We start from the raw sequence: 57,671 nt of genomic DNA on the forward strand, positions 1-57,671 counted from the left end.
TTGCGAACCCCCGCAGGGGGTGTGGCAATCTCTTCTTTAATAAATTCAATAAGAACATACTTTTGCTTTTTGCTATATGTGAAAATTAGGCAACGGGGAGGGCATAGCGCTTTAGGGGAGAGTACGCTGAGGAGCTTGTGATGATGCCAACAAAGTTAGACGATTGAAGGCTACTTGGTATAAGGGAAAGGGCTTTGCCCTTTCCCTCAAAATCTTTTTATTTGTTAACCGGCATTTTCGACAAGCATGGCAAAGCCCATACCGCCGCCTATGCACATGCTGATGATACCGTGTTTGTAACCGTTGCGCTGCATGAGGTTCATACCGGTGACCATTTGTCTGGCGCCGGTGCAGCCGATTGGATGTCCTATGGAGATACCGCTGCCGTGTTCGTTTGGTTTATCGTTAGCGATACCCAGCTCTCTGAGGCAGCCGATAGCCTGGGCGGCAAAGGCCTCGTTGAGTTCCCACATATCTATGTCTTTTACAGTTAGGTTATTAGCTTTAAGGAGTTTTCTGATAGCGGGAACCGGGCCCAGTCCCATGTAAGCAGGATCAAGGCCGCCTGCGGCAAATCCCTTCACTTTTACATAAGGCTTAAGGCCAAGTTCTTTAGCCTTCTCAGCCGACATCATAATAACGGCGGCAGCCCCATCGTTTATTCCTGAGGCGTTACCGGCGGTTACGGAGCCGTCTTTTTTAAAGGCAGGTTTCATTTTGCCAAGTTTTTCCATACTGGTTTCCATAGGGCGCTCATCGGTGTCAATAATTGTATCACCTTTTCTGCCTTTTATCACAACTGGAACTATTTCTTTGGCAAATGTGCCGTCTTTGATGGCTTTCATCGCTCTGGTGTGGCTAAGGAGGCTCAGTTCATCCTGTTCCTCACGGCTTATACCGTATAGGTCAACAATGTTCTCTGCGGTTATGCCCATGTGGTAGCCGTAGAATATTTCATAGAGGCCGTCAAAGACCATAAGATCATGGAGTTCTCCCACACCGGTCAGAGCCATACGATAACCCCACCGTGCCTGAAGTGAGGCAAAGGGGATGTTACTCATGCTCTCCATACCGCCTGCCACGATAACGTCCGACTCTCCGGCCATTATTGATGTTGCTCCCAGTGCGATGGCTTTGAGCCCGGAGGAGCAAACCTTGTTGATAGTCATAGCGGGAGTCTCTTTCGGTATGCCGCCTTTAATCATTGCCTGCCTGCCGGGATTTTGCCCCTGCCCGGCTTGTACAACGTTTCCGATTATCACATCGTCAACAGCCACCGCCTTAAGTGAAGAATCCCAGTCCTGGGCTTTCTTCTCAAGCTCTATAGTGCCCTGGTCTTTTAACTTATCAGGGGCATTGTTCTTCATCTCTTCACTTACCACCGGTCTTAAGCCTGCTCTCTTAAATGCCTCTTTGATTACAAGTGCACCAAGGTCAATTGCTGAAACATCCTTCAATGTGCCGCCAAATGCTCCGACAGGTGTTCTCACTCCACCCACTATTACCACTTCTCTCATAAATCCTCCTTATTTTATATCGTATCGGTGCTACATGCTTAAAAACTGAATCTAACTAAATCTCAGCCCCCAACATAATAGCTATTGTGTTTTTCCTGTGTCAAGAGCATTTTTTTTTGCATTAGGCTGAATTTAAAGGAACTATCCTGCAAACAACGGTAAAAGTGAAAAATTTTCCTACCTGCGGGTAATTTGTACCTTTTCTTAAATAGCCAAAAGTGTAAGTGGAAACTATCCAAATAAAAAATATCCTTATAAATCAATCATATATCTTCCATGGCACGCATATTGCATATAGGTTGTCATGATTAAAATAGTTGTCATAAAAATAAGGCATTAAGGAAAAACTAAGGAGAATATAAGGGGTTTAAAAGGGGGTTAAATGAAAATGGTCAATAAGGACATTAAGAGAAAACAATCAGAAATAAGTGTGAGACAAATAAGCGGAGGTGACACATGGCAGGCCTAACGATCAATACAAACATGATGTCCATAAATGGACAGCGAAACCTGAGAAAAACTTTGCTGCCCCTTTCTGAGACAATGCAGAGATTGTCATCCGGTTTGCGGATAAACTCGTCAAAAGACGATGCAGCCGGCCTTGCAATTGTAACACGGCAGACCACTCAGATTCGCGGCCTTACCGTTGCTGTCAGAAATGCCTCCGACGGTCTCTCCATGGCTCAAACGGCTGAGGGTGCGATGGACGAGATAACTCAAAACCTGCAAAGAATCAGAGAACTTGCCGTGCAGGCCATGAGCGGGCAGTACGGCGTCACAGATATCTCCTATATGCAAAACGAGGTTGATGCTCTGACGGAGGAAATCGGACGTATTGCCGAGCAGACTAAATTCAACGACACCAAACTTATCTCGGGTACATTCAGGTCAAGAATACATGTCAGTTACTCAGCCTCTGACCCGACTATAAGTGTTGTGTTAAATTCATTAAACACTGATTCACTCAGCGGCCACACATTTAATCCGGTTACAGGAGCAAAAGACGGCCCTCTGATGTATCTTAAAGATATACACTCTGCTACCAGTTTAGTTTATACTCCCGGCAGGGCAGGCGGGGATTTTACCGGTAACACAGTAGCACCTCCGCATAACTGGAGTGATACGTCATCATCTCCCATAACATATACGGGAACTGCTGCACTGAGGGTTGCCGACCCATTGTCTTTTAGCGGTTACAGATCAACGTCTTCCAACACGATTGCCATTGTTGACGGCGCACTGAATGTTGTTATTGCTGAGAAGGCCAAAATGGGCGCTAAATCAAACCAGTTTGAAGCTACTATAAGAAATATAGATACCGTCATAGAGACAACAATGGCCTCGAGATCAAGAATTTATGATGCTGACTTTGCTAATGAAACGGCTAATCTTACTAAGTACCTGATCTTGCAGCAGTCCGGTATCTCTGTGTTGGCACAGGCTAACTCAATTCCACAGAATGTACTTCAGTTGATTAAATAGGGGTGGCTTCAGGAAGCCGCCCCCATTACAAGGGGCGTTTCCTGGGGCTGTTGCACCCGGCTGATACAAAGAAGTGAATTTTTTCGTTTTCCGGTATTTCCGCCTGTGGCTGGAAACCGGTTTTTTATTGTGAAATTAACAACACAGGCATAATAATTTTTTTTTATTTATGTTAATTTTTCTCTTGACAATTGCCGATAAGGTGGTATAAAGTGGAAGACGATGGAAGGAAATGGTAAATGATAGGTTTTTTTGGAAGACATTACCAGAGACTGGATGAAAAAGGCAGGATGATAGTTCCTGCCTCGTTTCGTGATGTTTTAAAGGGTAATTACGGTAATAAAATATATATGACAGCCACGTTAAATGACGAGTGCCTGCAGATATTTCCAGAGGAGGAGTGGAAGGTATTGATGGAGAAGGTAAAGAGCCTTCCGAAAACGAACGAGGCTGTGAAGTTTTTTAAAAGAAAAGTTATAGGGTCTGCGATAGAGTGTGAGGTTGACAGGCAGGGAAGGGTGTTGATACCGCATGCGCTGAGAGAAGACGTTAATATGGAGCTCAATGCCGAGATAGTGGTGGCCGGGCTGGAAAATATTATAGAGGTTTGGGATAAAGACAGATGGTCGCAGCAGATAAAAAGAGGCGGCGATGAGATTAAACAGATAGAGGCCGAGCTTTCGGACCTTGGTGTGTAAGGATGAAAAAAGAATGGTTATTCACAGGCCGGTTATGCCGGCAGAGGTCATGGGAATGCTAAACGTACAAAAAAATGGGGTGTACGTTGACGGCACTGTGGGAACCGCCGGACACGCCTTGGAGATAGTAAAGGCATTGGCAGGGGGCAGGTTGATAGCCGTGGACAGGGATGAAGAGGCTCAAAAGCTGGCCGCAGAGAGGCTCATGGGGAAACCCGTGGACTTTGTTAAGGAAAATTTTTCCCGTATTGCAAACATAGTAGAAAGTTTTGGTTTAAAGGGTGTTGACGGAATACTCTTTGATTTAGGAATGTCAATGTTTCAGGTGAAGGACTACGAGCGTGGGTTTAGTTTCGACTCGGATTATCCACTTGATATGAGAATGGACAGGACTTCCGGCAGGAGTGCAAAAGAGGTTGTAAACACCTTAAACAGGGCGGAGCTTGAGAAGATTTTCAGGGACTTGGGTGAGGAGCCTAATTACATGAAAATAGCTGATGCGATAGTTAAAACAAGGCGCATCACAAAGATTCAGAGCTGCCGGCAGCTTTCACAAATAGTTTTGGACATCTATGGCGGAAGGGGAAAAGTGCATCCTGCTACAAGGACATTTCAGGCTTTGCGCATTTATGTAAACAATGAGCTGGACTCTCTGAGCAAGGGGCTGTGTGGAGCCAGGGATGTATTGAACCCCGGCGGGCGGCTCTGTGTGATTTCTTACCATTCACTGGAGGACCGTATAGTTAAAGGGTTCTTAGCTGAGAGTAAATTACAGGGAAGCATGGCTGTTTTGACAAAAAAACCGGTAACGGCACAAGTGCAGGAAGTGAAGGAAAATCCTGCAGCAAGGAGCGCTAAACTCAGGGGAGGTATCAAACTATGATATCGGCGACAAGGAGTACGGTTTTCAGACATCTGCTGTCCGGAGTAGCGGTCGGGTTGATAGTCATCAGTGTTTTTTACATGGTGTGGCTGCGCTCAAGTATCAAATCACTTGAGTACAAACTGGGAGTGCTTCAGCAGAGGAAGGCACAACTGGTAAAAGAACAGAGAAACCTTATGGCTGCCAGGGATAATCTTCTTTCCATCGCTTCTATAGACAATGTTGCCATAAAAAAGATGGGTTTTAATTTTCCGGACAGAAACAAGGTTTTTTACGTAAAAGAAAGGATTTAGTCCTTTAAGAGGCACTCTCTATGGGTAAGAGAGTATATTTCGTATTTGCGATAATTGTATTTGGTTTTTTAGCCGTCGTGGGGCGGCTATTTGACCTTATGGTGTTAAATCACGATAAGTTTGTCAAAAAATCGGCAAACCAGCGGATTGCCGAGGTTGAGATACAGGTAAGAAGGGGTATGATATTTGACAGAAAAGGAAGACGGCTTGTTGCAAACCTGGAACAGGGCTCTGTGTATCTGGATAAGGCCAATTTCGGGGGCAACCCGGAGAGACTACATCAGTTGGCTAAGATGATTGATGTTAATTACAATGAACTGTCGGAGCAGCTCAAGGGTGGCAAAAACTTTTTGTGGATTAAAAGAAAAATTTCTCTTGAGGAAACGGCAAAAGTGGAGAGTCTGAGAATCAGCGGCATTGGGATAACTCCGGAGGCAAAGAGGTATTATACCCTTGGCACATTTGCCTCTCATATAGTAGGTTTTGTGAATCTTGATAACAAGGGCCTTGAGGGTGTGGAGGCTGGGTATGACAGGGAACTTACCGGCGAGGGTGGTAAGTACTCAGTACAGAAAGATGCACGAGGCAACAGGTTTTACAATGAAAATGACAGCGAGAACATAGGCAACAGCATAGTGCTGTCGATGGATGAGGGGCTTCAGTATATAGTGGAAAAGGAACTGGATGAGGCTATTAAAAAGTGGAGGGCTGCTGCTGCTACGGCAATTATGATGAACCCCTTTACCGGAGAGATTCTTGCAATGTCCAACAGGCCGACCTATGATCCAAACAATCCCGCCAAAGGAGGTCCGGCAGGCAGAAGGAACCGTGCCGTAACCGATTTGTATGAGCCCGGGTCAACATTTAAAATTGTGACGGCCTCAGGAGTGCTTGAGGAAAGGCTTGCTCATGAGGATGATAAAATAGATTGCAGCGGAGGGGGTATCGAGGTGGGTGGTAAGAGGATAAAAGACGCCCATCCGCACGGTGTTTTAACTCTCATGGAGGTTATCCAGAAGTCTTCCAATGTGGGTACTATAAAGCTTGCTCAGAGGCTTGGTAAGCAGAGGCTTTACAAGTATATCAAAATGTTCGGTTTTGGTGACAAGACCGGTATAGATTTACCGGGTGAGGTATCAGGCATGGTTAAGAATCCTGAAAAGTGGTCAGGGGTTTCAATAGGCGCCATGCCGATAGGGCAGGAAGTCGCTGTAACTCCGCTTCAGATAGTAACTGCATATTCCATTATCGCTAACGGGGGGTATAAGGTACACCCGCACGTGGTAAAAGGCGTCATAAGAGATGACGGCGGTTTTTCAGAGATTAATAAACCGGAGCCGGGACCCCAGCTTTTCTCACAACACGTGGTGGATACGGTAACACGAGCGCTTATGATGGTTACCGAGGTCGGTGGCACTGCCAAATATGCAGAGGTGGTCGGCAATAAAGTCGCCGGTAAAACAGGCACGGCTCAGATATTTGACAGAAGCATCGGACGCTACTCATCCACAGATTTCATAAGCTCCTTTGTAGGCTTTGTGCCGGCTGAAAAACCGGCTTTTGCCATGGTTGTAGTTGTGTGGAAGCCAAGGGGTGAAATCTACGGAGGCCTTGTGGCGGCCCCGGTGTTTAAAAATATTGCAGAGAAGGCTCTTACGTACTTAAATGTACCACGCGAGGACATGATCAGAAACAACGTTCTGGTTGTGGACAATAAAAACACACGAGACGGGACTTTAGATTAAATGGAGAAAACGGGACTTTCTTTATGAACATTGGGCAGGTACTTGACAGGATTAAGGTATGTGAAATAAACGGCAATATCACGCGTATAGCAGAGGGTGTTACCTATGATTCAAGAAAAGTAAAATCAGGTAATATGTTTTTTGCCATAAGGGGTGAAAACTTTGACGGCCATAATTTTATAGCGGAGGCTGTGAAAAACGGTGCCAGATCAGTTATTTATGAAGACGAAATAGACCTTGAGCCCTACGACGGACAGGATGTTTTATTTGTCAGGGTTTTTGATGCAAGACTCGCTTTAGCCTATATTTCCGCCGATTACTACGGCAATCCGGCGATGAACATGAATCTTACAGGAGTTACCGGCACAAATGGAAAAACCTCAGTGGTTTACATCATGAAATCCATTCTTGAGGCTAATGCTAAAGATGTAGGCCTTATAGGTACTGTTGCGTACATGATTAAAGACAAGTCATTTGCGGCGGAGCATACAACCCCTGAGTCCCCTGAATTCCAAATGTACCTGAGTGAAATGTACAAGGCAGGGTGTACACACGTGGTTACGGAGGTCTCCTCACATGCTCTTTCACAAAAAAGAGTTGACGGGGTTGAGTTTGATACCGTTATTTTTACAAACCTTACCAGAGACCATCTCGATTACCACAGCAGTATGGAGGACTACTATACAGCAAAGAGAAGACTCTTTACAGAGTTGCTTAAACCTTCCGGTATGGCCATTGTAAACATGGACGATCCCTATGGCGGCAGGTTAATCGCTGAGCAAAATAGAGGCCTTATCACCTATGGTCTAACCTCACAGGCGGATGTCAGTGCCCTTGATATAAACCGCTCCATATCCGGACTTGAGTTTACTGTATCTTATGGTGATAAGCGTTACAAGGTGGCTTCAAATCTCAGGGGGTACGTCAATGTTTACAATATCCTTGCTGCATTTTCCGCCGCCGTTTGTCTGGGAATTCCTCACAATGACATCCTTGCAGGCATATACAATCTTAAACTTGTCACCGGCAGGTTTGAACCCATTGATGAGGGACAGGACTTCACTGTCATTGTTGACTATGCACATACGGATGATGCTTTAAAGAACTTACTTGAAAATGTAAAAAAAATAGCTTCAGGGAAGGTAATAACAGTTTTTGGCTGCGGCGGAAATCGCGACAAGGGTAAAAGGCCCGTTATGGGCGGCATAGCCACAACTCTGAGTGATTTTACCGTTATCACATCTGACAATCCACGAAATGAGGATCCCCTTGAGATAATAAGGCAAATAGAGAGCGGATGTACAAACAGTTACCGTGTGGAGCCTGACAGGGCAAAGGCTATAAGAGAGGCTCTCTATATGGCGGAGGCCAAAGATGTGGTTGTTATCGCCGGCAAGGGACACGAAACTTATCAGGAAATCAGGGGTGTTAAACACCCCTTTAGTGATAAAGAGACTGCTATAAAAATTCTGAAAAAACTATTAAAGGAAAGGGATTAATAAAGACAAGGTGTTTAGCTTAGATGACATAGTGAAGGCAACAGGGGGCGGAGTGTCAGCCTGTGAACCTCTAAAAAATACTAATTTCAGCGGAGCTTCCATCGATACCAGAACACTGAAATCTGATGAACTCTTTGTGCCGTTAAAGGGCGATAACGTTGACGGCCATGATTTCCTTGAGGCGGCTCTCAGTATTTCCGGTTGTTGTCTAAGCAGCCGGAGAGAAACGGTTAAACCATCTCAGGGCACTGTCATTGTCTATGTAGAGGATACTCTTAGAGCTTTGCAGTCAATAGGTGCTTATATAAGGAATAAGAAAAGCATTCCGGTTATTGCCATAACAGGCACTAACGGTAAGACGACGACGAAGGAGATTGTCTCTAATGTGCTCTCTTTTGGTTACAAAGTGTTTAAGAGTACCGGGAATTTTAATAACCACATAGGGCTCCCACTGTCTCTTACAAAACTTAACAAAGAAAACGCTGTTGTGTTGGAGATGGGAGCAAGTGTGCCCGGTGATATAGAGCTACTGTGTAATATTGCTGTGCCGGATACAGGGATTGTGACAAATCTGGGACCGGGTCACCTTGAGGGTTTTGGGGATATGGAAACACTTAGAAAGACCAAGCTGGAGCTTATGGATTTTGCCTCTGTAGTAATAGTAAACGGAGATGACAAGTATCTGATGGAAGAGGTCAACAGAAAAAACGAGTCGCTCAATAGAGTAATTGTAACGTATGGTTTTGGTAAAGACTCTCTGGTGAGGGCTCAGAATGTGGAGCCCGTCAGGGATGGTTTTGGTTTTTCTGCACAGGTGACTTTTCCCGATGGGGACTCTAAGAAACTAACGACAAAAATCCCGGGGATATTTAACATTCATAATGCCCTTGCCGCTATCAGCGCCGGTTTTGTACACGGGATAAATAAAAATGATATGGTATCGGCGGTTAGTGGTTTTTCCGGAGTGTCCATGCGGCTTGAAATCGAAAAAAGAAAAGGGATGACTTTAATCAAGGATATTTATAACTCAAATCCTGCATCAACTGTATCGGCGGTAAAGGAGCTCTGCAGGTTGAAGGACAGACGTACGGTAGCGGTGCTGGGGGATATGCTTGAACTTGGTAAAGACAGTGAGAAGTACCACATGGAGCTGGGAAGGCTTCTGTGTGCTGAGGGTGTGGATGTGTTCATAGCTGTAGGCCCGCTTATGGGGTTTGCCGCTGAGGAGTACATCAAGTGTGTAAACTCCGGTGGTGTTTACAAGGCGGAGACTGCTGTTGAGGCGGCGGCAATACTGAACAGGGTTGCCGCTTATGGAGATACGGTGCTGGTAAAGGGTTCAAGAAAACTTAAAATGGAGGGAGTACTCGGCTAATGCTCTATTACCTGTTATACACCCTTCGTGATTACATATCACCATTGAATGTGTTTCGTTACATAACATTCAGAACCGCGGTGGCAATTATTACGGCAATGGCTATAACCTTTTTACTTGCCCCGGAGACGATAAGATTCTTAAAGCGAATCAGTCTTACTCAGCAGATACGCAACGACGGCCCTCAGAGCCATCTCAGTAAAGCCGGCACACCCACGATGGGAGGTGTTTTAATAGTAATATCCACAGTGGTGTCAATCCTGCTATGGGGTAATCTGACAAACCGCTATGTCTGGATATTGTTAATCGCCACAGTATGTTTCAGCGCAATTGGTTTTTGGGATGATTTCCTGAAGGTATCAAAGCGTAACACTAAGGGGCTTAAGGCAAAGTATAAGTTTGGCCTTCAGATAGTGGTTGCGCTTGTTGTTGCCGTTATACAGTACTTAAATGTGTCTGACCCGTACAGTACTGACTTAATAGTCCCGTTTTTTAAGAAATGGCTTTTTGATTTTGGGATATTCTATATACCTTTCAGTGTCTTTGTAATAGTGGGGTCCTCTAATGCGGTAAATCTCACAGACGGCTTAGACGGCCTTGCCTCGGGGCTTGTAGCGATAGCGGTTTTTGCCACCGGAGTGCTTGTTTACATATCCGGCCATGCAGGTCTTGCCCAGTACTTGCAGGTAATTTACATAAATGGGATAGGAGAGCTTACGGTGTTTTGCGGCGCTATATTTGGCGCCTCACTGGGGTTTTTGTGGTACAACACCCACCCTGCTGAGGTTTTCATGGGAGATGTGGGCTCTCTTGGCCTGGGAGGAGCACTGGGCACTTTAGCCACATTAACCAAACACGAGATTGTCCTTGTGGTTGTAGGCGGAATTTTTGTAATAGAAACCTTGTCTGTTATTTTACAGGTGGCGTCATTTAAGCTAACAGGCAAGAGAATCTTTAAGATGGCCCCGATACACCATCACTTTGAACTAAAGGGATGGCTGGAGCCTAAAACAGTTGTCAGGTTTTGGATTATCGGTTTTATGCTTGCCTTGTTAAGTTTAACGACTATTAAATTGAGGTGACGGAATGGGAAAGAGAGTAACATTTATACTTTGGTTTCTTAGAATTTTATTTATAGTAACATTGGTATGTTCTATGAGCTCATTTGCCTGTGCAAAGGATATAACGGCGCGCAGTGCTGTTATTATGGATACCGATACCGACCGGGTTTTATATGCAAAAAATCCGCTTCTTAAGCAACCCCCCGCAAGTACGGCAAAACTCGTTACCGCCATGGTGGTTCTTGATAATTTAGATATAAGGGACGTGACAACCATCTCCGCTAATGCCTCTGAACTTAGCGGCAGCACTGTGGAGCTGCGTGAGGGCGACAGGTACTACATTGGGGATTTGTTGCACATAATGCTGATGAAATCTGTAAATGGCGCCTCTGTAGCTTTAGCAGAAGCGGTAAGCGGCTCTGAAGGGGCGTTTGTTAATTTAATGAATAAAAAAGTTAAAAAAATAGGCGCAGGTAATACCAGATACATAAATTCCCACGGCCTTCCAGGAGAAGGACAGTACATAACGGCCTATGATCTTGCCATTGTTATGAGAGAATCTCTTCAATACCATGTGATTAGAGATATAATCAATAAAAAGACAAAAACAGTTGTCTCCATTGACGGCACAACCGCATCACTGATAAATACAAACAAACTTTTATGGAAAGATGAGGATTTACTCGGCGGCAAAACCGGCTACACCAAGGCGGCAAGACACTGCCTTGCCTTTGCAGCCGAACGCGGGGAAAACACGTATGTTGCAGCAGTGTTAGGAGACACCCAGAGGTCTAATCTATGGAGGAGTGCCGAGACCGTTCTTAATAAAGGTTACGATATTTCAGAATCACACACTAAGCCGGAGATACACTTCAGTAACGGCAAAGGCGGTGATTTAAATAAAATAACCGTTAAATCCCGCAATCATTATTCAAAGAAAAGTAAAGGACACTATGAAGCCAAAGTGGTCTCAAAGCACACTGAGCGTGCTTACAGAGGGAAGAAAGCGGAAGTAGTGAAAATTGCAAAATCTGGTTCTCCAAACCACGGTACAGGCAAGATTGCATCAGCTAAGTCTCAGAAGAAACTAATTGCAAAGGCTCATAATAACCGCAGCTCTAAGGGTGCTCTGAAGAGGGCAAAACTTACGGCAAAGTCTTCTTATGGCAAGAGCAAGATATTAAAGAGTGACTCCGGTGGTAATACAAAACATGCCAAAAAGGTGGAACCTTGTAAAATAGTTAAAAATTCCAGAAAAAACAAAATCTGTAAAGACAGTGGCAAAGTTTATGATGTGGCTTTTACCGACCCAAAGAATAAGCCGGTTGCTTACTGATTATGGAAGGTGGTGCAGAGATGACAATGTATAAAAACTTCAGAGATAAAAAGGTAGCCGTGGTGGGACTGGCAAGGAGCGGGGTAGGGGCGGCAAACCTTTGTGTAAGGCTGGGGGCTGTGACCACGGTCTTTGACATCAAAGCCGTGGAGGAGCTTGAGGGGTTTATTCAACAGTTGGATTCCTCTGTGGTGGTAAAGGCAGGCGGTTTTGCCGATGATGCTTTCACATCTTTTGACACGGTTGTTGTAAGCCCGGGGGTAGCGCTGAATATACCGTCTCTGTTGCGTGCAAAAAGTGACGGGATACGAATAATCGGGGAGCTTGAGCTGGCATATCAGGTATTGGAGGAGCTGAGAAAGGTTGGGGCGGCGGCATATCTGGCAATAACCGGCACTAACGGTAAATCAACTACCACGACTTTGCTATATGAGATATTGCGCCAGAGCGGATTTAATACGATAATAGGCGGCAACATCGGGATGGCCGTCACTGAGGAAATAAGTAAAATTGTTAAAAACTTTGAGAAACCCAGGGAATTCGTAAGCCCTGATTATATAGTTACCGAGGTCTCGAGTTTTCAGTTGGAGTCAATAGATAAGTTTAAGCCGAAGGTGTCGGCTGTACTAAACATAACGCCTGACCATCTTGACAGACATGAGACTATGGATGAGTATGTGGAGGCCAAAGCCCGGATTTTTTTAAATCAGGATGCAATGAATTTTCTGATATTAAATGCCGATGACCCTTTGACAAGAGGATTGGCAAAGAGGGTGGGGAAAAACGGCCCCGATGTGCTTTTCTTTAGCCGTAAGGAACGGGTAAGAGGGGCTTTTTATAAAGACGGCGTTATTTATTTTAACATACCGGAGCTTGAAATTCTCTGTCCTGAGCTGGTGGATGCCTCAAAAGTTGGTGCAGGGAAAAATCCATTTACCTTTAACACGTCGGACTTTACGATTGTCGGTGGCCACAACATAGAAAACGCAATGGCTGCAGCCCTTATGGCACTGGTCAGCGGCTGTAAGGTTACTGATATCTGGAATACTCTTGTCTCATTTAAAGGACTGGAGCACAGACTGGAGTTTGTGACAGAGAAAAAAGCAGTTAAGTACTTTAACGACTCAAAAGGCACAAACGTTTGGTCTGTGGTTAAATCACTTGAGAGTTTCACAGAGCCGATAGTGTTGATAGCCGGTGGCAGAGACAAGTCAGGGGATTTTAGTCCGCTTAGACACCTTGTTAAGGAGAGGGTTAAGGCGCTGGTTCTGATAGGTGAGGCAGGGGGGAAGTTACGGGATGCCTTAGGGGATTTGACACAAGTACATTTTGCCGGGGATATGTTTGAGGCGGCAAAGGTTGCCGGAGAGCTGGCGGTTGCCGGCGATGTGGTTTTACTGTCTCCGGCCTGTGCAAGTTTTGATATGTTTAAGGATTTTGAGGAAAGGGGCAGAGTGTTTAAAGAGGCTGTCATGAGGCTTACTTAGAGTTTGCCGATTGTGGAAAAAATCCTTTAAAAAAAGTATTACGGAGAGTTCTTTAGAAACATATGGAAAATAGAGAGAGGGTAACCGGAGATTAATGGAAGAGAAAAGAGCCGTTAAGACAAAGCAATTTGACAGGGTCTTGTTGATAACGACAATGGCGCTCTTGTTTGTCGGCGCTGTCATGGTCTATAGCACAACCTCTATTGTTGCCCCTTCCAAAGGCGGCGGTGCTGCTGTGTCCGCCTCACTTATAGATTTAAGGTATTTAAAGAAGCACCTTGTTTCCATTGTGCTGGGAATAGTGCTTATGGTGGGCTTTTATAAGCTACGGCTCGGAGTGCTTAAAAGATATGCTTTTATTTTGTTAGGGTTTGCGGCGTGCCTTCTTATTGCCGTAAAGATGCCCTATATCGGGCTTACTGTAAATGGAGCAAGGAGATGGATACGGATAGTGCATTTTACATTTCAACCCTCTGAGCCGGCAAAGCTGGTTCTTATTGTGTTCCTTGCCAGGTATCTTTCGGATAAGAGTTTCAACCCGGAGAGTTTTAAATCATTTATAAAGCCGATTGTCTTAATGGGGACACTCCAGGGGCTGTTACTTTTGCAGCCGGATTTCGGCTCCAGCGTCATTATTGGTATAATAACGTTCTCAATGTTGTTTGTGGCACGGGTCAAAATAAAATTCATACTGTCTTTGGGAATATTACTTATTCCTGTGGTTATAAAATTAATTATGAAGCCGTACCGGCTGCAGCGTATAATGGTTTTTTTAGATCCGTGGGCGGATGAGAGAAATACCGGGTTTCAACTGATTCAGTCTTTTGTTGCTTTTGGTACCGGTGGGCTTAATGGGCTGGGAGTAGGCAAAAGCGCTCAGAAATTATTCTTTTTACCTGAGGCAAAGACCGACTTTATCTTTTCCATAGTAGGGGAGGAAATAGGCTTTATAGGGGCAACGGTTGTTGTAATTCTGTTTATGATTCTGTTTATAAGAGCGGCACTGATAACTCTCAGGCAAAAGGAGCCATATCTGTACTACCTGGCCTGTGGTATTACAATGCTAATAGGGGTGCAGGCACTTTTAAATCTGTCTGTAGTCTGCGGTCTTTTACCGACCAAGGGGCTTCCGCTGCCATTTATAAGTTACGGCGGCACTTCTATGATAATGAACCTTATAGAGATTGGGATTTTACTTAACCTTGCAAAGGGGGAGAGTGAGGAGGAAGGGTCGGTAAGTCCTCACGTTGACATCTACTCCGGTATGAGGGAAAAGATAATGAGACCGAGAGGGAGGGTATTGTCTGATGTCAAGTGGAAAGCATAAAATAGTCATAGCAGGGGGCGGCACGGGCGGCCATCTTTATCCGGGCATAGCCATAGCTGAGGAGATTAAAAAGAGGGAAGAGGATGCCGAGATTGTCTTTATGGGTACCTATAAAGGGATTGAGGCAAGGGTGCTGCCTGCTGAGAAGTATTATGTTAAGTTACTAAAAACCGAGGGATTTGTCGGTGTCTCCTTGTTTAAAAAGATCAGGGCTCTGTACAGAACTATAGCGGCTTTTTTTGAGGCATATTCATTTTTAAAAAAACTTAAGCCTGACTTAATGATAGGAACCGGTGGTTACGCCTCCTTTATTCCTGTTGCGGCGGCATTTTTCCTGTCTATACCGGTAGTTATTCATGAGCAAAACTCAATTCCAGGCCTTGCCAACAAGGTGCTCTCCAGACTGGCACAAAAAGTATGTATAACATATGAGAGTTCTCTGTCCTTCTTCCCCAAAAATAAAACAGTCCTGACCGGCAACCCTGTAAGGGAAAGGATTCTGAAGGTGGAGAGAAAAGATGGTGTTAATAAGTTTTCGCTTAGGGAAAACATGTTTACCGTGTTTATCTTTGGAGGCTCACTTGGTGCAAGGACTCTTAACACCGCCGCCATAGAATCACTGGAGTACCTTTTGCCCTATAAGGATAGGATACAGTTTTTACATCAGACCGGAGAGAAGGACTACGAGCAGGTCAGGGCGGAGTATCAGCGCAGGGGGATGATTGGCACTGTGGCTCCTTTTATCTATAATATGCCTGAGGCCTATGCAGCCGGTGATATGATAGTGTGCAGGGCAGGGGCGACAACACTTGCCGAGATAACCGCTATAGGGATTCCTTCAATTCTTGTGCCGTTTCCCTATGCAACGGCCTCTCACCAGGAGGCTAACGCCTCACGCCTTGCCGTAAGCGGAGCGGCTGTTATGATTAAAGATAATGACCTCAACGGCAGTGTGCTTGCAGAGCATATAAAGAAACTCTTTATGGACGAAAACATGAGAAATCGTCTGAAGCGTGAGAGCATGGCTTTTGGCAGACCCGAGGCTGCCAAGAAAGTTGTCTGTATCTCCCTGCTTTTAATAAAAGATAAATCAAAGCTTGCAAATCAGGAGTATGACAAATGTTTAACCGGTACAGAGTAATTCACTTTGTGGGCATAGGCGGCATAGGAATGAGCGGAATAGCCAGAGTGTTGAAAAACCTTGGTTATACCGTCACAGGTTCGGACCTAAAATCCTCGGCAACAACCGATGTGCTGATAAGTGAGGGAATAAGGGTTTACATAGGTCACAGAGCTGAAAATGTTGACAATGCTCATGTAGTGGTCGTAACCTCTGCGGTAAACGGAGCAAATGCGGAGGTGGATGAGGCAAGGAGGCGCTCAATTCCTGTGATACCACGGGCGGAGATGCTGGCTGAGGTGGGAAGATTAAAGTACGGTATTCTTGTTGCCGGCTCACACGGCAAAACCACAACAACATCGTTATTAGCCGGTATTTTGATTAAATCCGGACTTGACCCCACTGTAGTACTGGGTGGAAAACTAAACGACACAAACAGCAATGCCTGTGTTGGAAAGGGTGATTTTCTTGTTGCTGAGGCTGATGAGAGCGACGGCTCCTTTCTCAAACTTAATCCTACGGTTGCCATAATTACAAACATAGACAGAGAGCACATGGATTTCTATTTGAACATGGAAAGTTTAAAATCCGCCTATGCGAGTTTTTTGAACAAGGTGCCTTTTTACGGCATAGGTGTGGTGTGCATTGACGACCCTAATATAATAGACATATTACCGAATGTTAACAGAAAGTATATTACTTACGGATTGAAAGAAGGTGCTGACTTTATGGCAAGAAACATAAAATACAGCTTTCAAAAAACAGAATTTGACCTAATAGCCGGAGGCCGGAGCTATGGAGCCTTTACGATTAATCTCTCAGGCAGGCACAATGTTTTAAACACGCTGGCGGCACTGGCCGCTTCAAACTCATTAGATATAACATATGAGCAGAGCCGCTGTGCACTTAGTACGTTTTCCGGGATAAAGCGTCGGATGGAGTTTAAGGGACACAAGGGCGGTGTAAATGTTTTTGATGATTACGGGCACCATCCCACAGAGATTAAAGCGACTATAAACGGAATAAAGCAGCACATAGAGAAACGGCTTATGGTAGTGTTTCAACCCCACCGCTACACAAGGACGGCGGATTTGATGGATGAATTTGCATGTTGCTTTGACGAGGCGGGCAGGGTCTATCTTTTAGACATTTATCCGGCAGGTGAGCAGCCCATAACGGGTGTGACATCTGAGTTGCTGGCGGAAAAAATTAAGGCACGCGGGGTTGACGTCATCTATGCAGGGAAGGGACAGGAGCTTTCTGAGACCCTCGGCATGGAAGCAAAGCCTGGAGATACGCTTGTAACTTTCGGCGCCGGCGATGTCTGGAAAATAGCAGAGAATTTTGTAACACAGAGGCCGACAGGATGAGAGAAGAGTTACAAGAAAAGACAATTGTCGTCCTTATGGGCGGTGTTTCATCGGAGCGTTCGGTTTCTTTAAAGAGTGCCGCTGCGGTGTGTGAAGCACTCAAAGGCGGTGGTTACCATTTTCACGAGGTGGACGCCCTAAGTGATGTTGCAGAGAAACTCCGCGGACTCTGCCCTGATGTTGTCTTCATAGCTCTTCATGGAGGTTGGGGAGAAAACGGTGGTATTCAAGGTCTTTTGGATGTTATGGGGTATCCTTATACGGGCTCAGGGGTACTGTCCTCTTCCATAGCTATGGATAAGGTAATGTCTAAGAGGATTTTCAAGGGAGCAGGACTTACGGTTCCTCCATATGTGGTTTTCAGGCAGGATGATCTAAAGGATGCGATTGCCTCGATGCCTGTACCTCCCCCCTGGGTTATAAAACCCAACTCAGAGGGCTCAAGCGTCGGAGTATGTCTCATCAGAAGTAAGGATGAACTCAGACATGCCTCAAGCCGGTGTTTTAGTTACGGTGAGGTGTCACTGCTTGAGAAATTTATAAGCGGCAAAGAGATACATGTGGCGGTGTTAAATGCTAAGGCTTTGGGTGCGGTTGAGGTAAGGCCTAAGGGTGAGATTTACGATTATGAGGCTAAATACATTAGCGGGGAAACCAGTTATATACTTCCCCCTGAGTTGGAAACAAAGCAATATGAAAAGTTAATGGAAGTCTCGCTTAAAGCGTACGAGGCTTTGGGTTGCAGGGGGGTTGCCCGTGTTGACACTATTTATGACCTTCAGTCCGATACCGTGTTTGTACTGGAGGTTAATACGCTCCCCGGTATGACTGAGACGTCTTTGGTGCCTAAGATAGCAAAAAGCGCCGGATATACTTTTTTGCAACTTATAGAAGAAATGCTTTCTGATGCTCTTAAAAGCACCTATAAGCACATAAGGGATTAAGTCAAAGAAGAAATCATGCAGGGAAAACTGAAATTAAGAAAACAGACTGTGAAGCAGGAAAGGAAAAGGATACCCTTAAAACTTATACTCTTGCTGCTTTTTGTTTGTACAGCCTCAGTTTTTTCCGGTATAGGGCTTTTCAGATTGATAAGGGCTGATTTCCTGAAGATTAAAAACATTTATATAGATGGAAATGAGCATGTGGAGGAGACAGAGATAAACAGGCTTTTAAATGTAAGCGGACAGAGCATAGTGAGCGCTGATATGGATATTTTATCAAAGCGCCTGTCAGGCTCTCCGTGGGTAAAAAAGGTTTACATGAGAAAGGAGCTTCCAAATTCACTCTCAATAAGGGTTGTGGAGAAGGAGCCTGTGGCGGCAGCGTTGGAGAGTGAGAGCATTTACCTTGTAGATGAAAACGGTATAAAGCTCCAGAGGCTTGGTAAAAAGCCAAATGCGCTTCCTGTAATAAACATAGCCGGTTCAAATAAAAAGGCATATCTTGAGGCCATAAAATTATCGACAGCCATAAGTAGAAATCCTAAGGTCAGAGGTATGGTGGATGAGATAAACGGAACTAAACCTGAGGACATATCAATCCTAATTAACGGGATTTTAGTATATATGGGATTTGGTGAGTTTGACAGAAAATTAAATAGTTACTTATCACTTAAAGATGAAATAATCAAAAGAAACATTCCTGTGGATTACATAGATTTAAGGTTTTCCCATAGATTAATAGTGAAACCGTTAAAGGGAGAGATGTAATGGGGGGGACACTCTTTTTAGCGTGTTTAGATGTAGGAACATCAAAGGTCAGCACAACGGTAGCCGAGGTAAGGCAGGATTCCCTGGAAATAATAGCTGTCAGTACAGTTCCCTCACAGGGCGTAAGAAAAGGTGTGGTGGTGGATATAGAGAGTACACTGGGCGCAATTAAGACTTCCGTGGGGCGAGCCTGTGAGATATCAGGTGTGGAGGTAAAAGAGGTGTATGTCGGTATATCAGACAGCCACGTCAGGACAATAAAGAGCACAGGTGCTGCAATTGTAGCAAATGGGATGGTAAATCAACACGATGTAAATGATTGTCTGGAAAATGCACAGACGATTTACCTGCCTCTTGATAAGGAGGTCCTGCATGTGATTCCTTTGGATTACAATGTAGATGGTGAGACGGAAATAAATAATCCACTGGGGATGAAAGGAACACGTCTTGAGGCAAACGTACAAATAGTAACAGTGGCCACAAACTCTGTGCATAATCTTTTAAAGTGTTGCGAGATGGCAGGGTTGTCAGTGGCTGAGCTGGTGTACACACCATTGGTGTCATCCATGGCGGTGCTAAGAGATAATGAAAAGAACCTGGGGGTCTTTCTGGTTGACATAGGGGGCGGTACTACTGATGTGGCATTCTTTAAAGATAACCGTTTTGCAGGTGCGGCAGTGTTGGAGGTAGCCGGAAATCAGTTTACAAATGATTTAGCCGTAGGGCTTGGCGTGTCTCTTTTAGAAGCGGAAAAAATTAAAAAAGCATATGGTATGCCTGGGTTTCCGGATGATTATGAAGATGAGGCTATACTTATCGGGGTTTCCGGCAAGGGAGAGCAAAAAGTGCAGAAGTCTTTCATAAGCAGCATAATAATGGACAGGAGCGAGGAGTTAATCGGCATGATTTCAGAGGAGATGAGAAGGCTTGCCGGAGGTGAGACAGGGCATTTCAGGGTGGTTTTAACCGGAGGCGTTTCCCAAATGAAGGGCTTTGAATCTCATGTTCAGGCGCTTCTGAACATGCCGGTGAGAATAGGAGTTCCAGAGGGTAAAGATGTGATAGAGAAGGTGCAAAATCCTGTCTTTTCAACTTTGTTGGGGCTTTTGTACTATGGCCATAAGAGCATGTATGAGCTATCTCCGGTTGAGAGACTAGTGGGGGATTTAGGAAGCATGAAACAGTGGTTAAAGGGATTAGTGGGTAAGTTTTTCAGACTAAATTAAGAATAAATGAACAGGAGGGAGTTAGTATGTTTGAATTGGTGGAAAGCAGTGATGGTAAAGCCAATATCAAAGTAGTTGGCGTAGGTGGAGCCGGTGGCAATGCCATCAATAACATGATAGCCTCGTCTTTGCGCAATGTAGAGTTTATAGCTATTAATACGGATGCACAGGTGCTTAACTCATCTATAGCGGAGAATAAGCTCCAGGTGGGTACTAAGATAACACGAGGTCTTGGTGCGGGGTCAAATCCTCAGGTGGGCAGAGAGGCGGCCCTTGAGGACAACGACAGGATACGGGAAATTCTTGAGGGAGCTGACATGGTCTTTATTACAGCCGGTATGGGAGGCGGTACAGGTACTGGGGCTGCCCCTGTAATTGCCGAGATAGCCAGAGGGCTGGGAGCACTGACTGTGGCCGTTGTGACAAAGCCGTTTTTCTATGAGGGACGTAAACGTTTAAGCAACGCCGCCATGGGCATAAAAGAGCTAAATCAATTTGTGGATACAACAATAGTGATACCAAACGATAAGATTCAGCTTGTTGTAGAGAAGGGAACCTCACTGATTAAATCATTTGAAATAGCCAATGATGTTTTAAGGGATGCAGTTCAGGGAATAACAGATTTAATTCTGGTGCCGGGGCTTATTAACTTAGACTTTGCTGATGTTAAAACTATAATGCAGTACTCTGGAAAGGCGGTAATGGGAATAGGGAAGGGTAAGGGAGAGCAGGGGCATATAGAGGCGGCCAAGAAGGCGATATCAAATCCGCTTTTGGAGGAAACCTCAATAGACGGAGCGAGGGGAATACTAATCAATATAACCGGGGGCAATGATCTGTCACTGGATGCCGTACAGGGAGCCTCCGAGCTGGTGTTTGATTCGGCACATGATGAGGCGGACATTATATTTGGAGCCGTCATAGACCCCAACCTCAACGGTGAGGTAAAAGTCACTGTTATTGCAACAGGCTTTGAGGAAAAGAAGGAAAACAAGATTGCATCTATGCCTGAGATGCATAGGTGGAAAACTCCTGTGGAGAAAGAAAGGGTTTATACTAGAAGTGCTGACAGGATACTGTCGAAGTCTTTGTTTGATTTTTCCAAGGAAGATAAAATACCGACAACCGACTTAATGAATTATGACGATGATATGGATATTCCTACATTTATAAGAAAACAAAAAGAAGAGAAATTATAGAATTCAGGTCTTTCCAAAGGGCAGGGGACAACCCCCATGACGTCCCCTGCCCCCCTCCTATAAAAAATGTTGCTATGTTACCACATTTTTCGGTTTTTTATGTCATTTTACAGATAATTTATTGGTATTGCCATTGCAAAAATTTTTCTTTTTAATGTATAATACCGTTACATGTTAAGGGGGATTCTTTGTGCTGGTGTTGAATGTTGTATTGCAATGAAACTGATGCTAATTTTGAATAATAAGCAGAAGTTTAGTGACAACTGAAAAAAGTTAATTAATGGCAAGAACAATATATAGCAGGGAGCAGGCCACAGAGGTAGTCCTGAAAGAAAAGAAAGTTCTCGTGATAGAGGATTTTAAGGAATTTAGGGATTATCTGAGGAGGAGCCTTTTAGGGCTTGGCGCAAAACTTGTTGACACTACACACGACGGAGTAGAAGCCATTGCTAAAGTTTCCCACAAGCATTATGACATAATACTTTGTGACTATAACCTGGGTGACGGTAAGAAAGACGGTCAACAGGTGTTTGAGGAGCTAAAATACAACAACAAGATTGGTTTTTCTACAATATACATAATGATAACGGCGGAAAACACGATAAATATGGTTATGAGTATGATGGATTTTCATCCGGATGGTTATTTAATAAAACCCTTTACCAGTGCATCACTTGTTCAGCGGATAAAAGCAGTGGATGAAAAGAAGAAGATGTTTGCCGAGATAGATGAGGCGATATCCCGCAGGGATTATTCCAGGGCAATAGTTTTATGTGACAGGTTGATAGAGAGATATCCCAAAAATCTGCTGGATTTTTTAAAGGTCAAAGGTGAAATGTATATGTTGAAAAGTAATTATACAGATGCCGAGAAGGTTTACTTGCAGGTGTTGAACATGTACAGGGTGTTGTGGGCGGTGTATAATATTGGAAAGGTTTATTACTTTACGGATAGATTTATAGAGGCCCGTGATACGTTTAAGGGGCTTATTGTAGAAAATGATTTATTCATACCGGCATACGATTGGCTTGCCAAGACTCTGGAGCGCCTGGGTGACACACGTGGAGCACAGGGGACTTTAGAAGAGGCGATAAATCAATCTCCAAAGGCGATACTGAGGCAAAGGGCACTTGGCAGAATTGCTTTCAAAAATAAAGACGTAGATAAGGCAGAGACTTCTTTAAGAACTGCTGTAAAGCTTGGCAAAACATCTCTCTTTAAGGATGCCTCCGACTATACCCAGCTAGCTAAGGTGTTAGTTATGAAAAACAATACAGGTAAGGCTCTGGATATAGTGAGTGAGGTAAGAGCGGACTTTCCCGGCAATGATGAGGTATTACTTCAGGCGGTACTTATTGAAGGGCACATATACGCTGAAGCCGACCAAAAAGATAAGGCTATGGAGTCATTAAAATCTGCTGAAGAAATTTACAATAAACTTGAGGGCAAAGTTTCCCCTGAAGTAGCCATAGAGATAGCTCAGACATTAATTAATGCAGGTGACAAAGCCAAGGGTATGGCATTAATGAAGAATGTTGTAAGGAATAACCACTCCGACGAAGGTGTATTGGCTCAGGTGCAGGAGACATTTAAGGATATGGGCATGGGTGAGGAGGGGCTTGCTTTTGTAGCTGACACTAAGGCTGAGATTATCGGAATCAATAACAAGGGCGTTGATTTAATTAATAAGGGTATGTTTATTGAGGCAATAGAATTATTTGAAAAGGCCGCCGATGGTATGACCTCAAATTTTGTCATAAATTTAAATGCCTTGAGGGCTACAGTTAGTTACATGCAGAAAAAGGGCAGAGACGACCGCTTTTTATTTAAATGTGAAAAGTTTATTAAGCGGCTGGATGAGATAGACTCGGAAAACCCCAAATATCAACAGCTTCTTGATATTTATAACACTCTGTTGCATAAAAAGCAAGAGTCGGAGCCTGTATCGGAGTAACCATAAACTGTGTATTATCCGCAGATTCTCATTACTTCTTTAGAGATTTTATCGAGAGAGAGAATCTTATCAACGCCGCCTCGTTTAATTGCCTCGTTTGGCATTCCAAAAACAATACAGGAGACCTCATCCTGAGCGATATTTATTGCTCCCGCCTCTTTCATCTCCAACATACCGCGTGCCCCGTCATCCCCCATACCGGTCATTATAACCCCCACAGCATTTTTCCCTGCGTATCGTGAAGCCGACCTGAAGAGCACATCCACAGAGGGCCTGTGCCTGCTGACAAGAGGGCCGTCTTTTACCTCAACAAAGTACCTCGCACCGCTCCTTTTTATAAGCGTGTGTTTGTTGCCTGGAGCAATCAACGCCCTGCCCCTTATTACAGAATCGTTATCCGCCGCCTCTTTAACATTTATCCGGCATATGCTGTCCAACCGCTTTGCAAAGGCTGCCGTAAAGTGCTCCGGCATGTGCTGCACTATAACAATACCCGGGCAGTCCATTGGAAAGTCCTCTAAAAACACCTTCAATGCCTCCGTTCCACCTGTTGATGCCCCCACTATCACCACCTTCTCTGTGGTTTGTATCATTGCCTGCGAGGGTGCTTTAGATATTACTGCATCTGCCGTCAATTTAGGCGTTATCTTGTGCTCTGTATGCGATATTTTTCTTAACCTGGATATCGCAGCAGCCTTTACCGTATCACAGATAAGCATACGGGATTCTTCTAAAAACTGTTTGGTTCCTACTTTTGGTTTACTTATTATATCTACAGCACCATACTCAAGCGCTTTAAGGGCAGTCTCCGACCCCCTGTCTGTCAGTGTTGAACACATCACTACCGGTATCGGATGCTGGGACATTATTTTTTTAAGAAAAGTTATCCCATCCATACGCGGCATTTCAACGTCAAGAGTGATTACATCGGGTGGGTCACTTTGTATCCTTGTCACCGCTACATATGGGTCGGAGGCCGTTCCTACTACTTCTATCATAGGGTCTGAGGACAGTATAGCCGAGAGTGTCTGTCTCACTATAGCGGAGTCATCTACTATCAGAACTTTTATTTTCTTTGATAAACCGTTTATACCCATATACTTCCCATTACATGTTATTTAATTTAATATGCCATCTGCGGCTTGTTTGAGGTGCAGGTTTTCCTGATTTTCTTTAGCAGTACCTCTCCTGTATCTGTAAAGAAAAACATCTTTCTGCCGGAATTTCCCCCTACATCTTTAGCACTTATTGTAAAGCCTGCCTCATCAAGTGCCTTTAACGCTGCACTGATATTCTGGCAGCCGACACTCTGACGCCGCCTTACCAAAGGGGTACTACTAACACAACGGTGTCTTGAATAATCAATTACATCCCCGCCGCCAAATAACTTTGTTTCTATCTCAGACTTATCCACTCCGGCTTTATAAAACCAATTTATCATGTGCACTATGGAACATTCCACATATTGTAGTTTTTCCGGGCAACTTCCACAGTCAGAATTGCAGTTTGGCAACAAACCGTGGCACATTGCCGAGAGCCCCCTTTGCCGGTTATACATTGTTACTGAAACACACGACCCCAGCACTGTATGCACAGCCACATGGTCTGCCCCTATGTGGAGCTCTCCTGGTTTTAAAAAAACTATCGGCAGCCTTATTTCAGATATCTTCAACGAGACACCCTGTAAACCGTCGGTGCCACCTGAACGAAGGGTACATTTAATCCGCCGATAGTTTCTGAGTGCCCCATAAAGAGATACCCCCCGGGAGCCAGATACCGGCTGAACTTGTTTAAAAGTTTCTCCTGTGTAGGTTTGTCAAAATATATAACCACATTTCTGCAAAATATTATATCCATTTCCTCTCTAAATCCAAAATCACCTTCCATGAAATTCAAACGGCGAAACCTTATCGCAGCCCTCAATTCCGGCACTATTTTTACAATTTTTTTTGATCTGTCTTTGCTTCTTAACAAGTATTTTTTCTTCATCTCCATCGGTACCGGTATCACCTTTTCCTCTTCATACACACCGCTTTGTGCTTTTTCAAGCACTCTGCTGGAGATGTCTGTTGCTATTATTATATAACTGAAAGCTCCATTGTAGTGTTTCTGTCCAAAGTTGTCCAACACCATAGTCAGAGTGTAGGGTTCCTCCCCTGTTGAGCATCCGGCACTCCAGAGCATGAGTTTTCTCCTTGTGCCAGCCCCTGTGGTTCTTATAAGGTTTGGTAATGCATTAGCAGTCAGGTACTCAAAGTGGTTAGGTTCTCTGAAAAAATCGGTCTTATTCGTTGTAACAACGTCTATAAAATTTATAATTTCCTCATCACGTCCCTTAGGGCTAAACACATATTCTATGTACTCTTTAAAGCTGCTTAACCCCAGTGCTTTCAGTCTTTTTTGAAGACGAGCCTCCAGCATGGTTTTTTTGACATCAGGCATCTTGATTCCAACCTCTGAATGAACAAAATCACCGAGCCGCCGGAAATCCTTATCTGAAAGTACCGCCCTGTTATACTGTTGAAGTTGAACATCCTCTGTTGCAGCCGCCCTCGGCATTCCTTACCCCCCCATCACTTAAACATCATATTGCTGTATAAAATATTTCTGCTTAAACAATCTATTGTTTGGTAAGCATATCCCTTACACTATTTCCTATCATAATTACAGCATCTTTTAAGGCATTTTTTAGGTCATCTTTGGTTGCCACTGCCTTTAAGTCATCTTTCGTGGCCATTTTAGCGATAGCTTCTTTCAAGTCATCTTTAGTAGCCATTTTAGCGATAGCTTCTTTCAAGTCATCTTTAGTAGCCATTGCCTTTAAGTCATTTTTAGTGGCCATTTTAGCGATAGCCTCTTTTAAGTCATCTTTAGTAGCCATTGCCTTTAAGTCATCTTTAGTGGCCATTTTAGCGATAGCCTCTTTTAAGTCATCTTTAGCAGCCATTGCTTTTAAGTCGTCTTTAGTAGCCATTGCCTTTAAGTCATCTTTAGTAGCCATTGCCTTTAGGTCTTCTTTAGTAGCCATTGCCTTTAGGTCTTCTTTAGTAGCCATTGCCTTTAGGTCTTCTTTAGTAGCCATTGCCTTTAAGTCATCTTTAGCAGCCATTATCTTTAGGTCTTCTTTGGTTGCCATTGTTGTTTCGATACTGCCAAGTCTTTGCTTTATAGCCGACAATTCGTCTTCAATGCGAATTTTAAAAGCTTCCATATCTCTTACATGCAATAGTAACAGCGTTGCCGACTCACTCTGTGGAGAGGCATTAACCTCTTCCTTTAACACCTCATATACTACCTTTTTGATATACATTTTAAGTTCCGGGTTTTCTAACTCAACTACAGTCATTATACTACCACCTCCTTCACGATTCCGGCCTGATACTAGGCTGCATTCATTCGATCAACTTTGTCGGCATAGTTGAAAGCTCCTTGATGTCTCCCCTAAAGGAGAGGTGCCGCTTTCTCCTAGCCGCCTCGTTACTCTTTTGACTGCAACCATGTATGAGTTATATTACTATAATAAAATATATTCCTGATTTTTGTAAAATCATCCTCCGACGTCTGTATCATGAGTTAAACAGCCAACGCTTTTTCGTAAGAATTAGACTCTATTTTTTCCACCACAGTAATAAGCTTAGGGATATCCAGTATCAATGCCACAGTGCCGTCTCCTAAAATGGTCGCACCTGAAATTCCCTCTACATCTTTATACACGCGGCCAAGGGTTTTTATAACAGTTTGGTGCTCTCCTATAACATAGTCAACAACAAAACCCACTCTGCGGTCATCTACCTCGGTTACCACTATTTGCTCTACCAGAGGCCGCTGAGTATTAATAAGAAAATGCTCTCTTACAACAATATAGGGCACAATGGCACCCCTTACATTAGATATATGCCTGCCGTGCATCTTTGCAATGTCCCCTTTTGTCAGCTCCACACACTCATGCACTAAGGACAGAGGTATAACGAAAAAGTCATCAGCTACTTTTACTAAAAGCCCGTCTATTATGGCAAGCGTAAGGGGCAGTTTTAAAGTTATAGTTGTACCAACCCCGAGTTTACTCTTTATATCAACAGTGCCTCTCAGTGCCTCAATGTTTCGCTTAACCACATCCATACCCACGCCACGGCCTGATACGCTTGTCAGCTTCTGGGCGGTTGAAAAGCCGGGAGCAAAAATCAACGAAAAAATCTCCTTTTCGGATAGCTCCGCATCGGGCGCTATAATTCCCTTTTCCACCGCCTTGGCATACAACACATTCTTATCCAGCCCCTTACCGTCGTCTTGTATCTGAATTAAAACATTGGCCCCGGAGTGCCCCGCAGTTAGGTGCACCGTGCCATAGCGGCTCTTTCCGGCGGCAACACGCACATCCGGCTGCTCTATCCCGTGGTCCACACTGTTTCTTATAATATGCACCAACGGGTCATTAAGTTTCTCTATAACAGTCTTATCCAGCTCAGTCTCAGCGCCGTCTGTGGTCAGATTGACCTCTTTACCCAGGTCTGCCGAGAGGTCTCTGAGCAGTCTCTTAAACTTACTAAACGTAGAGCCTATCGGCAGCATTCTAATACTCATAGTGCTGTCCCTTAGTTCCCACGTCAGACGCTCAACCTCTTCTGAAATGGCAAGAAGCACTCCGTCACTGAAATCAGTTACCGTCTGGCTTAACCGGGCCTGTACAGTAACAAGCTCTCCCACCAAATCCACAAGTTTATCAAGTTTGTCGGAGGGAACCCTTATTGAGGCGGTATCGGTCTTCTGCCGCTGTTCTTTTACGTCCTTTAAATGCTTTTGTTCGGCAAGCGCTGAGGCTATGTGTGCCTCATCGGTTATACCGGCCTCTACTAAAATCTCACCGACTTTCTTTTGCTTACCTAAAATACCCTTAAGATCATCCAGAGAGACGTCACCACGTGACAGCAGTATCTCACCAAGCTTAAGGTGCCGCTGCTCCTCGTCAAATATACCGCCCTCATCTATAACCTCTATTTTAACCTCACACAAATCCTCTACAAAAATGAAAACATCTTTTATTGCATTTACACCCTGCTCTGTTGTAATTACTATGTCCCAGTAGGTCAGACACGTCTCAGGGTCAAAGTCCTCAAGGGCTGGTATGGAGCCGGTTTGTGCTACTATGGTGGCTTTACCTATCTGGCGGATCTCATTAAGCAGCAGGATGGGATTAGTGCCTGTGGTAAACAGTTCGGGGGCCGGGCGAAATCTTACCCTGTATGTGACAATGCTTGCCGGCCCGCTTATTATCTCTGCCTGGGGCGTTGTGTGGCTCTCAGTAGTTATCTCACTCTTTGTCACACTCTCATCAGTATGCCCTTTTTCAGCCCCAACTCCTGCCATTATGAGCTTAAATCCGTTTATTATTTCCGTTGATCGCTCCTCATCAACCTGAGGGCCTCCGCGGAAAGCCTCCATCATCGCCCTAATTTGATCCCTTGCCATAAGAGTGAGATTAATAAGGTTCGTAGTTACCGCTAATTCACCGTTTCTTACCATATCAAAAGCAGTCTCAACCTCATGGGTAAAGGTTGATATGTCATCAAAACCAAACATCGCACCGGAGCCTTTTATTGTATGCATAGCCCTGAATACACGCCCAACCAGTTCTGTATCGGCGGGATTTTCCTCAAGTTCCAGCAAAGAGGTCTCAAGCTCAGCTAACAGCTCCTGAGCCTCCTCTATAAATATCTCCCGTCCCTTCTCTAACCCGTCATCACTCATCCAAGCACCTTCTTAACAACGCCCAGCAGTTGGTCCGGTTTAAACGGTTTTACTATCCAACCGGTAGCCCCTGCCGCTTTGCCCTCCTGTTTTCTTGAATCCTGAGATTCCGTGGTCAGCATTATAATTGGAATAAATTTAAAGTCAGGAAGCGCTCTTATCCCTTTTATTAAACCAATGCCGTCAAGGTTTGGCATATTAAGGTCGGTAATTACCATATTTACCGGCGTAACAGCCAACTTTGCCAGAGCATCCTTACCATCTACCGCCTCCACAACCGTATAACCTGCTCCCTTTAAGGTGAAACTGACCATCTGCCTGACGCTTGCAGAGTCATCTACTGTCATTATGGTTTTACTCATCTGAAGCCTCCACACCTATCTTTCCGACAAATCTGTGCCATAGCTTTCCGCAAAACCGGACTCTTCCGCCTTTTCATGAAACAGCCCTGGCACGTTTTGAAGTGTCAATGGTTTTTTCCTGATTTCACATGACTTTTGGGCTGAACGCAACAACTGTAAAAAAGCTACATCCACGTCTGTCACACCCTCAAGATTCAAATTCACAGCGCTTGCATTATTAATTGCCTTAAGCAGCGCATCCTTCACCGCCGTTATGTTTTGTATAGTTAGCTCACCTATCAACGACAGCTCCCCTGCTTTATTCATTTTATGTGAAAACATAAGCTGCACCCCTCCTATGAAACTTCCTCCAAGTGTTTGTTTCTAAATGCTTCTTATCTGTCATTGCCGCCTCCGAGCGGGACTCCCCCTGTTTTAAATATTTCTGGATTCCCGTTTTTACGGGAATGACACCCCACAGATGGGATTCCCCTATGAATCCATCGGAAAATCATTATACCAAATTTATTTATTTTAAATCAAAAAAGTTCAATATTGTCATCAAAGCCGTCCTTGTTCTGAGAAGCAGAGCCGGCTGTGCTTTCCCCGTCCCACATAAGAGCCTCTGCCCCATCAGTGCTGTGCCCTAGCGAGTCTTTATGAATTAACCGCTCCGAGTCCATGGTGTAGCGCTTTAGCATGTCATCCAAATCAGGACTGTAATCCACATGGTCATAAATATGGTCAGGGATTTTATCTCTCACCTCTGATAGTACTGCCTCTATTTCATCGGCAACCTCAGTTAGTTTATTTTTTATTATTTTGTCGAAGGAGATATTGGAGATCACGTGCCCTATCTCAACCTCCAGATTCTTTGCGCTATGAGAAATTCCATTCATTGCCGACATGAGTTCTTTATCACCTTCCATCAACTTATCCAGCGCTTCTTTGGTCTGTTGAGTTATTGTTTCAGATGAGCCGACTTGCTCCCTGAGCCTTAAGTTAAGAGACTCTGTGAAATCTGCAGATAATACCAGCACCTCGTTTATTACTTTTGCACCGCCGTTTATTTTTTCCTGAGCAGCTTTTGACTGCTTACTAATTTCCTCAGCCAAAACCCCAAGGCCGTGTCCTGCCGCCCCTGTACGGGCAACCTTTATTATGGCATTGAGGGCTAACAGGTTCATACTATCGCTGATTGTTCTTATATTGGTAACCTGGGTGGACATACCGCCAAGTTTTGAAGCTGCACCACTTATGTTGCTTATCATCTCGGTGGTCGTGTAATTTACAGTTGTAAGTACAAATAACAGCGCTTCCAGAATATTGCTCATCATTGCTATTCTGTCCTTACCTGACTGCTCCTCGGAAAGTATAGTATTGGCATCCTCGGCCTGTGCTTCCTGAAGTTCTGATACTGTGAAAAGAGAGACTGAAATTTTATTTGCAGCCTTTTCAGTTTCCGACAGGACAAACTGTAACTGTGAAATCTGAATTTTCAGAGCATCGTGCATCCATCGAAGCAGAGTGTATTTGCCTTTTTCATCATTACTGTCAAAGCCGGTCATTTTTTCGTTTATTTCATGCAACACTTCCGCCACGTGTTCCATCTGCTGCCGTGTTATATCGTGAAACTGAATTGCAGTAACCACCTCACCCAACTCCGGTGAAATCTTATAAGCGCGATGGCTAATCCTTTCACACAGCCACCTGGCCTGGTCAGCCATGTCGCCAAGTTTTTCCAGTATGCGCTTAACCTGGCTTTTGGTGCTGGCAAGCTCGTGTTCATACAGATTGACAAAGGGTTCCCTGAGATTGTTTATAGCATCTATAGTGGTATCTGCCTCTTTGATACTCATAACCAGCTCTGAAGTACCTTTTAATATTTGTCGTGCAAGGCTGTCCACTACATCGGTTGTTACGTTAAAGTCGGCGTTACCTACACGGGCTGCCTCTATGCGTATCAACGTGCCTATTATTGATATAGTACGTGCCAGTTTTTTTAAAAACAACTCCAGATCCATGATTTGATTAAGATTGCTTATTATATCGGTTATACCCTGGGAGCCGTTGACCACGATTTCCGCTGTTTTTTCTATTTCTTTGTAAACCTTTTCAAACAACTCTGCTATCATTGTAACATTGAAGCCCTCTCCGCTTTCCAGAGTCTGAACAAAAGTGGCGGCATGGGAGGCATTTTCGATGCATGTAAAAGAAAAATTTTGTAAATTGGACCCTAGATCAAGAAATTCATTTTCAGTCTCTTTTGATACATCAAATAAAACTGAAGCAGCGGAGTTTAACCGAAATTCCCATAATTCATTCAGAACTAACTTGTCTTCCACGCCTGTACCGTTTGTTGTTGTATTGTATTAACTTGAAACCGGCTAAATTGCAGTGATTATAAGATGGCACTTCGTGAAATATCATGAATTTCACGTGAATGGTTATATCTCGCCTTTTTTTATTTTCTGGTAGAAAGTGCACTCCTTACAACTTTTTAGCTCTCTAGCCCGCTCACATTCCGGCTCAGAGCCGCTAAGCGTACCTACTACCAGCCAGCACCTTCTACCGGCTGATTTCGTAAAAGCGGAGCACGTCCCACTCTTGTCCATTCCGCAATTATAGAACTCCCAGCACTTTTTTCTTTCCGCCCTCACCTCATCAAACTCCTCAAGCGCTTTAGAGAAGGCCTCAAACGCCGCCGCTGCCGATATTGGTATCTTCTTCTCTGCCATCTGTTACCTCAAACACTCATTCTGTACAATATACAAACCGCTGCCACAACATCACATCCACGACCAAAAGACAGCTTACACTTACACATTTAAGCTGCCGATTACGCCTTATAGCATCATGTTTTTCATACGTACTTTTAACCTATCAATATTAAAGTTATTTTGTCAAGTTGTTTTCACAGTAAAGCCAACCATCCCTCATACTAACACTCTCCCTCAAGGGGAGGGGTTGGGGGAGGGTATCTATAAGAAAAATCACCTTTACCCAAGGCTGCAGCATCCGCCAATAATTCTGCTGCCAATCTCACACCTCCACATGTTCAAGCTCAGTCTCTGCAGGCATATGCCCTCTCGCATCTGTTACCATAGTTAACTCATCTGAGGAAAACACCCTATCTATATCTAAAATTATAATGAATTGTTCATCCTGTTTACCCATACCCTCGATAAACTCGTTACTTAGCTGTGTGCCTATCTTTGGCGGCGGCTCTATTGCACCTTTTTCAAGCTCCATGACTTCATTAACGCTGTCAACCATGGTCCCCAGGATAACCCTATCCCCTTCCATATCAACCTCTGTAATTATTATACAGGTATCAACCTTTTTCTCAGTATAGGACATTCCAAATTTCTGTTTTAAATCTATGACGGGCACAACGCTGCCGCGTAAATTAATAACTCCGCGCATAAACTCCGGCGTCCTTGGCATCTTAGTAACGGTTGTAAATTCCAAAACCTCCCGTATTTTCTCAATATGAAGGGCAAAAACCTCATCATCAAGTCTAAATGTAAGAAATTGCATCATTTCATTGTCATCTGCCATTTAACACCTCCTCTTAATATGACTCAAATTCGCTGTCGTCTTTGTGCTCTGCAGCTAAATCAACCTTTTTGGGTTTTGTGGCAGCCCTTGCCGTTTCATGCGTTAAATGCGCTATTTTAGGCAGCTGTTTTTTTACAGCAGTTGTTACTCTGCGTTGCTCTCCTATTTTGAAGAATGATATTGCAGACTGCAATTGCTCCGCCTGCGATGAAAGCTCCTCGCTTGTTGAGGCCATCTCTTCTGATGCTGAGGCGTTTTGCTGAATCACCTGATCAAGTTGTGTTATTGCCTTGTTTATCTGCTCGGCACCTGCATTTTGCTCATTACTTGCCGCACTTATTTCCTGAACCAGCTCCGCAGTTCTTTGAATATCCGGCACCAACTGTCTAAGCATAACACCGGCTTTCTCCGATACAGTTACCGTTGTAGATGATAAAGTGCTGATTTCACCTGCCGCCTTTTGGCTGCGCTCGGCAAGTTTTCTCACCTCAGAGGCGACAACTGCAAACCCCTTACCGTGCTCACCGGCACGGGCTGCCTCTATTGCCGCATTAAGCGCTAAAAGGTTCGTCTGTCTTGCGATTTCCTCTATTATGGATATCTTGCCGGCGATTTCCTTCATAGCGTGGACTGCTTCATCTACTGCCTTTCCGCTTTCCAGTGCGTCTTGTGAAGCCTTAGCCGCCATCCGCTCCGTCTGCTGGGAATTGTCGGCATTTTGTTTAATATTTGAGGCCATCTCCTCCATTGAGGAAGATACTTCCTCAACCGCCGCCGCCTGCTCAGTCGCTCCCTGTGAAATCACTTGAGCCGTACCGCTTAATTCTGCACTGCCTGAGGTTACGTTATCTGCCGATACATTGACCTCTCCTATAACGCTTTTTAGCTTCTCCACCATATCGTTTAGTGCATTGGCAAGCTGCCCTACCTCGTCTTTCCTCTCCATGTGTATCTGTTGGCTTAAGTCGCCACCTGCAATACCCTCGGCAAACACCACTCCCTGCTTAAGTGGTTTACTTATTGAATTTGATATTATAAGCCCTAAAAAAAAGGATAACAGTGCACCTATCGTGGTAATGATAATTATAAAAGTAGTTGTCTTGTCAGTAAGCGCTGTGTTTGCATCGGAGGTCTCTTTGGCTAATTTTACTTTTGCTTCCTGTAAGGCGTCAATTGCCGCCTGCTCTTCACCCGCCGCTTTTAACCCATCACCCTTGAGAAGTGCAACCGCCTCCTCGTGCTTACCGGCCTGCGCTAAATCCACGACTTTGTCTATTATTACACCGTAGGCTTTTCTTGTGGCAAGGAATTGGTTGTAACCCTCACGTCCCTTTTCTGTAACTATTGTTTTTTCATAGTCTGTTGAAAGTTTCTCTATGTCCGCCCTCAACTTTTTAACCGTCTCAAGAGGTTTTTGTATTTCATCTTTTGAGGTGGCTTCAGCTATTTCTCTTGTGTTTATCCTTACCCTTTGAAATGCTACCCCGATGTCACCCAGAAGACCTAAAGGTACTGTCATCTTTTCATACAAAAAAGTATCGGCATCGTCTATTTTATGTAAGTTGATTATCCCAAAAAATCCTATAAACGCCGCTATTGCCGCCACCAGTAAAAAACTCCCGATTAGCTTTGTACCGATTTTCATGTTATCCAGAAATTTCATCTTTCCCTCCCTGTTTTTTTAGTGTAATTATATTTAACGGTACAAAATACCGTAATTTTGTATAAACAAAAACATGTGAATTTTTCACAGAGATTATGAAACAATTTTAAAGGGTTTTGTTTTTCTTTGCAAAGGTATAGATGGATAAGTAATGTTTAACTGCACACTCTTGTGTTCTGCATACAACTTAATGTGTAATTCCTCCTTACTGCACTGACCTTGTATGTGAGCCTGCATTTACAGGCTGTGCTACAGTAGCATAACAGTAGGGGAGAAAACAAGAAAAAAATTGACGGAGGTTAGCCGGAGACGTCTTCTTTTATAATTATAAATTCCACTAATTTTTATAAGTGATACTCATGTTTGTGCTGATAAAAATCGACACCTTGAAATTTCTCTCATAAAAGTGCACAATAGGAGAGTTATTAAAATCTTAATCTGTTGGAGGTAAGTGAATTGTCTGAGGAAGAAAAAACTGATAAAGAGTTTGTTTTTATAATAACACGCTCCCACGATAGTGTGGATGTGGTGGCAGGAGCATTGCAGCTGGCGGTTAATATGAGAGCCTATGGCACTGTGGTGGATTTCTTTCTGATGGATAAAGCCGTGCTATTGGCAAAGGCCGGGTTTGCCGAGACACTCATATGGCAGCAGAAGGATCAGTTTTCCCCTGTTTCCGATCTGATGAAAACACTGGCTGAGGATTTTGACGCAAAGTTTTACATTTGCGCCTCCTGTGTTAAGCACTACGAACTGGATAAGGCTGTGCTAATTAAAAATGCAGAGATAAAACCCGGGAGTTTCCTGGGTGAGATGCTCCTTAGCAGGCAGGGGCTTACTTTTTAGAGATATGCGCATATTAATATTGTGTATTGCAGGAGGGTTATGAACTACAGGTTAACGGAAAAAGTCAGAGCAGCCGGTTGAGTGTCAAAGTTGGGTCCGGCGGACCTGGAGGATTTAATAAGCTCTCTTGGAGTGGCCTGGGAAGAGCGTTTGCGTGTAAAGGTGCTGGTTGGCCCTGGAGATGACGCCGGGGTATATCTTATTGGGGATACGGCTTTTGTTGAGACAGTGGATTTTATAACGCCACCTGTAAATGACCCTTACAGTTTTGGTGCGCTCAGTGCTTGTAACTCCCTTAGTGACGTCTATTCGATGGGAGGCACTCCTATAACCGCCCTTGCCGTGGCAGCCTTTCCCATTTGCGATTACAAAACGGATGTGTTTAAGGAAATTCTTCGGGGGGCACAAAGTATTCTCAACACTGCCGGAGTTGCACTCATGGGTGGCCACAGCATTGAGGATACGGAATTAAAGTTTGGCCTTGCCGTAACGGGCACAGTTGATAAAAATAAAATACTTTTAAAATCAGGCGCAAAAGAGGGCGACCTTATACTTTTAACAAAACCACTGGGAGTTGGAATTATAACTACTGCGTTAAAGCGGAAACTAATTACAGAGGCCCGGATTGGAGAGGCGCTGAAGTGGATGCTTACCCTTAATGCCAAAGCCTCGGCAACCGCACTCAATGCCGATGCCACCTCTTGCACAGACGTTACCGGATTTGGCTTTATCGGCCATGCCTGTAACATGTTAAAAGGTGCGGCAGTGGATTTTGTAATAGATTCAGACGCTGTGCCTGTCATGGAGCCGGCTGTGGAGCTGGCAAGGGAAAATATTTTCCCAGGCGGCGCAGGAAAAAATCTCAACTTTTTCTCAAACAGGGTACAATTTAATTCTTCAATCCCGGAGTATATCAAATTTATTTTTTCAGACCCTCAAACATCTGGAGGGCTTCTCATAACCGTTAATAAGCGCAACATTGGCACATTTGAAAATTCAGACATGTTTTATAAAACCATCGGATATGTAACAAATGGCTCAGGTATTTTGAAAATTAATTAAATTGACTCCGGATTAAATTCATTGCAAAAAAAACATTTATAGACTATCATATCATACTGAATGGTTGGCAATGAAATGCTCAAAGGTATGAAAAAAAAATATTCCGGAAGTTGGCTCTGCGTAAACCTCAACATGTGGGAAATCGTAAAGATTTTTCTGAAAAACATGTTTCAGGGAAAAAAGCGTATCCGTATAAAGAAGCTCTTTAGCGATATCAGGATACTCTGTAAGATATTCCCTCCAAAACTTATAAAAATACGAAGAGGCAAAATAACAGTTATTTCAAGCTCCGGCAGTGACATGTCGGTAGAGGTTGGAGATGGCAAAATCATAGTTTATGGTGGAATCTCGCTGAAGAACTGCGTGGTTTTACTGAAAGACCGTACGTTAGTGGTTGAAAGATTGGGAAAAAAAATAATAAACGACGGCTCCCTGTGGATTGATAACACCCTGCTTATCGGCAACATTAAAAGCCTGTCCAATTTAAACATAGTCTCCGGTGGAATAGTTCACTGTAACGTTGACACTCTCTCTATGCTTTATGTAAAGGACGGCAGGTTTAAAGGGGATATCGGTAAAATAGAAAAATGGCTTCATATATCTGACCCAAGCGGTTTTATTACCGGTAATATTCATAAAATTATGGAAGCCATGTATCTGGACAGCGGCACGTTTACAACTGAAGTACTTCCTGGTGTTTCAGGCGGCTATGCAGTTGTAAAGGATTGCAAGGTTCAAAAACCAAACGGTGAGTCATGGAGCTGGGCTGATATTCTGAGTAAAATCGAGGACTTGAAAGAAGATCAGGAGGTGTTTTTATTCGGCTCAGGCGGTAACGTCCTCTTAGGCGGCGGTTCAAAGTACATCCTCTTTAGGGAAGGAACCGATACCTACTCAAGATATAAGACCGAAACAATTATCTCTTCAAACCATTTCTACAGGCTTACGGAGGGCAAGGTACAAAAGGTATCACTGAAAATATCCAACGACCAGCATATTGAAATCCCGCAGGGAAAATTCTACAGCCTGATACGTTTTGAAATCACAGAGGATACTCATCAGCAGACTTAGTTGCAGATACATCACAGTTGATGCTTATGACAGGGAAAATCAATAAATCTTATTGCCTATGCAGTTAAATTTTTATAAAATTTGATAAACATGCCACACTAAACGGGTGTTAATTCCAATTCTAATTCAAAAGTAAACGCAGGCGGCTGGGAGCTGGCGATGCCTCCCCTTACAGGGGGTTCTCCTTTAGGGGAGTGTATGCACCGGAGCTTGTGACGATGCCAACAAAGTTAGACAAATGAATTAGAATTGGAATAACCTATAGTCCAACAGAACTAATCATCATCTATATCCGTGTTACCTCTGACAAATGCGTTAACCCTTATGACTTTAATGTCATTCTGAGAGGGTTTTTTATGAGGATGCATTATAAGGTATGCTAACGGTGGCATTTCCCCCTCAGTAGTTTCCTCAATTATTTTCTGTATCAGCTTTTCTCTTCGTTTATGCGAATAAGTATTCCAGATTGAAAAATTAATAGCCTTTCTTCCCTCCCTCACATGCATGGCAACAAAAAAAGGAGGTATTTTAGCATAGAACGGCCACACGGTCTCATTGCTGTGGCAGTCAAAGCATGATCTTTTCAGGACTTTATCTGCGCCCGGGGATATTATTATGCTGTCATACCTCTCTTTAGGATTACACTGCGGCAGTATTACCATACCTGCTCCCCATATCGCAAGCAACAGGATTAACACAATAATATAATATAGGATTTTATGTATTGTCTTTACAGCCTACACCTTCATTTTTACAATTTTGACCAGCCAGTTCTTATACCAGATTGCAATCAAAAAGGTAAAGTGGTATTAGCGTAAATAGTTATAGTTTATCAGAATATCTTTCATCTTTTCTGCATATACATAATTACCCTCATCGTATGTATGAACTACATCCCAAAAGTACTCAGGGTGGTCACCTAAGAGAGTTGAAAATGAAAAATAATTCTTATTTCCTATACCTCTTTCTTTTCTTATCATATCGTGCAGCAAATCAAAATACTTTTTTACGCCTTCCCGCTCTCTAAAGGCCGGGTTCACCGGTTGTACAATGAATATTATATTAAATTTATATGAATCTGCTATCTTTGACATTTTTTGCCAATTGGAAAAAAGATGACCGGCTACCTCTTCCACGGAAAAAGAGCCCTTCTCACGTTCAGTCTTTAAATATTTTCCTGCCATATTCTCTAATTTTATCTTTAACTCAAAAGATTTATTTATTCTTGCCGCTAACATGCTTGCAGATATAAGTTTATCAAATGAGGACAATTTGTCTATCACTCTGTTGAAAGTCTGTTCGTGAGTTACAAAATTAAAAGGGTATCCTATTCTGGGTTCATAGTATTGTGGTGTATAAACATCGTTAAAACCATCAAAAACAATCACTATGTCTGGTTTTAAATCCACTACTTTGTACAGTAAAAGAGCTAATTCCTGATCTGATACGGCAGAGACAATCCCACAGTTAATTACCCGTATAAAGTACTTTTCACCAAACCGGTCATTTAACATCCTCTCAAGGTATCCGCTGATTGTTCTATCATTTGTTAACCCCTTAAAAACCACCGAACCTCCTATCAGAAAAATTCGTACTTCATTGCTTTTTTTAACTTCCAAATTGTCATGATACCGGAATCCATACTTGTTAGTAACCACATGTGTCAGATTGCCTTTAACTCCCCTCTGTTGTTCCGACTCTATGTGTATATCAACGTCAGGGGTATTGTTAAACATAAGATATGGGACTGGTTCGTAGTTAGAAAATTTTTTGGCGTTGGTGGTCTCGTCTTTGGGTTTCTTTATGTAATCATACATCCTAATAGATATCTCTATCGTCATCAATATTAAGAAAACTACAAAAAAGTTTAACGATATAATTACAAAACACTCTTTAATACTCTTACGCATGTTTGATTTTACAAGGGGCCTGACTATGTTGTCAAACATGAAAATAATTGTACTATGTACGCCCCGGAGCTTGTTTCTTGCCGCCTGTGTTTACTTTTGAATTATAGCAAAAAGCAAAAGTATGTTCTTATTGAATTTATTAAAGAAGAGATTGCCACACCCCCTGCGGGGGTTCGCAATGACGGCATATAGCTGTTTTTACTGTGTTTTTTTATTCGTCATTGCGAGGAGCGAAAGCGACCAGGGGAATCCCCTTCAGAGGAGGGCAATCTCAACCACTAAAAATAATGAACGGAATTATGGTTTTCGCTATAGAATTGGAATTAGTGCAAAGGCGGAGTATGCCCACAAAATCAATTATGAAAATTTGATAAATTAAGCCATTATATGGCTTTTTGTACATAATATATGTAATAATACACATATGAAGCATAAAATATTTGCAAGCATTTTAAAACTGTTCATTCCGGCGGGCATGATTTTGGTTCTATGTGCAAGTACCGGTGCCGGACATCTCTACAAAGAAAAGGAATACCAGAGTGTGTGGTGTAGCGAGCACGGAGGGATAACCGAATATGTGCTTGATGACCGGAGCAGGGTGGATTGTCTTTTACCCGATATTGTTGTAGAGTTTGATTTTGCCGCAAAATGGGCGGAAAGCATAGGGCAGGCAATATACTACGGATTAAAAACCAACAAAAAACCAGCTATTGTATTAATACTGGAAAATCCTCAAAAAGACAAAAAATACCTGAAACGCCTCAAGAAAGTAGCAGACACTTACGGCATAACCGTTTATTCTATTACACCTAAACATCTCACAACAGAACCGTAGTACTTCTGACTGCAACTTAGTATGACTTATTCTATGCCGAATATTTAAAGAGTCCCCTTTGAAAAAATTCTTTTCTGATGATAAAATAATATATACTAATTTTTAGGTTAAATATCATAAACACGGGAGGGCCGATAGAGATGGCCGACAGCGACATATTACTCATTAACGAGAAGGTTAAAAGGGAAAGCGCATTTATCACTCTACTGCTGTCTGAACTTGAAAAGGTAATTGTGGGACAGCGATATCTCCTTGAGAGATTGATTATCGGGCTTTTAGGTAACGGCCACGTACTGCTTGAAGGTGTACCGGGGCTTGCAAAAACAACTGCAGTAAAGGCGCTTGCTAAAGCTGTTAATACAGGTTTTAAGCGTATCCAGTTTACTCCTGACCTGCTCCCTGCAGATATCATCGGCACTCAGGTTTATAACCCTAAGGAAGGTACTTTTACTACCAAACAGGGGCCGATTTTTTCCAATATCATACTTGCCGATGAAATAAACCGTGCCCCTGCTAAAGTGCAAAGTGCCCTTCTTGAAGCTATGCAGGAGCGGCAGGTCACTATCGGGGATAACACCTATAAGCTAAATGAGCCGTTTTTAGTCCTTGCCACTCAAAACCCGATTGAACAGGAGGGCACCTATCCCCTCCCTGAGGCACAGACTGACAGGTTTATGCTGAAGGTAAAAATCACCTACCCCGACATAACAGAGGAACACAAAATCCTCAAACGCATGGCTTTTACCTCCACCGGCATACCGATCTCTACCGTCATAACGCCACAACAAATCACAGATGCGCAAAAGGTCATAGATGAGATTTATATGGACGAAAAAATAGAGAAATACATAGTGGATATTGTCTTTGCCACACGTAAACCGCAGGACTACAAACTGGGTGAGCTTTCAGGGCTGATTCAATACGGGGTGTCGCCGCGGGCGACTATTTACATGGCCGTTGCTTCAAAGGCTTACGCATTTACGCAAGGCCGCGGGTTTGTCACTCCGCAGGATGTTAAATCCATCGGACCTGACATCTTACGCCACCGCATTATCGTCAGCTACGAGGCAGAGGCCGAAAATGTTTCTTCCGACGATATTGTGCGCCGTGTGTTTGAAGAGGTACCGGTACCATAAACATAGAAGACTGATATGCTGAGCACTGAGGTAATTAAACACATCCGCAGGGTAGAGTTAAAGACCCGCCGTATGGCTGCAGATTTCTTTACAGGCCACTACCGCAGTGTGTTTAAAGGTATGGGCATGGAGTTTGACGAGGTGCGGCAGTACGTGGCCGGGGATGACATCCGCTCTATTGACTGGAACGTTACGGCAAGAATGGGAGAGCCTTTTATTAAGAAATTTGTCGAGGAGAGGCAGCTGACCATTATGTTTGTTCTTGACCTTTCCCGCTCATGCAGCTTTGCCACGGTAAACAGGTTAAAGCGTGACCTTGCCGCCGAGCTCTGTGCAGTGCTGGCACTTTCCGCCAATAAAAATAACGACAAAGTGGGATTTATTGCTTTTACCGGCAAAGTGGAGAAATTTGTCCCACCGGCTAAAGGTCTTAAACACATCCTCAGAGTTGTAAGAGAGGCACTCTATATGGAGCCTCAGAGCAAAGGCACTGACATTGCCAAAGCCCTCGATTATCTCAACAAGATTACTCACAGAAAAGCGGTGGTGTTTATCATCTCAGACTTTCATGCTGCGCAATACGAAAAAGCCCTCGCTATTGCCAATAAAAGACACGACGTCATTGCCGTAACTCTTACAGACCCTGTGGAGATGCAGCTGCCTGATGCCGGGCTTATTACTCTGCAAGATGCCGAGACCGGACAGAAGTATCTGCTTGACACAACAAGCTCTAAAGTAAGGGATGAATATAAAAAAAACGCATTAAAAATATTTAATCAGCGAAAACGTTTGTTTCGCTCATGCAATGTTGACCACATTGATATAGCAACCGATGTGCCGTACTTGAAAACTCTGATACGTTTTTTCAAAATGAGAGAGTGGAAACTAAGCCATTATTAATGTGATAAGAATAACTTTATCCATATTTTTCGTTTTCGTTATGATTAGCGGAATCGCTGCATCAGACTCAGGGCTCACTGCCACGGTAAGTAAGGAGGTAGTGGCAATAGGCGAGAAATTTACATATACAATATCGGTAAAAAACGGTAAAGATGTGGAATTTCCCGACCTTACCAGCTCTGTTGACAACCTGACGGTTGTATCATCCGGCACTAAGACAAGCGGTATCTTCAGTAAGCAGCATTTAAAGTGGTTCGTAATGAGGGGATTTATAGAAGGACAGTATATTATTCCTGTGCTTACGATAAAGTATAAGGATGGGGGAGTTGTGAAAGAAGCAAAGACCCCTGAGGTACGCATCAGCATAGCAGCTCAACCCTCCGATAATGCAACAGCAGAGATTGCCGACATTAAGGGTCCTGAGGATGTCGGCTGGAGACCGCTCTATTACTGGATAATTGCCGGAGTGCTGGTTGTAGCGGTACTTGCGGCGTTAATATATTATTTGTTAAAGAAAAGGAAAACAAAATTGCCGCCGCCACCTCGTGCACATGAAATTGCATATGAGTCGCTTCAGAAACTTCAGGAAAAGAATCTCGATAAGGCCGGGCTTATCAAAGAGTATTTCACGGAACTCTCCTCTATCGTAAGGGTTTACATAGAACACAGATTTACACTAAAGGCTCCTGAGATGACCACCGTGGAATTTCTTGAGATGGTAAAAAACTCAAGGCAACTCTCAGAGGCGCACAAGTCATTATTAAAAGAATTTCTGAACCGATCTGATATGGTTAAGTTTGCAAAGTATGGGCCAACGACTGATGAAATTGAAAACAGTTTTATTGCGGCTAAGAACTTTATTGACGAAACAAGGGAGACTCCGTGATGGATTTTATCAGAGAGTTTTCTTCAGCATTGCCGGTTTTTAACGGTGGCTTTATGTTTAAGGACCCACTGGTGCTGTTGTTAATACCCGTGCTGACGGTCTTGTTTATTATAAGTGAACGTTACACCGGAGTGCCGGCTCTGAGGTTTCCCTCTGCTGCACTTTTATCTACCGTCCCCGCTACACTTAAGACGGCGGCGGTAAAGTACCTGATAGTTTTAAGAGTCCTTGCCATGATTTTATTGGTGATGGCCCTTGCAAGACCTCAAAAACGGCTTGATATGACAACGGTAGAGACAAAGGGAATAGATATAGCCCTGGCCGTGGATTTATCAACAAGCATGTATGCGGAGGATTTTTCGATAAAAGGTAAGAGACAAAATCGGCTTGATGCCGTAAAAGAGGTTGTGCGGGATTTTATAAAAAACCGCAACGGTGACAGGATTGCTATGGTGGCTTTTTCTGCAAGGCCATATACGGCAAGCCCGCTTACGACGGATTATAACTACATCCTTGAGAACTTGCAACGTCTTCAGATAGGAATGCTTGAGGACGGCACTGCTATAGGGAACGCTTTGTCCTTGGCTATAAACCGGATTAAAGACACTAAAGCCGTTTCAAAGGTAGTCATTCTTCTAACTGACGGCAGAAACAACACGGGCACAATATCTCCGATGGTGGCCGCCGAGGCCGCCCGTGCTCTTAATATTAAAGTCTATACGGTCGGTGCAGGCTCTAAAGGACCTGCTCCATATCCAATGAAAGACCCATTTGGAAACACCGTCTATCAACAGATTGAAATTGATGTTGATGATGACACGTTAACATCAATTGCCACACAGACCGGCGGTCAGTACTACAGGGCTACCGACTTTGCATCACTTAAGAAAATTTACAGTGAAATAGATAAACTCGAAAAAACCTCTTTTGAAGAAAAGCGTTTTTTTGAGTATAAGGAGTATTTTCATTTTCTCCTTATACCCGCCATAGTGTTGCTTTTGATTTGGGTGTTGCTGAAAAATACATTTTTGAGGACTGTGCCGTGAGATTTGGGAATTTTCAGGCGGTGCACCTTTTATGGACTGCTGTTGCAGTGGCGGTACTTTATGTGCTTACGTTGAGGGGTACAAGAAAGGTACTTCAAAGGTTTGCCGCCCCTGAGCTTTTAAAGGAAATAACTCATGGGGTAAGCTACGGCAGGTTGTATTTAAAAGCTGCGTTTATAACCGTCTCGCTGCTGTTGTGTATAGTAGCACTAATGAGACCCCAATGGGGGTTTCATCTGGAGGAGGTAAAGCGCCGCTCCTCAGATGTGCTGATTGCTATAGACGTCTCTAAAAGTATGCTTGCCTCAGACGTTAAACCCAACAGACTATCGCGGGCTAAACTTGCCGTAAACGGCCTCATAAAGAAACTCAAAGGCGACCGCATCGGGCTTATCGGCTTTGCCGGCAAGGCGTTTCTGTTTGCACCGCTTACGGTGGATTATAACGGGTTTTTGCTTGCCTTAAACGATCTCAGCGTAAAGTCCATCCCTGTGGGTGGCACAAACATTGCCGCTGCAATTGATGAGGCCATAAGCATATACTCCAAAAACTCCGCTAAAGATAAGTCATTAATTTTAATAACTGACGGCGAAGACCTTGAGGGGGATGTAGCGGAGGCTGCGCAGAGGGCTCAAGAGGCCGGTGTTAAGGTCTATACAACAGGAGTCGGCACTGCCGCAGGGGAGCTAATTCAGGTAACAGACGATAAAGGTAATGTCGGTTTCCTAAAAGACGAAAACGGCAACATTGTCAAGTCACGGCTGGATGAGAGCACTTTAGAGCAAATTGCACTTACTACCGGAGGCGGTTATATCCGTGCAACCGGCGTCGACCTCGGCCTTGAACTTATCTATGATGAAAAGATATCACATACAGAAAAAAGCGAGACGGAAGAGAGAATGGAAAAGCGTTACAACGAGCGATTCCAGTATCCGCTTGCCGTTGCACTGATTTTATTAACTGTTGAGGCATTTATCGGCAGAGGGCGCAGTGAAAAAAGTTGATATGAAAATCATCGTTTTTTTTGTACTTATGGCTATATTTATCATAACGCCTGCCGTTGCAAGCGCCGCCTTATTTGACAACCCTGCCGGAGAGGGCAATTACCTCTATAAAAACGGCAAATACGATGAGGCGATAAAAAAGTATGGGGATGCCCTGAAAAAATCCCCGGATTCCGGCCTCCTCAACTATAACGCAGGCACGGCATATTACAAAAAAGGTGATTATCAGCAGGCGCTAAATCATTTCACGAAATCACTTGCAACAACAAATCCCTCATTAGAGATGCGCTCCAGCTACAATATCGGTAACACCCATTATATGATTGGTGAGTCGATGGAAAAAACCGACCCAGCAGAGGCATTGTCCTTATATGAGGGCGCACTCCAGTACTACAAACGCGCACTGGAACTAAACGACTCCGACAAAGACGCAAGACACAATTATGAGCTTACAAGCAGAAGAATTCGTCAGTTAAAGGAAGAAATGAAGAAACCACAAAATAAGAAAAACGATAAAGATAAAAAAGGTGATAAAGACAAAGATAAGGGTAAAGACCAAAGCAAGGGAAATGATAAAGATAAGGATAAGCAAGGCGATGATAAAGACAGAGGCAAACAGCAACAGGATAAGCAGGGAAAGGAAAATGACAAATCACAACAGAGCGCTAAGCAGGACGGCTCAGTCCCACCCTCTGAGAAAATGAAAGACAACAAAGGCAAAGGGGCCCTACCCCGCACTATGACTAAAGAGGAGGCGAGGATGCTTCTTGAGGGCCTCGAAAACGACAGCGTACCGCGTGCCATGATTGATGATAAGAATAAAAAAGGCGGATACCCGAAAGTGACAAAAGACTGGTAGAGGGTGATGTTATACCAAGTAGCAGTCAAAAGAGTAACTAGTGTCTAATTGCAAAAATAATAGATATTTCAAATAATTCTGATTAATTTTTTAAAAGAGGAGATTACCACGTCGCTGTGCTCCTCGTAATGACGGATAGAAACGTCAACGCACAGCCCAGCGCCGTCATTGCGAACCCCAAAGGGGTGTGGCAATCTCAGCCCTTAAAGGTAAAACTCATTGACAACGAAATTTCGCAAGCCATTATAAAAAGGATATAACTCTGAAAAACTATCGCAAACTTCTGCAATTAGACACTAGGGGGCGGTAAGGGGAGGCATCGCCAGCTCCCAGCCGCCTGTGTTTACTTCTGAATGCGACTTGGTCTGAATTCTAATGTTGCATTGTGTCTTTAGTTATAAAGTAAATATTAAAGCTTACCTTCCCGTTCTCTATGTGTTTTACAGATATAAGTTTTGCCTTGTAATTTAAAGCGTTAAGGGCATTAATCGCAGTTTTGTAATCATCGTCTTTTGAAGAAAGAAAAACAATGTTAGCGGAATTGAGTGGTTGAGGAGTATCCTTAATTTTAGGAAACTCTGTTCCAAGGTATCTGTATCTCCACATATAGGATGCATTAATTGCACGAAACAGCCTCCCCATCGGGTCTGTTTCTAAGTTATACCAAAACAATAAACTACAGTCAGGATTTATTTCTTTCAAATACCTTATTGCACCCACTATAGCAACATGGGCATCTTCTCTTTTGACGTTATTGCTGTTTTGAAAAACCTCGGTGAACGCTGTTTTATAATTAATAATGCTATATGACATGCAAAATAAAAGCATGAAGGGAATATACCTTTTGTTGCCGGAGATGAAAAAGAATAAAATACTTCCGATGACAGCAAGCAATACTAAATAATAATAAAAGTACTTTTTTATAGGCAGGCTAAACCATGTATAGGAAAACAACCCAAACGGTATAACCAGTATTGTCACTGCGCAAATTGCTAAAACAAACAGTTCATTAAGCTCTAATTTCTCTAAAAAAGGATAAAACCATGTTGAAACGGATAGAAACATTAAAGGCATAAGATTTGAGGCATAGAATTCTTGTTGTAGGACAGGTTTGTTGAATATCTCAAAAACGGTGCCCATAATAAAACTTAAAACATACAACAACTGCAACAGAATTGAGTTGTTCAGGAGTTTTTTTTTAACAAAACTATAAATAAGCAGAAGCAGATTTGTAAATAGCACTATTAAGGGAAAAACCAGATGTCCTGTGTTATAAAACCAGGTATTAAAAGGAATCTTCCATCTGTGTTCATTAAGTGTCAGGTCTGTAGCTACATTTAGCTGAGGTAAAAAAAACAATATCTTGCCGCTAACATAGTAATTAAAAAGACAAAACATAACTGTTACAAACAAAAAAGTAATACCTGCATAGGTTATCAGTTTAGTAAAAAAAACATTTGATTGTGACAATTTTCTTTCATAAAGGAAAAATAACAATAGAAATATTGTGTAAAGTATCATATACATGTGCGTATAAATCAACAACGCATAAGCAAAGCCACAGAGGACAGCCCAGAAGGGACTTCCGTTGGTTTTTTTGAAATAAACCATAGAAAGTACTGTTAGCAGAAAGTAAGTGATTTCGGCACCATCGACATAATCCCAGCCGATAGAGTATAGAAAATACGAGTATAAGCCAAATAAAACCGTAGTAAATAATGCAGTGTTTTTGCCAAGCGTATGCTTGACGATAAAATAAAAGGAAAACAGAGCAGTATATAAAAATGTAAGATGTAATACGTAATTGGCAGTTAAGGGAGAAAATATTTTATATGCTACTGTGCCGGGAATAATCCATGGGAAACGGGTTCCGAAGTAGTTTGTGTAAAAATTGTCTTTAAAAGCATTTATATGTGCGGTGAAATCTAAAAAATAACCTAAATAAATCCATGGGTCTATGAATAAATAAAATGAATTTGCATATATCCACTTGTTGTTTATTGTTAATAATATAACAGGAAATAATATAATTATAAAAATGTGTACGAAGGTTGTTTTAGTAAAAGTGGTTAATCGAATCATGTTACCATCCCTCCGTAAAAAATCCATTAAATGATACTACCATCTTCTACAAATAAGCTGCGATAGCAATGAGTGTACAAAAAAGTTTTTTTTTAGTCAAGCTGCAGCACAGTGGAGTAATACCAAGTTGCAGTCAGAAGCAAACACAGGCGGCTGGGAGAAGGGGACGCCTCCCCTCACAGGGGATTCCCCTTTAAGGGAGAGTACGCCCCGGAGCTTGTGACGAAGCCAACAAAGTTAGACAAATGAATTAGAATTGGAATTATAAGTTACCGGCATTGTTAAGCCGCCTACGTATAAAATCTGCTTGACATCATATGTTGTATTTTGTTACTTTTTCAATAAGATACCGGCAAATTCAAGAGAGTGGTTCCAAGGGGCATAATCCACGGAAGATAAAAAATAAATGAACACTTTATGGCAAGGGATAGTGGATCAGATTTGTCAAATTATTATAATGGTTTAGCTCTGTGCTGATAGAGCTGCGCAGGATGACGGTACAGGTAGAAATAATGTACGAAGAAGGCGGGCTTTCCGGAGCAGACTGTCATCCCATCATCACTAATAAAGTGAAATTGCCATGTCATAGGACTTGTACTAAAAACCCCGGTATCCCTGGGCTAATGGCATAACAGATGAGTAGAAAGAAAAACAGCACATTTATAACTATTACCCTGAACTTGTTTCTTGTCATAACTTCAATAGTTTTAACACTGGTGATATCAGAGATGTTTTTCAGGGTGTATATGGCTATAAGAGATCCACAGTCTTTTAAAGAAACAAGGTTTTTGTCAACTCAGACGGCTGTAGCTTTGAGCGGCTCACCGTCACAATATGACGCAAAGTATGGTTACACATATAAAAAAAATATCTTCTTATACCAAAGCCGTGCTATAGGTAACCGTATAGTTGTCTGTAGAGCACATATAAAAACCGATGAACATGGCAATCCAGGCGATAAAGAGGGAGATTACGCCTCTGCAGATATAAAAATTTTAGTTTTCGGTGATAGTTTTATAAGCTACAACGATTTAACCGGTGGTACAACTATGTCATCAGTGCCGTTACAACTGCAAAAGATATTGGAAAAGACAATTAACAAAAAAATCAGCGTTGTTAACTTTGGCAGAGGTGGCTATGGCATCATACAAATGTTTGAGCTTGCAGCCGACGTCATCGCTGTTTGGAAACCCGATTTAGTTGTTTTTGCTTTTATAACTGATGATTTAGGCAGAGACCGCTGGTACTGGAAAGATGACACCCTGAATGTTGTTCCGGAGATAGCCACCACGGCTTGTGATGTGGCAATCTTATCTGACCCGGAAAAAAGTAGTAAATTAGCCAAACTTATTATCAAAAACTACTACAAAACTACCGCAAAATTAAAATATCCTCCTTCAATTTTTTCATCATATTCGTTTATGTATTCATGGCTTAAACATAATGATTACCTGTACAACTATAGAAAAGAACATTTATCGGGCAATGCAAGGTTAACTATTAACAGCTTCACACAAGACGATGCATTTATAAATGCCCTTAATAAGATAAACTCTTACAAGTGCCCTTATGTGATTGTTCACCTGAGTACTGTTAATGAGTTAAAGGAAAAAAAGGAATATTTATTTACAAAGGAACATGACAGATATTTACTTGAAAGTCTGGCTAAAATTACAGGGAAAAAAATTCATACCACTATGGACAACAGTTTTCAAATCACCTCAACAGATAAAATAGATGAAATGTTTTTGCTGCCTTATGATACACATCCAGCGCATAAGGGGATGGTATTTTATGGACATATCATAAGCAATGCTATAAAAAAAGAAGGGTTATTGCAATAAAACTACTCCAACTAAAAAAACGCCGGTTTCAGGTGATAGGGCGTTTCCACAGTTAAAGGGTCATTTATCAATGGCAAGACGAAAACCGAAATCACCGCTTTTGTACCCCGGAGAGTCTCCGAAGTACCGGCTTGAACATCGCACATCATTAATGAAACTGCCCCACAATCCCCCGCCAAGAGCGTGTAAATCACCCAAACCATCCAAAGCAGGATTGCTATGGCTTTTAAATAACGATATGTACTGATAATACATATTCTTAAACCACTTCCACAGCGTCTCCGCCATGTCCTGTATCCAATAACTATCGCCGTTGTGTCCTGCAGAGCCTGCGGCACTACCGGAATTGACGTCATCCCAGATATAAACACCGCCGGCAGCCTCATGGAATTTCAACTTTTTCCCGCCTCCGCTACATGCATATTCCCACTCAGCCTCTGTCGGTAATCTATACCTCTTAGCACTTATAGTATTCAATCTTTTTATAAACATCTGCACATCTGACCAGCTAACATTCTCCACAGGGTAATTTCCCTCTTTTATAAAAGTAGAAGGGTTATACTCCATTACCTCTTTCCACTGCTGTTGCGTTACCTGATAGATTCCTATATAAAAATCGTTTAAACACTCCATATGCGCCTGTTTTATCCCGGAGCCTGCTGCATTGAGAGCATCTCCTGTCAGAAAGCAGCCTCCCTTAACAAACACCATTTGAAGGTTGTTTATATCCGGTGAGGCATTTGCTGTTAGTCCCATAACTGATACCAGAAAACACAACGCTATCACTGCTCCGGTTATCGTTTCCACTTTTACAATTATACTAACCACCTCATAAATGCTCTGCAGATAGAATAATCCATTTTGAATTTCTAAAACAAGCCCGCTGGAATTATTTCAACAAATCATTTACAATATGTATCACGTTACTTATACGATATCAAGAAGATTTCTTTGAAAAGGGAGCGGCTTTGTCAGTCAACCTGAAACACAACATAGCAGTGGCTGTTTTTTGGGGCTTTATTGCTCTTTCTGTACTTATAAGATTCATAAATATAAATTCGCCGCTTTGTGAAGACCACATGTTTCGACAGACCCAAACAGCTATAACAATTCATTATTTTGTAAAGGATGGTATAAAACTACTAAACTATGAAACACCGCTGTTTGGCCCTCCCTGGAAGGTGCCTTTTGAATTTCCTGCTTTTCAGGCCACTGCGGCTTTGTTTGCTATGGGCGGTATAAGTAACTCTGACACAGCCTGCAGAGCTACTAATATATTTTATTTCTATGTATCGGCAGTGTTTCTGTATTTAGTGTCTAAGCAGTTTTTTAGTGAAAAGCCTCTACCGGTTTTTATTCTGTTTTACTATCTCTATAATCCTTATACGATTTACTGGAGCCGTACCTGTCTGATAGACTATGCATCGGCTGCTTTTTCTCTTGGATATTTTTTCTTTACTATTATTTTTTTTAAAAACACTACTAAGATATACTGTGTTGTTTTTGCCGTTATCTTTGGTACTTTAGCATATTTAACTAAAATCACGACTGTACCGGTATTTTTTCCTTTAATATCGGGGACTGTAGCATACATGTTATATAAAAGACTAAGAGTGGATTCAAATTGCATTGTTGGCAATTTCATTAAGGAAAATAAAAAGATTATTGCTCTTTTAATTATCTTGTTTGCCGTTCCCTTTATTTGTGGTTACTTATGGGTTCACTATACAGATTATGTAAAAAACTCATCGCTTTTTACGTCTTTTAATTCATCTACAAATCTTTTTCAATGGAACTATGGTACGTTTAGTCAACGGCTTACGTTAAAGAACTGGTTAAATATTTTTAATTATTTTTATCTGATGGCTCCTGGTGTTCTGGTTCTATCAGCTGCCGCAGGGTGCCGGTTTATATGGAGGAGAAAAGGGAAATACGCTCTGTTTTTTATTTTAAGTTTTTTGGGGATTATCCTTGTACCTTTTACTTTTTTTAATTTGTACATGATTCATGAATACTATAGTATCGCCTTAAGCGCTCTGGTAGCTGTTGTTATGGGTATTTCGCTGTATGCTTTTTTTTATGAATTTATTGGAACGAGTAAGGTTGCTGTTTTAGCCTGCATCCTTGTTTTTACTTTAACGTCACTGCCTGTTGCTATCCAGAAGTTAAGACTACCTCTCTTTCAGATGCGTTATCCACCTAAAAACACGCTTACTGATTTCATAAAAACCATAACCAACGATAACGAATACCTTATAATTACAGATTTTAGCTGGAGCTCAAGAATTCTCTACTACAGCAATCGCAAGGGGTTTATGGTACATGATAAATATGTACCTGAAATGGGTGCATTTTTCAAGAAACACAATTTTACTACTATTATAAGCAGAGAGCCTGATCCTGCTCTGCTGACTAACTGGAAATACATAATAGAGATTAAAACTAAACTCTACGATACAAGAAAATTTCGTATCTTTAAAGTAACCGATAACCCCGAAATTCTTAATAACTGGCACGTTATGGGTTACTAAATACTTAACGAATGAAACGTATGAGCCTTTAGGAGGACTTCTCTTAATAATTGTTAAGAGCAGGGGACAGGCGGTACACCCCATCCCCTTAAATGTAAAAACAATTAGATATAATAACTATTTATTCTGTATCCGCCGGTGTAACAACAGCCATAACGACAAGCCTTTCCCCTTTGGAAGCCTTAAAACCATGCGGTACCAGCGGGTCACAAAGAATAGCGGTCTTTGCATCAGCCTCGATTTCCTCTTCCCCGACTGTAAAAACCCCGCTGCCTTCCACACAGTACATCATGAGCCTCAGTGGGGCCTTATGAGGGGTTATCTCCTGCCCGGGTTCTAAACACATCAGTGCCACTCTCATCTCAGGCTTATCTGAAAGCATCTGCCGTGTAAATTTCTCCGAATTAAAATTTATGAATTTCTTTAATTCTAAAATCTCCGCCATCTTTTAAAACCTCCTCTGCTTTAATACATTTACCTTATGTTATCAAATCCACATTTTTTCACATATGAGTTAAATCATAAGGCAGGTGTGCCGGCAGACAATATATTATTTTTTTTGAAATTTAGCTATTGACTTTTTAGAAAGTTATGTATCATAATACTTCTGAAGTTTCAGAAGTATTAGTAAGTTGCACAAGGCCACAAAGACTTTAGCTTTTTGGCTTTTCTATCAAGTTGTTTTTTCTGATACTTTAGTTTTTGAATAAGGAGGTACGATGGAAATGGCTAAAGGTAAAGTCAAGTGGTTTAATGTATCCAAAGGTTTTGGATTTATTACCAATGAAGATGGTAAAGATGTTTTTGTTCACCACTCTTCTATTAAGGGTAACGGTTTTAAATCCCTTGCCGAAGGTGAAGCTGTCAGTTTTGACATCGAAAAAGACCCGAAGGGCCTTAGGGCAATTAATGTAGTTAAACTTTAATTTAAACCGCATTAAAACCGTAAAGGCACTCTTGCACCACAAGGGTGCCTTTGTTTTATTCACCGCTAAGTTGCCACCAAAGCCTTTTCTGAATTTCTATTTGCTTTAATCCCTGATTGACAATTTCATGTTTTATCCATTAACGTAAAATCATCTGCCGGTGGTAACTAAAATCAGATATTGGGAGATGTGTTATGCCGCTTAGTTTCAGCGATAATATTTTAAAGGGACTACCTGACGATATTGTTCAAATGGCGCATTCCTTTATTTGCGGCGTAGAGTCGTTCAAAGACACAGGGAAACTGCTTAGAATTCCTGAGGTCATGTCTTTGTTTAAACAGCACAGGGAAACCATCTGTAAAAACCTTATAGAAATATCGGGACTTTGTGAGTGTGTGCCGCAGAGGTACGAAAAATTTCGTCCTATAGTATATGACGGTGCAATGCTGTTACTTGCCGGCATTTCTGTTAAGAGGTTCATGGAAATTCTGCTGGCTCAGGAAGCACTTCCACCCGGCGCTCCCGTGGGTGAGCGTTTACTTAGTCTTTCAGGGGAATTCCCCATGCTTCATAAACTTGGGCAGATAGTAGCAAGAAATCCCGAAATGGATAAACACTTCAGCCACTGGCTCATAAAGCTTGAAAACAGCACCATAACAGACGGCTTAGACGGTATAAAGAGAAAAATTCTGAGAGAGTTGGGGGATAGTATAGTTAAGAAGTTCCAGATATCACCGGGCTCTGAGGTGCTCTCTCAGGCAAGTGTTGCCTCTGTTGTTGACTTCACATGGGTTAATGAGGGGCGTCAAATAGAAGGAGTTTTTAAAACACTACGGCCCGGCGTTTCTAAAAAACTTAAAGAAGAGGTAGGCATTTTAGATAAAATGGCTGAATTTTTTGTGCAAAACAGAGAGAAATATGAGATGCCTGAGTTTAAATTTATTGAAACATTTGCAGACATAAAAGAAGCGCTTCTGCGGGAAATTTATCTGATAAATGAGCAGGTTAACTTAAAGCGTGCAAAAGATTTCTATAAAACAGATAAACGTATCAGAGTGCCTGAGCCCTTTCATTTTTCGGTGCCGGCAGTTACCGCCATGGAAAGAATACGGGGGGTGAAGGTCACAGAGGCCGGACTTAATCAGTCTCAGAAAAAAAAATGTGCAGGCCTGCTTTTTGACTGTTTCTTTTTTAACACTCTTTTTAGCACAGAGGAGACTGCTATTTTCCATGGTGACCCACATGCCGGAAATATTTTTCTGGTTTTTTCAGAAACTGCTGAAGGTGGTGTTGCTGATGTGGCATTACTTGACTGGAGCCTAACTGGGGAGCTTACAACAGAACAACGTGCTATAATGTTAAAGCTTGTTATAAGTATTGCTCTCAGGGACAGGCCGGAAACCCTGAGGGCTGTACAGATGCTTTCCTCCACAAATGGCTTTAGTACATTGGACAGAGATATGGTTATAGGGGAAATCATGGAGTCTTTCAATAAACCTTCCGGTAAATTTATAGAAAAAGCCCTTAATCTGCTTGATGTCTTGTCGCTAAGAGGAATAAAATTTCCAACAGAACTGTTGCTTTTCAGAAAAGCGATTTTTACCTTAAATGGACTCTTGCAGGCTCTTGACGATGAATTTGATATGGATAACCGTCTTTTTGGTTTTTTACTGAAACACCTGCCGGATGAGATACCACAAAGATGGTTCTATAGTTTTTTCCCATATTTTGAAACAAGGGAAGCATACAAGACAATGCTCACTAATGCCGAGCTGTTGAGGCTTGGTGCATCAATTGCAATGGAGACGATTTAATAAAGAATATGCATGGACAGTATGGTAAGGAATCTGTGTTGTATCGTAAGCAAAGCCTGTACAATAACCTTGTTGTAACCTGTTGTGGCAGCAGGGTAACACTATGGTCACCGGAGGGAGTAAGGCAGAGTGTTTTTGATATGGATAACCCTGCGGTCCCTGGTCTTGAGTACGCTAAGTATATGCTCCTTGCCCTTACCTTTATCCCTGCCCCTGGCTCTGTTGTTGCAATAGGACTGGGCGGCGGAACAATCCCAATGGCACTGTCTGAGCTATTGCAAAAGTGTCTCATTCATGTGGTGGAAATAGACAGCGAGGTTCTGAGTATTGCAAACAATTTTTTTGGTTTTAAAGAAGCACCTTTGATGAGAGTATTTATTGAGGACGGTTACATTTTTATTAAAAACTCCACCGATTTATATGATATAGCCTTGGTGGACGCATATAAGGGGGGCAGTCAGCCCAAGGCTTTGTCTTCAAAGTTGTTTTTCCACAATCTTGCTAAAACACTAAGGCCTGAGGGGCTCTGTGTCATAAATCTGGTAACCACTGACAGTGAAAGTCTCAACAATACTATAAGCAATATGAAGACGGTCTTTAAGAACACATGGTATATTCAATGTAAGACTTCAAGAAATGTGGTTTACTTTGCGTCAAATTATGATTATGACAAGCTAATTTTAGTCGCAAATATTAGAAAAATACAGGAGTTGCTGTCTTTGGGGTATTTGGAAATTTTACAACATACTAAAAAGCTTCAAGGTGATAATGGCTGGGGTGCTGTAACAAGGTTTCTTAAAAGGCTCTTTTTAGATGGAATTTTATTTTGAGAAATGTAAATGTTACAGGCAGAGGTTTTCTCATAAATACGTTGATAGTGTTTTTTTCGTTGTTCTTAGCGCTGACGCTTGGTGAAATTTTCTTAAGGGTGACGGAAAACACTTTTCCGGTGTTAAAGAAAGCTCAGGTTGTAGGCTGGCGGGGAGTTTGTGCAAAAGAGGAGCAAAACCAGCTCGGTTTCAGGGGACGCTCTGTTTCTTACTCAGATAATGATTTTGTAGTGTTGCTTGTAGGAGATTCCCAGGTTCATGCAGGCCACTATCCGTTTAATTGTATGCCTGAGGCTGTTTTAGAACATTATTTAAACGGTGAACCGGCGCCTGCGGAGGCACTTCTGCAACAGTTAAACGACAGCAAAGCACTGCCGGCTTCCTGCGGCAAACTCTATGGAGGCAGAGATAAGCACCGCATAAAGGTCTTCTCAATCGGGACAGACGGTTACGGACAGGACCAGGAACTTTTGGCACTGTCGGAATACTTTAAAACCTACAGAGCCGGCATGTCTGTACTTTGGTTTACTCCCACTAACGACATTTGGAATAATGTATTTCCAACCCACTTTCCCGGCAACAAAGACGGCACACCTAAGCCGACCTTTATCTTAAGGAAAGATAAGTTGATTTATCCGCCGGAAGCCGTAAAAACCGCAAGACCGCTTTTTAGGCTGACAGAACTTTATAATATGGTCTTTTTCAGGTACATGGACGGAAAGTGGGAAAAGTATTTGCCAAAGCCGTACGAACCACTGACAAGTTATAACGGACCGGAGACGCCCATAAAATACGATTTTCCTGAAACTGAGAATTTTAAAACTGAGAAAACGCATTTTTCAATTATTCTGACTCCCCGCAGTGAGAGAATGACATACGGCATAAGGTTAACCAACAGGCTCATCAGAGAGATTGAATCACTATCGGCGAAAAACGGCAGCCGATTTGTTGCTTTTTGGAACGATGTGAACTGGAGTACGAGGAAAAATGCTTTTTGGTATCACTTTTCTCATGATACATCTGAACATGTTTTTAAAGTTAACGGCGGATTTTTTAAAGGTTCAAGACAGCAATATGATCAGAACATTTCAGATGTTTTCTCAGATATAAAACATTATAGAATAGAAATCAGGGAAAAAAACTGGTTTAAAAGCAATCAGGATGCTCATATGAGCATAAAAGCTCTTGATGAGTCTATGCACACTCTTGCGGATAATGTTTTAAAAGATATTCCAGAAAAGTATCTGAACAGATGATGCTTAAAATGTGAAAGCCTCCGGTATTATGAATTAAAGATTAAAGAGAGCGTGCCGGTATGTTAAAAAACAGAACCATTATTGCGTTTTTTATTTTATCTCTTGTGCGGGTTCCCGTAGTGGCAGGGATAACGTCACTCATACTGATTGTTTTTTTACCCGCATCAATTACAGAAAATCTCACAAGGAAGAAAGTATTCGGCCTGACTCCGGGTCTCTTTATTATCCCTGCCGTTGCT

The 57,671-nt window shown here is 42.7% G+C and carries 52 protein-coding genes (1 of these 52 running past the window's edge); 35 read left to right on the forward strand and 17 right to left on the reverse strand.

What is annotated here, in order from left to right; genetic code table 11:
- Positions 1–224: 224 nt before the first annotated feature.
- Positions 225–1,517: an acetyl-CoA C-acetyltransferase gene (locus H7844_06285; protein MEO5356889.1), complete on the reverse strand. Its 1,293-nt coding sequence runs from the start codon at positions 1,515–1,517 to the stop codon at positions 225–227.
- A gap of 456 nt (positions 1,518–1,973) precedes the next feature.
- Between H7844_06285 and H7844_06290 the strand changes: the two genes are divergently transcribed.
- The 18 genes from H7844_06290 (at position 1,974) to H7844_06375 (ending at position 23,284) form a co-directional block, all read left to right on the forward strand.
- Complete coding sequence (locus H7844_06290) at positions 1,974–2,999, forward strand: flagellin FliC (protein ID MEO5356890.1); 1,026 nt, start codon at positions 1,974–1,976, stop codon at positions 2,997–2,999.
- Between the two features lie 239 nt (positions 3,000–3,238).
- Entirely contained in the window at positions 3,239–3,697 is a 459-nt protein-coding gene (mraZ, locus tag H7844_06295) for a division/cell wall cluster transcriptional repressor MraZ (GenBank protein ID MEO5356891.1), read from the forward strand.
- A gap of 13 nt (positions 3,698–3,710) precedes the next feature.
- On the forward strand, positions 3,711–4,580 hold the full coding sequence (rsmH, locus tag H7844_06300) for a 16S rRNA (cytosine(1402)-N(4))-methyltransferase RsmH (GenBank protein MEO5356892.1): 870 nt from the start codon (positions 3,711–3,713) through the stop codon (positions 4,578–4,580).
- Positions 4,577–4,873: a hypothetical protein gene (locus H7844_06305; GenBank protein ID MEO5356893.1), complete on the forward strand. Its 297-nt coding sequence runs from the start codon at positions 4,577–4,579 to the stop codon at positions 4,871–4,873. The genes rsmH and H7844_06305 overlap by 4 nt, the downstream gene beginning before the upstream one ends.
- A gap of 20 nt (positions 4,874–4,893) precedes the next feature.
- A complete protein-coding gene (locus H7844_06310; protein ID MEO5356894.1) occupies positions 4,894–6,618 on the forward strand; it encodes a penicillin-binding protein 2 in 1,725 nt (574 codons plus the stop codon).
- Positions 6,619–6,641: 23 nt separating this feature from the next.
- Positions 6,642–8,117, forward strand: a complete 1,476-nt coding sequence (locus tag H7844_06315) for a UDP-N-acetylmuramoyl-L-alanyl-D-glutamate--2,6-diaminopimelate ligase (GenBank protein MEO5356895.1) — start codon at positions 6,642–6,644, stop codon at positions 8,115–8,117.
- A gap of 10 nt (positions 8,118–8,127) precedes the next feature.
- Complete coding sequence (locus tag H7844_06320; protein ID MEO5356896.1) at positions 8,128–9,492, forward strand: UDP-N-acetylmuramoyl-tripeptide--D-alanyl-D-alanine ligase; 1,365 nt, start codon at positions 8,128–8,130, stop codon at positions 9,490–9,492.
- On the forward strand, positions 9,492–10,574 hold the full coding sequence (gene mraY, locus H7844_06325) for a phospho-N-acetylmuramoyl-pentapeptide-transferase (protein ID MEO5356897.1): 1,083 nt from the start codon (positions 9,492–9,494) through the stop codon (positions 10,572–10,574). The genes H7844_06320 and mraY overlap by 1 nt, the downstream gene beginning before the upstream one ends.
- A 4-nt stretch (positions 10,575–10,578) precedes the next feature.
- A complete protein-coding gene (locus tag H7844_06330; GenBank protein ID MEO5356898.1) occupies positions 10,579–11,889 on the forward strand; it encodes a D-alanyl-D-alanine carboxypeptidase in 1,311 nt (436 codons plus the stop codon).
- Between the two features lie 2 nt (positions 11,890–11,891).
- Positions 11,892–13,376 (forward strand): UDP-N-acetylmuramoyl-L-alanine--D-glutamate ligase, encoded by a 1,485-nt coding sequence (gene murD / locus H7844_06335; protein MEO5356899.1) that lies wholly within the window; start codon positions 11,892–11,894, stop codon positions 13,374–13,376.
- Between the two features lie 94 nt (positions 13,377–13,470).
- Entirely contained in the window at positions 13,471–14,703 is a 1,233-nt protein-coding gene (gene ftsW / locus H7844_06340; protein ID MEO5356900.1) for a putative lipid II flippase FtsW, read from the forward strand.
- Positions 14,684–15,844: an undecaprenyldiphospho-muramoylpentapeptide beta-N-acetylglucosaminyltransferase gene (murG, locus tag H7844_06345; protein MEO5356901.1), complete on the forward strand. Its 1,161-nt coding sequence runs from the start codon at positions 14,684–14,686 to the stop codon at positions 15,842–15,844. Before ftsW ends, murG begins: the two co-directional genes overlap by 20 nt.
- Positions 15,823–17,193, forward strand: coding sequence for a UDP-N-acetylmuramate--L-alanine ligase (gene murC / locus H7844_06350; GenBank protein ID MEO5356902.1), 1,371 nt, complete (start codon positions 15,823–15,825; stop codon positions 17,191–17,193). The genes murG and murC overlap by 22 nt, the downstream gene beginning before the upstream one ends.
- Positions 17,190–18,137, forward strand: coding sequence for a D-alanine--D-alanine ligase (locus H7844_06355; protein ID MEO5356903.1), 948 nt, complete (start codon positions 17,190–17,192; stop codon positions 18,135–18,137). The genes murC and H7844_06355 overlap by 4 nt, the downstream gene beginning before the upstream one ends.
- Before the next feature lie 15 nt (positions 18,138–18,152).
- Positions 18,153–18,905, forward strand: a complete 753-nt coding sequence (locus H7844_06360; protein ID MEO5356904.1) for an FtsQ-type POTRA domain-containing protein — start codon at positions 18,153–18,155, stop codon at positions 18,903–18,905.
- Positions 18,905–20,131, forward strand: coding sequence for a cell division protein FtsA (ftsA, locus tag H7844_06365; protein MEO5356905.1), 1,227 nt, complete (start codon positions 18,905–18,907; stop codon positions 20,129–20,131). Before H7844_06360 ends, ftsA begins: the two co-directional genes overlap by 1 nt.
- Before the next feature lie 26 nt (positions 20,132–20,157).
- Positions 20,158–21,330: a cell division protein FtsZ gene (gene ftsZ / locus H7844_06370; GenBank protein MEO5356906.1), complete on the forward strand. Its 1,173-nt coding sequence runs from the start codon at positions 20,158–20,160 to the stop codon at positions 21,328–21,330.
- A gap of 280 nt (positions 21,331–21,610) precedes the next feature.
- Entirely contained in the window at positions 21,611–23,284 is a 1,674-nt protein-coding gene (locus H7844_06375) for a response regulator (protein MEO5356907.1), read from the forward strand.
- Between the two features lie 14 nt (positions 23,285–23,298).
- Here the strand turns inward: H7844_06375 and H7844_06380 are convergent, their stop codons facing one another.
- From H7844_06380 to H7844_06430, 11 genes are all read right to left on the reverse strand, one after another.
- Positions 23,299–24,381, reverse strand: coding sequence for a chemotaxis response regulator protein-glutamate methylesterase (locus tag H7844_06380; protein MEO5356908.1), 1,083 nt, complete (start codon positions 24,379–24,381; stop codon positions 23,299–23,301).
- 26 nt (positions 24,382–24,407) lie between these two features.
- A complete protein-coding gene (locus tag H7844_06385) occupies positions 24,408–24,956 on the reverse strand; it encodes a chemotaxis protein CheD (protein MEO5356909.1) in 549 nt (182 codons plus the stop codon).
- Positions 24,953–25,843, reverse strand: coding sequence for a protein-glutamate O-methyltransferase (locus tag H7844_06390; protein ID MEO5356910.1), 891 nt, complete (start codon positions 25,841–25,843; stop codon positions 24,953–24,955). The genes H7844_06385 and H7844_06390 overlap by 4 nt, the downstream gene beginning before the upstream one ends.
- A 61-nt stretch (positions 25,844–25,904) precedes the next feature.
- Positions 25,905–26,630 carry a hypothetical protein gene (locus H7844_06395; protein ID MEO5356911.1) on the reverse strand — a complete coding sequence of 242 codons (726 nt, stop codon included), beginning with the start codon at positions 26,628–26,630 and terminating at the stop codon, positions 25,905–25,907.
- Between the two features lie 227 nt (positions 26,631–26,857).
- Positions 26,858–29,029 carry a chemotaxis protein CheA gene (locus H7844_06400; protein MEO5356912.1) on the reverse strand — a complete coding sequence of 724 codons (2,172 nt, stop codon included), beginning with the start codon at positions 29,027–29,029 and terminating at the stop codon, positions 26,858–26,860.
- Positions 29,026–29,391: a response regulator gene (locus H7844_06405; protein MEO5356913.1), complete on the reverse strand. Its 366-nt coding sequence runs from the start codon at positions 29,389–29,391 to the stop codon at positions 29,026–29,028. Before H7844_06405 ends, H7844_06400 begins: the two co-directional genes overlap by 4 nt.
- Positions 29,392–29,406: 15 nt before the next feature.
- Positions 29,407–29,712: an STAS domain-containing protein gene (locus H7844_06410; GenBank protein ID MEO5356914.1), complete on the reverse strand. Its 306-nt coding sequence runs from the start codon at positions 29,710–29,712 to the stop codon at positions 29,407–29,409.
- Between the two features lie 197 nt (positions 29,713–29,909).
- Positions 29,910–31,715, reverse strand: a complete 1,806-nt coding sequence (locus H7844_06415; GenBank protein MEO5356915.1) for a methyl-accepting chemotaxis protein — start codon at positions 31,713–31,715, stop codon at positions 29,910–29,912.
- A gap of 102 nt (positions 31,716–31,817) precedes the next feature.
- Positions 31,818–32,108 carry a hypothetical protein gene (locus H7844_06420; protein MEO5356916.1) on the reverse strand — a complete coding sequence of 97 codons (291 nt, stop codon included), beginning with the start codon at positions 32,106–32,108 and terminating at the stop codon, positions 31,818–31,820.
- Between the two features lie 304 nt (positions 32,109–32,412).
- Positions 32,413–32,931, reverse strand: coding sequence for a chemotaxis protein CheW (locus H7844_06425; GenBank protein MEO5356917.1), 519 nt, complete (start codon positions 32,929–32,931; stop codon positions 32,413–32,415).
- A 13-nt stretch (positions 32,932–32,944) separates the two neighbouring features.
- Positions 32,945–34,594 (reverse strand): MCP four helix bundle domain-containing protein, encoded by a 1,650-nt coding sequence (locus H7844_06430; GenBank protein ID MEO5356918.1) that lies wholly within the window; start codon positions 34,592–34,594, stop codon positions 32,945–32,947.
- A 456-nt stretch (positions 34,595–35,050) separates the two neighbouring features.
- Here H7844_06430 and H7844_06435 point away from each other — a divergent pair, with 456 nt between their 5' ends.
- From H7844_06435 to H7844_06445, 3 genes are all read left to right on the forward strand, one after another.
- Positions 35,051–35,440 (forward strand): DsrE family protein, encoded by a 390-nt coding sequence (locus H7844_06435; GenBank protein ID MEO5356919.1) that lies wholly within the window; start codon positions 35,051–35,053, stop codon positions 35,438–35,440.
- Between the two features lie 81 nt (positions 35,441–35,521).
- Entirely contained in the window at positions 35,522–36,502 is a 981-nt protein-coding gene (selD, locus tag H7844_06440) for a selenide, water dikinase SelD (GenBank protein ID MEO5356920.1), read from the forward strand.
- An 87-nt stretch (positions 36,503–36,589) separates the two neighbouring features.
- A complete protein-coding gene (locus H7844_06445; GenBank protein MEO5356921.1) occupies positions 36,590–37,573 on the forward strand; it encodes a hypothetical protein in 984 nt (327 codons plus the stop codon).
- 275 nt (positions 37,574–37,848) lie between these two features.
- Here H7844_06445 and H7844_06450 read toward each other — a convergent pair whose 3' ends face one another.
- Both H7844_06450 and H7844_06455 read right to left on the reverse strand, forming a co-directional pair.
- The gene (locus H7844_06450; GenBank protein ID MEO5356922.1) at positions 37,849–38,235 is read right to left on the reverse strand and encodes a heme-binding domain-containing protein; all 387 of its coding nucleotides are present in this window, start codon (positions 38,233–38,235) and stop codon (positions 37,849–37,851) included.
- A gap of 147 nt (positions 38,236–38,382) precedes the next feature.
- Positions 38,383–39,390 carry an SGNH/GDSL hydrolase family protein gene (locus H7844_06455; GenBank protein MEO5356923.1) on the reverse strand — a complete coding sequence of 336 codons (1,008 nt, stop codon included), beginning with the start codon at positions 39,388–39,390 and terminating at the stop codon, positions 38,383–38,385.
- A 574-nt stretch (positions 39,391–39,964) separates the two neighbouring features.
- Between H7844_06455 and H7844_06460 the strand changes: the two genes are divergently transcribed.
- The 7 genes from H7844_06460 to H7844_06490 all read left to right on the forward strand — a co-directional run bounded on the left by H7844_06460 (position 39,965) and on the right by H7844_06490 (position 46,149).
- Positions 39,965–40,318 (forward strand): hypothetical protein, encoded by a 354-nt coding sequence (locus H7844_06460; GenBank protein MEO5356924.1) that lies wholly within the window; start codon positions 39,965–39,967, stop codon positions 40,316–40,318.
- Positions 40,319–40,458: 140 nt separating this feature from the next.
- Positions 40,459–41,454: an AAA family ATPase gene (locus H7844_06465; protein ID MEO5356925.1), complete on the forward strand. Its 996-nt coding sequence runs from the start codon at positions 40,459–40,461 to the stop codon at positions 41,452–41,454.
- Positions 41,455–41,469: 15 nt separating this feature from the next.
- Complete coding sequence (locus tag H7844_06470; protein ID MEO5356926.1) at positions 41,470–42,354, forward strand: DUF58 domain-containing protein; 885 nt, start codon at positions 41,470–41,472, stop codon at positions 42,352–42,354.
- A 1-nt stretch (position 42,355) separates the two neighbouring features.
- Positions 42,356–43,240, forward strand: coding sequence for a BatD family protein (locus H7844_06475; protein MEO5356927.1), 885 nt, complete (start codon positions 42,356–42,358; stop codon positions 43,238–43,240).
- Positions 43,240–44,286 (forward strand): VWA domain-containing protein, encoded by a 1,047-nt coding sequence (locus tag H7844_06480; protein MEO5356928.1) that lies wholly within the window; start codon positions 43,240–43,242, stop codon positions 44,284–44,286. The genes H7844_06475 and H7844_06480 overlap by 1 nt, the downstream gene beginning before the upstream one ends.
- On the forward strand, positions 44,283–45,290 hold the full coding sequence (locus tag H7844_06485) for a VWA domain-containing protein (protein MEO5356929.1): 1,008 nt from the start codon (positions 44,283–44,285) through the stop codon (positions 45,288–45,290). The genes H7844_06480 and H7844_06485 overlap by 4 nt, the downstream gene beginning before the upstream one ends.
- A complete protein-coding gene (locus H7844_06490) occupies positions 45,277–46,149 on the forward strand; it encodes a tetratricopeptide repeat protein (GenBank protein ID MEO5356930.1) in 873 nt (290 codons plus the stop codon). Before H7844_06485 ends, H7844_06490 begins: the two co-directional genes overlap by 14 nt.
- A 372-nt stretch (positions 46,150–46,521) precedes the next feature.
- On the opposite strand, the gene H7844_06495 is transcribed toward H7844_06490, so the two are convergent.
- Positions 46,522–48,231 (reverse strand): hypothetical protein, encoded by a 1,710-nt coding sequence (locus H7844_06495; protein MEO5356931.1) that lies wholly within the window; start codon positions 48,229–48,231, stop codon positions 46,522–46,524.
- Positions 48,232–48,866: 635 nt separating this feature from the next.
- On the opposite strand from H7844_06495, the gene H7844_06500 reads away from it, so the two are divergent.
- Positions 48,867–50,075: an SGNH/GDSL hydrolase family protein gene (locus H7844_06500; protein ID MEO5356932.1), complete on the forward strand. Its 1,209-nt coding sequence runs from the start codon at positions 48,867–48,869 to the stop codon at positions 50,073–50,075.
- Between the two features lie 60 nt (positions 50,076–50,135).
- On the opposite strand, the gene H7844_06505 is transcribed toward H7844_06500, so the two are convergent.
- Entirely contained in the window at positions 50,136–50,903 is a 768-nt protein-coding gene (locus tag H7844_06505) for a formylglycine-generating enzyme family protein (protein MEO5356933.1), read from the reverse strand.
- A 140-nt stretch (positions 50,904–51,043) separates the two neighbouring features.
- Here H7844_06505 and H7844_06510 point away from each other — a divergent pair, with 140 nt between their 5' ends.
- Positions 51,044–52,606, forward strand: coding sequence for a hypothetical protein (locus tag H7844_06510; protein ID MEO5356934.1), 1,563 nt, complete (start codon positions 51,044–51,046; stop codon positions 52,604–52,606).
- Between the two features lie 121 nt (positions 52,607–52,727).
- On the opposite strand, the gene H7844_06515 is transcribed toward H7844_06510, so the two are convergent.
- Positions 52,728–53,051 (reverse strand): cupin domain-containing protein, encoded by a 324-nt coding sequence (locus tag H7844_06515; GenBank protein ID MEO5356935.1) that lies wholly within the window; start codon positions 53,049–53,051, stop codon positions 52,728–52,730.
- A gap of 280 nt (positions 53,052–53,331) precedes the next feature.
- Here H7844_06515 and H7844_06520 point away from each other — a divergent pair, with 280 nt between their 5' ends.
- The 5 genes from H7844_06520 to H7844_06540 form a co-directional block, all read left to right on the forward strand.
- Positions 53,332–53,532 carry a cold shock domain-containing protein gene (locus tag H7844_06520; protein MEO5356936.1) on the forward strand — a complete coding sequence of 67 codons (201 nt, stop codon included), beginning with the start codon at positions 53,332–53,334 and terminating at the stop codon, positions 53,530–53,532.
- A 194-nt stretch (positions 53,533–53,726) separates the two neighbouring features.
- On the forward strand, positions 53,727–55,346 hold the full coding sequence (locus tag H7844_06525; protein ID MEO5356937.1) for an AarF/UbiB family protein: 1,620 nt from the start codon (positions 53,727–53,729) through the stop codon (positions 55,344–55,346).
- An 8-nt stretch (positions 55,347–55,354) separates the two neighbouring features.
- Positions 55,355–56,176: a fused MFS/spermidine synthase gene (locus H7844_06530; protein ID MEO5356938.1), complete on the forward strand. Its 822-nt coding sequence runs from the start codon at positions 55,355–55,357 to the stop codon at positions 56,174–56,176.
- Entirely contained in the window at positions 56,173–57,432 is a 1,260-nt protein-coding gene (locus H7844_06535) for a hypothetical protein (protein ID MEO5356939.1), read from the forward strand. The genes H7844_06530 and H7844_06535 overlap by 4 nt, the downstream gene beginning before the upstream one ends.
- Positions 57,433–57,491: 59 nt before the next feature.
- On the forward strand, positions 57,492–57,671 hold the start of the coding sequence (locus H7844_06540) for a hypothetical protein (GenBank protein ID MEO5356940.1). It continues 1,854 nt past the right edge of the window; 180 of the gene's 2,034 nt are visible here — the first part of the coding sequence; the start codon lies at positions 57,492–57,494; its stop codon lies off the right edge, out of view.

It is taken from the genome of Nitrospirae bacterium YQR-1, assembly GCA_039908095.1.
Lineage (GTDB): Bacteria > Nitrospirota > Thermodesulfovibrionia > Thermodesulfovibrionales > Magnetobacteriaceae > Magnetomonas.

Excerpts from the sequence above, each read along its gene's own strand:
- H7844_06290 (MEO5356890.1), top strand. The coding sequence starts at position 1,974 with ATGGCAGGCCTAACGATCAATACAAACATGATGTCCATAAATGGACAG.
- H7844_06425 (MEO5356917.1), bottom strand. The coding sequence starts at position 32,931 with ATGGCAGATGACAATGAAATGATGCAATTTCTTACATTTAGACTTGAT.
- mraY (MEO5356897.1), top strand. The coding sequence starts at position 9,492 with ATGCTCTATTACCTGTTATACACCCTTCGTGATTACATATCACCATTG.
- H7844_06465 (MEO5356925.1), top strand. The coding sequence starts at position 40,459 with ATGGCCGACAGCGACATATTACTCATTAACGAGAAGGTTAAAAGGGAA.
- H7844_06525 (MEO5356937.1), top strand. The coding sequence starts at position 53,727 with ATGCCGCTTAGTTTCAGCGATAATATTTTAAAGGGACTACCTGACGAT.
- H7844_06455 (MEO5356923.1), bottom strand. The coding sequence starts at position 39,390 with ATGTATGATTACATAAAGAAACCCAAAGACGAGACCACCAACGCCAAA.
- H7844_06480 (MEO5356928.1), top strand. The coding sequence starts at position 43,240 with ATGGATTTTATCAGAGAGTTTTCTTCAGCATTGCCGGTTTTTAACGGT.
- murC (MEO5356902.1), top strand. The coding sequence starts at position 15,823 with ATGTTTAACCGGTACAGAGTAATTCACTTTGTGGGCATAGGCGGCATA.
- H7844_06520 (MEO5356936.1), top strand. The coding sequence starts at position 53,332 with ATGGCTAAAGGTAAAGTCAAGTGGTTTAATGTATCCAAAGGTTTTGGA.
- H7844_06410 (MEO5356914.1), bottom strand. The coding sequence starts at position 29,712 with ATGTTTTCACATAAAATGAATAAAGCAGGGGAGCTGTCGTTGATAGGT.
- H7844_06285 (MEO5356889.1), bottom strand. The coding sequence starts at position 1,517 with ATGAGAGAAGTGGTAATAGTGGGTGGAGTGAGAACACCTGTCGGAGCA.
- H7844_06430 (MEO5356918.1), bottom strand. The coding sequence starts at position 34,594 with ATGAAATTTCTGGATAACATGAAAATCGGTACAAAGCTAATCGGGAGT.
- murD (MEO5356899.1), top strand. The coding sequence starts at position 11,892 with ATGGAAGGTGGTGCAGAGATGACAATGTATAAAAACTTCAGAGATAAA.
- H7844_06395 (MEO5356911.1), bottom strand. The coding sequence starts at position 26,630 with ATGACTGTAGTTGAGTTAGAAAACCCGGAACTTAAAATGTATATCAAA.
- H7844_06330 (MEO5356898.1), top strand. The coding sequence starts at position 10,579 with ATGGGAAAGAGAGTAACATTTATACTTTGGTTTCTTAGAATTTTATTT.
- H7844_06530 (MEO5356938.1), top strand. The coding sequence starts at position 55,355 with ATGCATGGACAGTATGGTAAGGAATCTGTGTTGTATCGTAAGCAAAGC.
- H7844_06470 (MEO5356926.1), top strand. The coding sequence starts at position 41,470 with ATGCTGAGCACTGAGGTAATTAAACACATCCGCAGGGTAGAGTTAAAG.
- H7844_06375 (MEO5356907.1), top strand. The coding sequence starts at position 21,611 with ATGGCAAGAACAATATATAGCAGGGAGCAGGCCACAGAGGTAGTCCTG.
- ftsA (MEO5356905.1), top strand. The coding sequence starts at position 18,905 with ATGGGGGGGACACTCTTTTTAGCGTGTTTAGATGTAGGAACATCAAAG.
- H7844_06305 (MEO5356893.1), top strand. The coding sequence starts at position 4,577 with ATGATATCGGCGACAAGGAGTACGGTTTTCAGACATCTGCTGTCCGGA.
- H7844_06315 (MEO5356895.1), top strand. The coding sequence starts at position 6,642 with ATGAACATTGGGCAGGTACTTGACAGGATTAAGGTATGTGAAATAAAC.
- H7844_06310 (MEO5356894.1), top strand. The coding sequence starts at position 4,894 with ATGGGTAAGAGAGTATATTTCGTATTTGCGATAATTGTATTTGGTTTT.
- H7844_06400 (MEO5356912.1), bottom strand. The coding sequence starts at position 29,029 with ATGAGTGATGACGGGTTAGAGAAGGGACGGGAGATATTTATAGAGGAG.
- ftsW (MEO5356900.1), top strand. The coding sequence starts at position 13,471 with ATGGAAGAGAAAAGAGCCGTTAAGACAAAGCAATTTGACAGGGTCTTG.
- H7844_06445 (MEO5356921.1), top strand. The coding sequence starts at position 36,590 with ATGAAAAAAAAATATTCCGGAAGTTGGCTCTGCGTAAACCTCAACATG.
- H7844_06450 (MEO5356922.1), bottom strand. The coding sequence starts at position 38,235 with ATGGTAATACTGCCGCAGTGTAATCCTAAAGAGAGGTATGACAGCATA.
- H7844_06495 (MEO5356931.1), bottom strand. The coding sequence starts at position 48,231 with ATGATTCGATTAACCACTTTTACTAAAACAACCTTCGTACACATTTTT.
- H7844_06390 (MEO5356910.1), bottom strand. The coding sequence starts at position 25,843 with ATGCCGAGGGCGGCTGCAACAGAGGATGTTCAACTTCAACAGTATAAC.
- H7844_06380 (MEO5356908.1), bottom strand. The coding sequence starts at position 24,381 with ATGGGTATAAACGGTTTATCAAAGAAAATAAAAGTTCTGATAGTAGAT.
- H7844_06360 (MEO5356904.1), top strand. The coding sequence starts at position 18,153 with ATGCAGGGAAAACTGAAATTAAGAAAACAGACTGTGAAGCAGGAAAGG.
- murG (MEO5356901.1), top strand. The coding sequence starts at position 14,684 with ATGTCAAGTGGAAAGCATAAAATAGTCATAGCAGGGGGCGGCACGGGC.
- H7844_06515 (MEO5356935.1), bottom strand. The coding sequence starts at position 53,051 with ATGGCGGAGATTTTAGAATTAAAGAAATTCATAAATTTTAATTCGGAG.
- rsmH (MEO5356892.1), top strand. The coding sequence starts at position 3,711 with ATGGTTATTCACAGGCCGGTTATGCCGGCAGAGGTCATGGGAATGCTA.
- mraZ (MEO5356891.1), top strand. The coding sequence starts at position 3,239 with ATGATAGGTTTTTTTGGAAGACATTACCAGAGACTGGATGAAAAAGGC.
- H7844_06355 (MEO5356903.1), top strand. The coding sequence starts at position 17,190 with ATGAGAGAAGAGTTACAAGAAAAGACAATTGTCGTCCTTATGGGCGGT.
- ftsZ (MEO5356906.1), top strand. The coding sequence starts at position 20,158 with ATGTTTGAATTGGTGGAAAGCAGTGATGGTAAAGCCAATATCAAAGTA.
- H7844_06405 (MEO5356913.1), bottom strand. The coding sequence starts at position 29,391 with ATGAGTAAAACCATAATGACAGTAGATGACTCTGCAAGCGTCAGGCAG.
- H7844_06420 (MEO5356916.1), bottom strand. The coding sequence starts at position 32,108 with ATGGCAGAGAAGAAGATACCAATATCGGCAGCGGCGGCGTTTGAGGCC.
- H7844_06500 (MEO5356932.1), top strand. The coding sequence starts at position 48,867 with ATGAGTAGAAAGAAAAACAGCACATTTATAACTATTACCCTGAACTTG.